Origin of the sequence: Halonotius sp. GCM10025705, from assembly GCF_042662885.1 — an archaeon.
In the GTDB taxonomy this organism is placed as follows: Archaea; Halobacteriota; Halobacteria; order Halobacteriales; family Haloferacaceae; genus Halonotius; species Halonotius aquaticus.
Genome location: NZ_JBHSZD010000003.1, coordinates 115,343 through 159,948, shown reverse-complemented (window position 1 = coordinate 159,948; position 44,606 = coordinate 115,343). Strand labels below are relative to the sequence as shown.

The following is a 44,606-nucleotide window of genomic DNA, read 5'->3' as shown; positions in this document are numbered from 1 at the left end:
CCGTCGAGTTCATCCAGAACATCCCCGTCGTTGAGGTCTGCGTCTTGTAGCGTTTCGAGGACAACCTGCTCCGCATCACCATAGTCTCGGTCACGAGCGCGCTCCCGACCGGCAAGGACGGTTCGTTGCGCTCGGAGTGTCTCAAGCCGGTGTTTCAAACTCTGACTGATCGCATAGACACTCGACGTGAGTCGCTGTCGATACGTGGTCATCACGAACCCGATGGCGCGTGTTTGGGCTTCGTCAGTCTGTTGGGCTCGCTTGTAGAACTCGCGGGTGTACTCGTCGATCTGGTCGTAGACCGCCCGTGCCTCCTCGGTGAGTTCGATTTTCCGTTGTTCGGGATTCCGGTTCGGAACGGTCGTGTCGAGGAGACCGACCGCCTCGTACTTTCGGAGTGTATCCCGCGTATTCCGATGGATGAGCGCGTCGACGGGTGTGGACTCTGCTAAAACATCGCGGATGACGCGCCAACCGCCCGGAGAAAGTTCGTCAAGTGCGTCCTGTCGGTCGCTGCGGGACGCCATCAACCATTCGTCGGCGTCTTCCGGATAGAGGAGTCGTTTGAGTTTCGTATCCTCGCTCGCCTCAAAACGGTCGATCTCGTACTCTGCCATCGCGTCGTCGACGTGGTCAAGATAGCCGTCGTAGGCGTCTCCATAGGCGCGTGCGAGCCGGCAGGCGGTCAGCACACGCTCTTTGGCAATGGCACGGTTCTGTCCGTCCTCATTAATCTCAAGCTCGTCCGCAATGTGCTGGAAGACTTTTGAGGAGAATGGTCGATCCGTCGGGAGCCGGTCTTGGTGTTCCAGTCCATCGAGCGTGGCTTGCGTGTCCCAGGAAGCCTCCGTTTCGTCGGACTCTGAACCAGGATTGTTGAGAACCTCGTTGAGGGCCTGCGAAAGCCCGTCTCTAGTTTCAAAGAACTCCATGAAGGTATCCCGGTTGTCCCAACCACCCGGAAGATCCAGCAACTGCATCAGGTCATAGAGTTCGCCAGCGTGCAATTGCATCGGGGTAGCCGTCAGCAGGTAGTAGGCGTGTGTATAATCGCGAAGCTGTTCGAGAAGAGCGTAGAAATTACTGCCACGCCGGGCGTTGTGCGCCTCGTCGACGATGACGGCGTCCCACACGCCCATCCGGTCTTCCGTATCGTGGTCGCGTCCGCGGCAGCTTGCCGGGATGACGTCCCGAGACCGGTCGGATAACCGGTCTAAGGGAGCGACTTGATCCCACCGGTCGTCGAGACGAGCCGTGTGCCAGGACATAATGACGACCGTTGGCCCATCCAGCGGCGACGATGTATAGTCGTCAGTCGACTGCTGTTCGTAGAGGAACCGCCAGATAGGGCTGTCCGCCCATTCGTGCTCCCCGCTGAGGTCGAGATCTGTTACCGACGGTGGATAGTGGTCGCGGCCGCGGACGTCTCGGAATACGTGATCGCCCGCTGTGTCCCGGTCAAACCGGACGGCGTTGATATTAAACTTTTCCCAGAGCTCTTCCTGCCACTGTCGCTGTAGACTCGCCGGAACCAGCAACAGCCCAGTTTCAAGCTCGCCGGTGAGTCCAAGCCGCGAGAGTGTGAGACCGGCTTCGATCGTCTTCCCGAGTCCCACCTCATCACACAGCAAGAAGCTCTGTGGATACGTATTGACAAGTGTATCTGAGACAACTCGTTGATGCGGCCACGGCGTGATCGTGCTTGCTTCCTCGGCTAGCGAGCCCACCGGGCGAGAGCGCATGCATCCTGAATGATGTTCGCTTTGTCGCGCTCCGTCGGCGGAGGCGCTGTACCGTTCGCGATCTGAATCGCTTCCTGGAGATCGCCCTCGGTGTCTGGGGCTTTCCAGTCGATAATGTCTTCTTCGATCGCCTCGGGGAGGTCATACACTTCGACGAAGGGGTGTTCATCACTCCACAGCCGCTCGAAGGTCTCCTCGTCGCCGGCGACGTAGTCCGCCTGTTCAGGAACCCACGACCGATGAACTTTGAACCGCTCGTAGTTGCGAGCCCAGCCGCCGACCGTCTCATTGACGCTGCCCTCGAAGGAAATCGTGTTTCCATCGTTATCGTGGAAGAGTCCAACTTTCGGATGGAAGATCTCCCAGTCGTGAGAGGGAGAGCGGGGATAGGCGACCTTGATGTGGATTCGTTCTTCGCGGAGGAGACGCGCGAGAATACGGAGATTCGCATCCAAGCGTTCGTCATCAAGATCCTCGAGGTTTTCCCAGGCGGTCGGTGAGCGTCTCTGAACCGGGCGGTCTGACTCGTAGAGTTCGGTGCCGACGATGAGACGCATTTCACCATCGTTCTCGACGAGGGCGTGAATGCCGTTGGCAGCGGCCGCGAGTGCCGTACTAGAGAAGTAGCCCGCGATCCGGTCGTATTGTTGACTGCTTTTCAGCGCGGGTTCGTAGAAGTCCTTGACAAGATGCGCGCGTCCCTGTTCGGGTTTACTCTCGTAAATGGACTGCCACTCGTGGTCACGTAGATTAGTCATACTGGAGGAGTTTCAGGTTAGGCGTGGTCACCAAGTTCGCTCTGCTCGTGCCTGTCTTCTGAGAGGTTAGTGAAATCGGTGGGGGTGAATTCGAGGCCAAGAGTGTCATGCGCTTTCCCTAATGCGAGGTCGCGGGCCGCTTGCCATTCCGAACTGTTCTGAGGGAGAACTTGTAGAAGAGCTTTCAACGTTGATTTGAAGCCAGCGTCTGTGTCGAAGTTGCGTTCTTTGAGCCAATCGATCGCGACGTCCTCACCCTGTTTCTCGTAGACGTGCATTGCGGCATGAACTGCATCGAGGGCTATCGTGTAGGACAGTGCTTCAGGATCAACGGGCGTCCGGTTAGATCTCTCTTCGGGTGGCAGAGTGATATCTTGGACTCGATCATTGTGAGTTTTCAGCTGAATGTCGCCACGTTTCTTCCCCCAAATTTTCGTAGAGCGTTTAATATCGTCAATGTCGACGCCAATACCGAGCCCCAGTTGATGGCCGTCATCGTAATGGAAGGTATCGGATTCGTGAACCAGCCAAGAGAGGATATACCACTCTGTAATGTCATCCAAGTCGTCTAGTCGCTCGCCTTCCAGATATTCCTCCACGAGGACTCGCGTTACGGCCTCGCGTGCTTCTTAAGCTCGTCGTGGAGGAATCTCATTATCTTGGTCGTCGACGACAGGATAGGCATCTGCGTAAACTTGCAGTGTCGGCCCGAACGCAGAAATGATGACGTCTGTTTTCGTCAGAGAGAGGCCAGCATCAAGCAGGTCTCTCGCTGCCTCTTTCGCTACTTCACGGGTCTCAGCACGGACATCGCTCCACAGAGTTGGAACCGTTTCAGATTCCGTCTTACTATCGTGCGGTTTTCTCCCTGTGAGCAGCAGAGTACTGTCAGCTGAACCTCCACCACGGGTGTCATCCGCTGTGGCATCTCGCTAGTGATCGGGTGAGTTGATGTAATAGTGAACCCTGATCGAATCAGCGACTTTGTGAGAGTGTCCCAGGCACTAGACTCCTTGTGAGTGAACATGACAGTCATCACACCACCGGGCTCAAGAACACGGTAGAGTTCCTGGAAAATCTCCGCCATCTTGTTCTCGTAGTCCTCAGCAGCTAATTCAGACTTGGATTTGGAGTCCGTGGCAACTTCCTCGTATTCGGCCACATTAGCAACCGCCTCCTGGCTTTTGTCAGTAAGATCGTCAGAGAATACTTCTGGATGAATATCTTGGAGATACTCTTTGAGCCAAACATAGCTCATATCAGACATTTCAGAATAGATGATGCTGTCGTAGTATGGGGGGTCAATAATAATGGATTGGATAGAATCCGAGTCTATCGGTAGATCTGCCGCGTCCCTCTGTGAGATTTGAACATCATCAGCATCTTCATTTTCCAAATACGTAGCTATCTCTTCGTAAGAGTCTCGAACACGATCGAGATGATCCTGATGGTCTTGGTTGCCCGCAGCAGGATTATTCTCTACGAAAGCCCATTGGAGAGTAAAGTGCTTACCACCTAAAGCATCGCCTAGAAGCCCATTACTTGTGTCTAGCGGTGAAAATCGTGTATTTCTGTCTATGACTTTGCTAGCTACCAAAGCCAGTATTGTGAGTACCGCCTCAGCTTTCTGTTCATCATATTGATTGAGTATCTCCTCCTGACACTGCTTGTATGCTTGGAGATATTCATACTGGGTTACAAGTTGTCTTGGAGTAAAAGCATCTCTCCATTTTGTAACGCCGTAAGGACCTGCTCTATCTTCATCGCCGATATATCGCTTGACGTCAAGGAGTGTACTTAAGTCAAAGTCTGTGTCAATACGATCAGCGGCTTTAGATTGTGCTTCGTAGTCTGCTTGTGTGGGTGCTCGCCAAGCGGTTCCACCGGATGATTTCTCATATTTCACCCCATAGATCTCATATCTGAATTCGGAATCGTGGATTCTGTCTTGTATTGCATCCGATTCCATCACGATTCCACAATTCAGGCACTCAGCACCACTACGAGTATGGGGGCCGTCCTGCGGATTGTACTCAGATTTCTTGACATCGTCCGGTAGCCTAACGACCTCGTACTCAATCTCAGTCCCATCCTCGGATACGGAAGGGCGTGCTGCTACTCCTTTCGAGGAAGATCGTTTCTGTAGCCACCATTTCTTTGCCATAGGTATATCGCAACCACACTCAGGGCAGTCTACTGCATAGGTACAAGCATAATGTGAGGGGGTCTGACGCTCACCCTCACTGGGGAAATAAGGTTCAAGCTCCTCCTCGGCGAGTTCATCAATTCGGTCGCCCCACCGATTGAGTTCGCTCTGGAGAGAACCAACGCTGGGCGCATACTCAAGGAGAACCTTAAGCATCACAGTCGGGACGGGGTTGAGTTCGTTTGCTGCTGTCGGTAGGCCATAGCGCAGAGATTCAAACGGAATAACGCCCCCACCGGCAGTCGGGTCTAAGACAGTAGGTAGCTCCCCGTCCCAATGATCCCGAAGCAACTCGTGGATATCCGCTTTCTCATCTGTTGTAGGTGTCCGAGTGTACGGGCGAGGATATCCGTAGTGGTCTTCTAAGTTTCCATCCCGATCATCTTCAGTACGCTTCTTTTCTGCCACGTATTCCTCAATATCGACATCGATTTCGTCACGAGGCTTGATCTGCATCCAATCCAGCAGAGTATTGGCGTCCACCTCTGGGGGAAGTATAGACGCAAGGATAGCCAGTCTGAAGCTGGAGTTGGACGACGTGCAAACCACGGGTGAAGATATCGATGAGGCGGCATAAAGTAGGGGTTAGCCTCTTTCAGATTCTCAATGCCAACCGCTTTCAGGGGAAGATTCCCCTCAATTGCGACACGCTTCAGCTCCGAATCGCTATCCTGATTTTTGGGGTATTGACTCATAGCTAGATCACTCAATATGATTCGTCAGCAGCACTCGAAGAGCCTTTTCACCGTTCGGACTCGACGGAGACCGGCACTTTGCGTACCAGTAGTAACACTCCTCATCGCTCATCCGTGCAACGCCTCGCGCCAGCGACCGCATCCGGTCGATACGCTGGATCGGCTTCACGCCACGGAAGGCAACAGCAAGCCGAACCCCTGCCGTCTCGGGTAGGAACACGAATCCAGCACCCCCAGTGAGAACTTCTGATGAATCTCCTGGCGTGCCTTCAATCGCCTCCCGGACGACATCCTGAAGCGCACGTACACGGGTCGGATCAAGCCGTGCGACCTTTGCGCCGGCCCACTCATCCCACGTCCAGCCATCGAGCTTGGAAAGGAGGTCGTCCCCGGCAACGTCCGAGACAAGATCCTCGACTGGTGTGATACTCAACGAACGACCATCCCGCTCCAGACGATCACGGCGGGCTTCAGCCTGTTCGCGAGGGAGTAGTTCGTGGAGCGTCCACTCGCCGCCACCGTCTGTCTCTCGTCGGACGAGCGTGAACGTTGGGCGGCCACCAAACATACTCGTCCCGTAATGAACCAGCCGATCCTCATCCGTTCCCTCGGCCGGAGACGGCCCGAATTCCGATCCGCGACTCGCCATCAGACCGTCACCTCCGAGCTCGCCTGAATCGGGCCACGCCCTTCGACTCGGACGTCTATGTTGCCCGAATCGAGGTCATTATCGAGGGCAGCGAGGAGGTCGTCACTCTCGTCAGTAATTGGTTCGGGCTCGTCAAACTGGAAGCGGAACTGGATGGTCTCTCGATCATCGCCGAACGAGCCAGGCTGGTCGATCACGTCCCGGAATCGGCTCGGTGACCCTGTGAATTCTGCGCTGTACGACCCATCGTCAGTCCGGGTTTCGTACTCCATTCGAACCGTCACCGAGTCTTCGCGGGCTTTGAATCCGGGGCGTTGGCTGACGAACTTGGCCGCCTGGAAGGGATCATCCCCACCGACTTGGATTGTCACTTCTTCTAGCAGCGGCGTCCGGTCAGTCCCGGCCTTCGATTCTGCATCTCGACGGACTTCCGAGAACGCCCGCGAAGCAGACATCATCTTCTTGCTCGCCTCCCAGGATTCCTCGGGCTGGCACTCCTGGCATCGACCTCGTTCGTCCAGCAGCTGCTCGCTGCGACCTCTTTGCCGCAAGAACTACAGGTCGTATCGGACTGGTGCTCCTCACAGTAGTAGGGTTCGCTGCCTTCTGGGTTTTCAACCTCCGCCCCACACTCGTCACAGGTGGCAACCGTCTGTTCTGGCCTGTCGATTTCGTCGAGGTGGTCGTCGACGAGCACGTCGATCTCTCGGTAAACGACGAAAGGCCCATCATCCTTCTTACTAGGAATTTGGACATCGCTGTCCCGAATTGGGGTCTCAACATCGGGGGATTCCGCGAACGGTTCCGGGTGTGGCCACGTCGACGGCTCTGTCGTCCCGGCCCAGAACGCCGTCCCAGACTCGCCATCCCAATATGCGTACCCGTGGTCGCTAACGAGAGAGGAGACAGTCTCTCGAATCGGTTTCGTGCTGAAGAGGTAGTCCAACCCCGGCTTCTTCGCGTATTGGTTGACCAACGCTTCGGTGGACATAGCGTCTTGAGTCTGCTGCCAGAGTTTCTGTTGGACGTGAGCAGACCCACGAGCACCGGCGTCCCGTTTCACAATCTTATCCTCGAGCGTTGTCTGGACAGCGTCGACCAGTGTCGTCCCGCCGTTGGATTCGGTCGCACCGATGGTGATGTGCGTAAGCCCGTCCCGGTCAGGGTAGTAGAGGTGCCGGTAGACATTCCGAACGAGTTCACCGAGCATCAGCTGTGCCTCGTCGCTCCGTTCTCGGAGCTCCTCGATTTGCTCTGAGGAGAGGTCAGCTTTCTGCTCAGGGCTATCAAGCAGGGCCTCTATGGCTTCGAGACGACGAGCCTCGTCAATGGCCGCTTCCATTCGATCAGCGTCAGGAGCGAGGAACAGAGCGTAGTTCTTGTAGATTCGCGTCTCGGTCTCTCCCTCGTGTTTTGCGGCTTGCTGCTCATAGAGCTGAGTCACCCGGTTTGGTGGCGTATCGCCGCCGTCTTCGACAGCAGCGGTGTCTGGGTGCATCATCGCGAGCTTCGGCGTATCCGGGGTATCCGGTAAGTCTGCCGGCGATTCAGGGAACTCCACCGGTTGGAAGCCACCATCGCCAATTTCCTTCGAAGTGAGACGGTTCTCGAAACGTGAATGAGCACTCGCTTCAGGGGTAGACTCAATCCGCTGGTCGATTATCCGGATCAGGTTTGGTTCTTGCTTGAACCGGAGCCGCTCTTCCTCATAGAGGAAGTAACACGCGACGTCCATATCGTCGCCCCGAAGTGCGGATAGTGCTGCATCGTAGTCGTCAAAATTCAGATCGGGATGGCCGATAGCGAGGTTCAGATCGGCGTGAGTTAGACCAGCGGCCTGTTCACCGTATGCGAGGCTGTGCCAGAGAACTGTCGTTGTCAGATGGCTCCCGAGAGGCGGGAGACCGTTTTCGGTCCATTTTCGATCTTCAAGTTGGGCGTGCGCGGTACCATCGTCGTCGTAGATGTCGGCGGTCACTGCAGGACCGAGATCGACGAAGTCGAACAGGCGCTCACGAAGTATTGTCTGAATCCCACCACCAGGATCGTCGTCGGCGACTGTGAGGTCATAAATCCGAATCCAATGGCGGTCGTAACTGTCGGGCTGGTGATTCCAGAGATAGTAGACGGCACGAGCAAGTAAGCGGAGGGCATCGCGCGTGCGCTGGAATCGGGGGATTGTATCGATCTTGTCCGTGAGAGCGTCGATTAGGGAGGGATGGAAGGGATATTCGCGTGCGAGAACATCCACGTAGCCAGCGTCGGTGGCTTCCTGTGGGTACTGCCGGTCTTCCTGGTCATAGAATTGGAAGTATGAGTCTGCGGCTTCACGCGCGGTATTTTCTGGGACTTCCGAAAAGAGGCGGTGCTGGAGAACCTGCCCAATCTCGTTTTCGTCGGTCGGCGTGACTGTCTTGTGCTGCCGCCGGCCAATCTCATTGACCTCCTCAATGTGATCACGGACGCCATCACGAACCCGGTCAGCCTGCTCACCGAATGCCGTATCCGCGATGGAGTAGACAACCGTGACGTGTTCCGATTCGGCAGCTGCTTCGAGGAGTGCCATCACGAACGAAAGCGTCTGATCGGCGAGTGTCTTGTCGCCGACAGGCGTGCCCGCGGCCTTGTTCATGTAGTCGGCGATTTCGTCAATCAGGATGAGAGCAGGCTGGTCGTACTGAGCGAAAAGTTTCGATAGCGTTCCCTCACCGGGTGCGTCCCGGTCTTGGTCGTAGTCCTTGAGGTACTCGTAGCCATCGAGGCCGTAGAGCTGGTACGCGAGTTCCCCCACATCGTCCGAGTGTTCGGAGCATCCGGATCATCGTCGGCATGGCGGGCATCCTTACTATCAGCCTTCGTTCCGATGAAGACTCCCGTCGCAATATCGAGGCCCTCTGCCACCGCATCTTGATAGTCGGCCGCAAGCTCATCGTCGCCGTCCAGCAGGTAGTGCGAGAGGTCGTCAATATCTACGGGGTTCTCAGCAAGATGGTAGGAGGCGATAAGATCGTGAGTTTTCCCACCACCGAACCGTGTGTCGAGACAGAGAATGCTGGAAGTATACGATCCAGGATCGTACTTTGTCGTCGCTAAGAAACGCCCTGTGAGATTGGAGAGCAGCGTCCGGAGACCCTCCGTGGGATAGGTCATATCGTAGAAAGAGTCGGGGTCTCGATAGACTGGTGCTGCCTTCTCAGGGTTGTGGACGACAGTCGAGAGTTTTGCAGCGAACTGTTCCTCCTGGAGCGAGCCGTCTAAGACGTCGTCTCGTGGTTGACAGCTTTCGAAGAGAGAGGGGTACTCACTACTCATCGATTTCCTCCGTGGGTGAGGAATCAACTTCTGGTTTGGACACGATTACGAATTCACACTCCGTGCTGTTCTCGATGATCGCCTTGGCGATTCCCTTTGACTCGGCAACATCAACCTTGATTGTGTCCCCAACCTCTGCATCAAATTGGTCGAGTTCAGGGCCCGACAGATTCACCCGGCCCGATTGACCGGTGTTCTGTCCAATTGTCTTCTGAGTCATTTTGATACTCACATCACCTGACGGGAATGTTATAACCTTTACTTAGTCTAAAGCGAGTGATGGCCCAATTTTTAATTCACCATCCTACAGAGATAGTTCTCGATTAACTCTATCAGTTTGTAGATGTAGTCATTGGTGATGATTGACCCACTATTGAGACCCTCGAACAACCCCATTATAGCTGGGTTGGAAAAGGAATATACCCTTAGCAATCACCAAGTGAATCTATGACGAAAGAACTCAATAGCCTACATAGGGAGATTCTCTCGGAGTTCAAGCGGCGAATTGAGAACGATGAGGATATTCCAGATGACGTTATCGCTGCTCTACAAGACGAAGACGACCTGGGACTAGAATCGGTCGATATCGTAAAATCCGCAGTAAGTAAGGGAATTACTGATGAGACTGAGTAATCTTAAGATCAGAGAATTTCGGGGTATCAGATGCCTTGATATCAATTTTTCCTCCGACGGAATTCTCATCTATGGACCGAATGGAGTCGGTAAGAGTAGTATCATTCAGGCAATTGAGTTCCTACTCACAGGAGAAGTATCGAACGTTACGGGCACCGGAACTGGCCACAAGTCACCAACTGATGACATTCACCATCGAGAAGCTAGTCCAGAAGAGTGTGAAGTAACCGCTACCTTTGAAACAGAAGATATCGAAGTTTGTGTCCAGCGATGTCTTGAAGACGGTGAACTCACCCTTGTATCCAGAAGTGACGAGAAAGACGACGAAGGACTCCCCCAATCTATTCGAACTCTTCAGGCAGCGACGAAAAGCAGACTGAATTTCCTGACTCGTGAGGACTTGCTAAGATTCGTCGATGCTCCAGACAGCAAGCGAGGAGAGGCATTAAACGAGATGCTCCGGCTGGACAGGATTGATCAGTACCGGAAAACGCTCCAACGGGCCGAAGGAGACTTCGAAAGCCAACGGAGTCAGACTGAAGAGGAAATGGACGAGGCGCGTAGAGAATTTTATGACGAATTAGAAACGGGAGCAGAGGAAATTCTCGGCAAAGGGTCTCCTGCCGTGGCTTCCGACACGACTGCGCTTGAGGTGGTAAACGCACTTCGAGCCGAGTACGACGCAGATCCAATAGATGATCTTGGGACGATAGAGTTCACCGGCGGAATCACCGAACCGAGCCAACCCTCCGTTCATCCACTTGCCCGCACCAAGACCGTCGACAGACTCGGTGACGTCGCTTCAGGCGTAGACGATCTCCGAGAGGATATAATAGAACCTTTCGTAGATTTGACAGGCACAATTGAGAAGCTGGATTCCCGCCCAAAACTGAGACGGGATATCCAGGCACAAAGCCTGATTCAGCAGGGACAGAAGCTCGTTGATGACGATACCAACCAGTGTCCACTCTGCTTGGATGACTGGGGCGACCGCGACTTGGCAGGGTTACTAGATGATCGGCGTGAAAATGTTACCGAGGCTGAGCATCTGCGAAACCATATTAGCGAACGGATTGACGATCTACAGAGTGCCTTTCGTGATCTGGAGCGGCCTCTGGAGTCGCTGATCGAAGATCTTGAACACGAGATTCCAGAAGATTACGAACCCCTCATATCAGAACGGGAACACCTGGTAGAATTCAGCGAACAGCTGGCAGAGACACGGAATGAACTCACCTCAGGAGATCTCCTTGATATTCCCCACATAGAAGCGGATTCTACGGAACTCGAAGCTTCGTTGATTCCAGCAGGCATCAACGAGACGCTCAATCATCTCCAGAGGATTGCCGAGAAAGTTGAAGAACCCGATAATCGGATGGCCGCCTATAGAACGCTTGCAGTAGCGACCGAACGCTACGAAAAATACAGACAGACTGCAGAAACTCTTGATGAAAAAGAGCACCTTCATAGGATCGCCGAAACGGTTTTTACAGAGTTTCAGAGTGTCCGACAGCAGCTTATGGACGACACGCTGTCTGAAATATACAATGAGTTCGTATCTCTCCTCGATACTTTCTCCAGTGAGTTGATGGTAGATCCGGATGACGGGACGTTTCAATCAACAGATGCCGGAGTCGAGTTCCGGGTTCCGTTCCACGACGGCGAGACACATCGTCCGAACCTGCTGTTCAGCGAGGGTCAGCAGGACATCATTGGGTTAGCACTGTTTCTTTCAATGACCCGTGCTGTCACCCCGGAGTCGGTCGATCTTGTGCTACTGGATGACGTTCTTTCTTCCGTTGATGCCGATCATCGAGCAAACGTGGCCAGCATTCTAAATTCTGAATACGGGGACGAGTTTCAGTTCCTATTCACAACTCACGATTTGGTCTGGAGCCGCCATCTCCGACGCAGCGATCACATCGACAGTGAGGAAAACGTAGTTCATTTGAGTAGCTGGAGCTACCACGCTGGCGTACACCAGCACATCGATATCACCCAGCCTCGTGAAAATATCGAATACCATCTCAAGAATAATGATCTAACGGCAGCAGCAGCTTGGGCACGGAAGATGTCCGAATACTATGTTGCGAGAGGATGCGAGAATTTCAATGTAGAAGTTAGATTCGACAAGATACGAAATCTTTCGCTAAGTGACTATCTTAATTCGCTAATGCCTGTGCTTTCCGATCGACTAAGAGAAGGGGAAACAGACGACGAGACTACACTAAATGATGGAGAAGTTGATGACTTGCTCGATACTATCGGCGACATGCAGATGTTTATCGATCAGAATCTCTGGGGTATGAATAAGAATGTCCACTATTCTGAGCCTGAGGCTGCGTCATTCACTAAAGGTGAGCTCCAGTCAAACATAGAGGCTTTCGAGGAAATCTTCGAAGTAATTCACTGTGATGACTGCGAATCCTGGCGAAGTGAGAGTGATACAGGAATTGAATGCGATTGTTCGATATTATTGAAAACGTAACTACCAGACATCCAACGAGAATAACCTGCTCTGTTGAATAGCGGTGCTCCGAGAGAGGGGCGGAAATTGAGAAGACTTCTGAGCGGTTGATGGTCGCAACCTCAAAACCGGCACCGCTTCAACAACGCTCAGAGGACGCTATTCAACACAGCAGAATAACCCTATCGCATAGGATGACCGTTAATTCCGACTGAAATGGAATGTGAGATCAGATGATCCCGGAAACCACAGGCTCCGATTGGTCAAACCAACACACAGCGTACGGATATTGCCTCTCGATTTACTGCTCAGGCTGCTTTCCGGAAACAACCCAATCAGGCTTTTATAATCTGACCTAAAACCAGTTTACCAGATATAGATGATCCGCGATGCTCGCGTCCTCCGTGCCGGGTTTGTACCTAAAGAAATTGAGCATCGCGATGCCGAAGTTAACCACCTCTCCACCGTCCTCGAACCAATCACGTACGGTGAACCCGCCGACACCGCCATCGTCACCGGCCCCAGCGGTGTCGGTAAGACCTGCATCTCGCAGTTTGTCACCGAACGTCTACGTGAGGAGGTTCTCGATGTCGAGACCACCTATGTAAACTGCTGGCGGAACTATACCCGATTCCGCACGCTCTATCAAATCCTCGAAGACATCGGCGCGACGATTGACATCCACAGGCAGTCGACACCACATGACGAACTCGTCGACCGTCTCCAGCAGCATGATGACCAACGAACCGTCGTCATCCTCGATGAGGTGGATCAGCTCGAAGATCCGAGCCTCATTTACGACCTCCACAGCCTCCCACAGTTCGCGATCATCTGCATCGCGAATAAGGAAGAGGAACTGTTCGGCAGGATCGATGACCGGCTCGTGAGTCGGCTGCGCTCCAGCGAGCACGTTCGAATGGACAAATACCGCGACAAACAAATATACGACATCCTGAGTGCTCGCTCGAAGTGGGGTCTCGACGAGAACGTCATCACCGACGATCAGCTCTACCAAATCGCCGACGCGGCCGCCGGTGACGCCAGACTGGCAATTGGCATTCTTCGGACGGCAGCCAGCACGGCCGACCGCAAGAACCTCACCCGGATTACTGACGAGATTCTGCACGACGCCGCCGAGGACGCTCGGGCTCAGATCAGACAAAAAAGTCTCGATACGCTCACGCCACACCAGCGGATCGTCTATGAGATTGTACGTGACCACGGCCCGGTAGGGCCGAGCGAAATCCACGACCGCTACACCGAGGAAGTCGACGAACCTCGAACCAAGCGGACAATACGGACATATCTCTCAAAGATGAGCCAATACAACTTAGTTAAGTCCGAGGGGACGAGCCGAGACCGGCAATACGCACTATTAACCGAGACAACGCAGTCACCGGCAAAGTGAGTATAACTTGTGTCGGGAGCAAGGAAGCACGGTTTTAACCTACAAACTCGCGTGAAGAGTTCGTAATTGTTGGTTAAAATATCCCATCGTGGAGAACATCGATTATCGCTAGACAATAAGAATCGTATCAATCAGGAAATGAGCAAGAAGAGCCAGTATGGGAGATAATGAACGGTTTCGCCGTTGAATTCGCCACTGAAGGTCTCCCTGGACTTGAGTTCTCGTGGGAAACTATCTGTGAGAACAAACCGAGTCGGACAGTCATAGTCGAGATCAACAGCATCACCTGTTGTGTCGGAATGATTCCCATCTGAAGGGTCGAATTCGACTACCGCATGTTCGGCTTCAGCGGTGTATGGATGATACGATAGTGCGAACGGAACTACAAGCCCATCACCTTCCAAAATGTAGTCTACAACGCCGCTTTCAGTTGTCTCATACTCAACAGATCCTGATTCAGTGGGACCATCTGGCATCCGCCAAGCAAGCCGGCGAGCATGATCGTAGAGAACTGACTTGGCCAGCTTATGCTGGAACTCATGATTAAGCTGCGCAGGAGAGCCGAAGGTTTCATATCCAAAATGCTCCTGTTTCTGTGATAACGTTACTAAATGTCTAGGATTCCGAAGATACAATCTTGTTCTCCGGTGTTGACGTATCGAATACTCGTTGGCCTCTGAGACCGCTTTTCCGGCTTCTAGTGTCTGCAAATATGAATCGATTGTCCGCCGATCAACGCCGATCTGATCTGCAATTTCAGTATATTGGAGCTCTTCACCGGCTTCTGTCGCAGCAATTGAGCTCAACCGATGCAGATTTGCTGGCTCTTGTACCCGCTCAATATGGGCGAGTTCCTTATACAGATATAGTAAGAACCGCGATTTGACCAGCTCATTCCGAACGATGGTATCGGGGGTTCGATATAGAATACCACCGTGTCGTAAGTAGACCTCTGCCGCTTGATGCAGTGTCTGTCGCTCCGATTCAGTGAGTTCGTCGAAATAGAGTTGTTCAAGGGACTCAAGGAATCCGTCCATCTCACGATTTTTCAAATGTGTTTTAGCCTGTTTGATCAGCGGTGGCGTATCGGTATCTATTCGTGTTTGATATCCCCGAACCCTCTCGCTTAGATTCGTATCAATGCTTAACGAAATGTCTGCGATTTTGTCAAAGGTTCTCTTTTTTATCGTATCGATAAACTTCATCGTCAGCATTGGGAAAACCTTGTTTCTAACATCAATGCCGTCAGGAGACAGATTGCTGTCAAAATCTACTTGTGATTTAGTGTGGCCAGCAACGAGCACGACAGATCCGGGCTCGAAAATCTCTAAAAATTGTTCTTCCAAATTTTCATCTAAGCGTAGAGCACCAATATCGTCGAGGAAGATGAATCGTTGTTCAGTAGGATTAGCAATATGCGATCTGAAATAATCAAGCACATTAGATAGCGCAAGGATTGCATCTTGTGGCGAGTCGAGATTATACAAGGACTCTTCTAATGGAATATAGAGGATCTGACTCGGAGATACCGACTGAACCAAATCCTCCGATCGACTCTCTGGATCCCACTCGAACTGAGTTGACTCGATCAAGCCCGCGATAAATTGTTGTATCAACGTCGTTTTGCCGATACCAGTCTGACCATAGATCGCATGTATATTTGCCTCGGTGGTGGCTGCTGATTCCTCGAAATCATTGAGTAGCCTGAAGAAATCTGATCGCGGCGAGTACTTCGTTACTTCATCAAAATCAGCGGAGGCCAAGGTCGATTTGACCACCATGGATTGTGATGTTCTGCATCGGAGATATAATCCTCAGCACTGCCAGCGGTCCCAAGCATAAACTCATACAAACACGCTGTAGCAATAAAATTTTACATCGAAATGTACTCTCTTTCGGATATAACGTTCCTTCGCATACAGATAGTATTATTCGATATAAATACTGTTATAAGAACTCTACCGCACTCATAGACGAGTACAATATTGAATTATATATCTTCATCGCAAATCCATATTTCAGAGATTTATTGAATTTACAATGGTGTCTTCCTAGTTATAAGTACGACCATAACATACGTGCCAGTAACCACTGACAGAAACTCAGTCGATTCAAAATGTCGCAACGAAGGAAGCCGTCCACGAATTGCGTGGAAACCTGGAGTGGACGGCTCTCGACCGTTGTTCGCCCCGACAAACATCCCAACCAGTCACCCATGAGTGGGATCCTGGGAGGTGGGGCTTAGCTTCCCCTATGAACACTCTAGATAAGTGTTTTTCCCTTCCTTCTAGGTGACTGGTAGATATGTATGAGTACTGCTACAAATCCAGCCGACTCAGGTCGCACCCCATGGGAGAACCTCTCCCATCATCGACAGCGACTGCTCAAAGCGATTGCCGAAGTCCATGGCCGAGGCAAATTCGAACGGCCTGATCTGCAGGCTGATATCGAAGCCTCGTCAACAGTAAGCGACATCGTCGATTCTCAAGCAAAGGTCGTGAAATCATTGAATTCCACGACACTACTTAACGGCCTTGTTCGAGACGGTTATCTCGACAAGACTCACCAAGGTGGTGAGAGTCCGATCGTACTCTACTTGGAGTATGATGACAGCCATGACAATTACGAAGTTGCCCCGTTCGGCAACCTTAGCAAATTCCATGATCTGGTATTCCAGATCTTGGACTCGCATGACCTCTCTGAGACAGCTTTAGGCGAGGTCGATATGACGGATTTCAATGCCGTCGTTGATGCTGTCAACCGTGCTGTAGGTCACACAGTACTGGTTATCGTCTCCGAAACGAGCGAGTACAAATGGACCGACGATGAAGCCTACGAAACGGCATTCGAACATGCGACCGCCGTCCGAGAGGACAACTGAAACATGAAGCATCGCACACTAACCAATTGTCACTACCAAACGGAGGTGAACTATGCATAAACGACATGCTCAATCCCAGACAGAGATTGACTTCCTACCACCATTCGGTGAGCCGGAAGTCGTGACGACGGGTAACGCAGCCGGCGATATCGCGATAGCTGGTACGGTTGCTGCCGTCGGCTTAGCTGCACTGGCAAACAACTAAACTTAAACTAACCACACACCGGTACAGTACCGTGTGTGGTATTCATAACTAAGAATCGCTGCACCGTTAATGGCTCTATCATTCACAATCAGTAAATCGTGACGAATTAACCAACGATATATTCGGATACTAATTTTGTTGGTTAATCAGATTGGTATACCCGCTCTCATCGTCGCACCGGCCGTCTACGCCCAAGAACGAGCCGACGATACCCTCAGCGAGACTCACGCTGAAATCCTGCAGGCCCGAACGCTTGCCCGGCTGGCAACCTACGCCGATGAATACGATATCCCATTGCTCGTTACAAGAAACGAACGAAACGAATTCACCGAGCCAATTGCGACGGCTGCCGACCACCACATTGAGTGTGAGCAAACCCGGATGGGGATCACGGATCGTCGGCGAGGACTTTGAAACACTCGTCTATTCCGTTGACGACGGCGCGTATTACCAGACGACGTTCGCTTACTGGCGACAGCTGCTCTCAGCGCGTGCCACGCAGGTTGGAGTGGAACCAACACATCGTCAACGCCAACCCCAGAGGGCGTCGGGACAGGCATCACAGTTGACGATGAAAAGGTAGCAGCCACCGCAGATGCGCTGCTCGATGCGTGGATGGCCACCGGTGAAGGAGGCCGATAGCGATGGGACGCACGAATCCGACATATTGAGATGCACCCCGAGGATCGAAGAGCGGTGGGCAGGGTTCCGCCGGGCACTCCGCCGGCGAGATCAACCACGATTCGACCGGCTGTTCGAGTACGCCCAGGAGCACGCTGATGCAAGCAGGCTGTTGAACCACCAGAATCCGCTCCTGTCGGCCTTGTTCAGCATTTGCCTCGAGCAGGAGAGCCGGCTCGATTACCACGAACACCGATTGGATATAGAACAGGCGTTAGCACACGAGGACGCGCTAGAATCTGGAGATGAAACTATGGAGAGTGAGACTCGATGATACTTCCACTGCGGTAGGCGGACGCTTATAAGCGAAGCCACGGATGAATGCCACAATGGCTACCCCACCGGACGCTTCCACCGATATTCTCAAACCCGCAGAGATTGGCGAATATCTTTCGCTCGGTCAGTGTAGCCGATTTTTTAAACACCGGATCGACGATGTGAGTAAATCGGAGCATCACGACGGCGACGAGTATGACGAGGCGTTCACCCCGCTCAATCTGTTACTCTCTGAGGCTGGCGAGCAGTTCGAGCAGGGTGTCAAGAGCCGCTACGAGCGTCAGGTTGACGACGTGGTCGACCTCACGAATGATGACGAGGGCGACGAGTTTGACCCCGACCACGGGACGGTTCTTGAGACGATTACAGCCGCTCTCGCCCAGCCAGCCGAGACGGGATTCACCGTTCTGTTTCAGCCCACACTGAAAGGTGAGGTTGCGGCCTACAATATTGCCGGCCATGCGGATTTCGTGATCGTGTGGCCGACTGAGTCAGGGGCTGGCGTTCGCGTCATCGACGCCAAATCTACGGCCGAACAAAAGAGCTACCAGCAGATTCAGGCCGCGATCTATACCCGATTAATTGAGCAGGCAGTAGAAACGAGTGCTAATATAGACAGCCAAGCTGTCACCTACTCCGCCGGTGTTGTGACCCGTGAGACGGAGTGGGAATCCGAATTTGATATTTCGAATCACCCCTCATTCGACTACCGTTCCCGGATTGCCGACGTAACCCGGATGCTACAGGCCGACGGTGAGATCGCCTCGACGAGCGAGCACGACCTTTCCGACGCCCCGCACGCCATCACCGACAAATGCAGCCAGTGTCCCTACACAGAGTCGTGTACGACCGAGGCGTTCGAGCAGTCCCACGTTCGATTACTTGGCTTGAGCGAATCCGAGCAGAAGGTTCTCGTCGAGAACGGCATTACGACTATCGACGAACTGGCCGACCTGTGTACTGCCCCGAATGATGATGAGTGGGATCCAACAACGCAGAAACGAGCCGGGTTCGTGTCGAAGGATTCGCTGTACTACGATCTGAAAGCCGATACGACAATCGGCGACAGCTTACCAAATCTCGTGTATCAGGCCGAGGCGATTCGCCGACAGCTATCCGACCCTGACGACTATCAGAATGGCTTGTGGATACCCGGAACCGGTAAGTTCCAACTCCCCGAGGACGATCCATTCGACCCCACAGAGGTCGAGTTCGCTCCCAACTCGATGATTCGGGTCTATCTGAATGTACAGCACGACCACCTTCGGGACCGACTTGTCCAGTTGAGTGCGCGAGTATCGGTTAGCGACCCGGATATTGATTCCATCCGTATATCGAAGCTAGCGGAGAACGACCAGTCGGGTGATGAGCAGATCGGGTTTGACTCAGCGGCTGCCGATCACAGCGAGCAGTCGTTGCTTACGAGATTCGTGTCCGATCTAAATACGGCGATAGAGGCTGTCGCATCTCGAATGGATATTCCTAGTGGGTTCGGCCAGGACAACCCGCTGTTGCAATTCTACACCTACACAGCGGGTGAGTATGATGCGCTCAGAGAGGCGATAGAACGAGCGACTGACGCCGCTAGCGGCGACGCTGATAGCGATGCGGCTGATACCGATACGAGTACATACCCCGAACCGATGACCGGTGGACGAGTCGAATCCCCGGAGCAACTGATTCAGGCGTTTGCGGATACGCTTGAGGGCCAGCCGGGAACGGACACACCACGGGTTGCTCACATCAAGCCGGAGATCAAGCCACGGCTAGCAATACCGACCACGTCATACGGCTTGCTCCACGTCTACGACTTTCTCAATCCCCCGTCGGACGAATACAGCAAGCCGAAAACGCCCGATGGGTGGCAACACACGCCCGTAGACGCCGCTAGTGGCGAATCGGTCGATATTCGGTCGCTGTTCCGGCATCGACTGTTTAATACCGAGCGAGCATGGCGTCGGACGGACGATGGAATCAGTGTTGACCCAACCGATTATCCCAACAGTCAGGGCCTGAAAACCCGATATCGCTACGGTGCCGAGATACCACTGGGATATATTTGGGCGGCGATGGGCCGGATTGATGAGCAGTGGATCGATGACGTCGAGATGGATATTTCCGATGACGCCTACAACATTAAAACCGACATCAACAGCTATCTCTACTACGACCCTGTTGACCGCGAGCGAAAGATCAGCGAGACTGATGTGACCGCGCTTGGAAAGCATCTCGTCGACGCTATCGAACACGTCGAGCGGGCTGCCTTCTATCGAAGTGAGAAGATCACAGATCGGAATCCCGAGGTTGACCCGGCGACACTGTGGACGGATACTCGCGAGACGGCGACAATCGCCGAGGCATCACGCGACTATCTCGCCGTCGAGCATACCGCCCAACAGCAGGAACTATACGAGTTATACCGAAAGCTCCCCCGACAGCGAATCCTCTCCGGGGAGACGATCCCAGTCAAGATCAAGTCCATCGATACCAATACAGGCCGGAATGGCAGTATCGTTGTGTCGGGCGATATTCCGTATGGCCACCCCAATCTGTTCGGCGAGGAGAACGCTGAGGATGCCAAACTCGTCTGTAAAAAGAAGGGGAAAGAAGGCACCTCCGGCGGCGATTGGATGGTGGCTAACCGCTACTACCCGACAACGCATACCACCGAGGCGACCACGCCAGCAGAAATTGAGATGGGTGTCAAGGCGACGATTCGTTCAATTGACCTGAAAGCACAGGAGATCAGCGTGGAGCTACGCAATATGTTTTGGGATCCCGGCCGGTACGACTCTGAACACCGGGATTTCACACTTGACGGAGTTGAGGCTCGTGGTGACGGTTTTATGACGTTTATTGACACCGACGAGTGGCTAATTCTCGATCCCACCACGCAGAGCTTTTCGGCCGACCGTGCCGACAAGGCCCTCGAAACCGCCGATCAGAACGCGCTTCATACACTTCTTGAGGGGTTGCGGTGGGGAGAGGACGACGCTCTCAGCGATACTATGTTCGATGCCGACCAGCTGGATGCCTTCGCTGGCTGGATGCAGGACAACATCGATCCCGACACCTATCCGAACGACGAGCAGGCTGAATTTATCACCACCGCCGATCAGGTGGCGTTACTGCAAGGCCCGCCGGGAACAGGGAAAACGGACGGGACGCTGGCCCCGACACTGTGTGCCCGGCTGTTCGCTGCCGGACAAGTCGGACAGAGCGTGTCCGGGCTGATCACCGCGCCGTCGAACACAGCCGTCGACGAGGTTTTAGAGAGTACCGCTGACCGACTCAACACGCTCTCTGAAAACGGCGTTCACGGACTCTCCGAGGAGACAGTCGATATCGTCCGGGTGACACACGAAACACCAGACAATCCCGTAGATGGTGTCGAATACATCCACTACTCCGATGGCGAGGGAGCCAAACGACTTCGAGAGTTGCGCGATCAGATGCAAAGGACCGACAACCGGGTTGTTCCTGCCTCCCAAGCTGACAAGACGCCGACAGCCGACGGTGGATCAACACAAAGCCAGTCCGGACAGGCGACAATCGATGTGTTCGACCAAGGAGAATCCACGGAGACTGACGTGACCGACGATGGGCCGCCCGCTAGCGAACAGTCACACACGCTCATTTTTGCGACGCCGACATCCAGCTGGGGAATGCTGAAGAAAGTATGTACGGCGAGTAGTCCCGACCCCGAAGATATCGCTAACTTCGATCTATGGGACCTAATCGTCGCTGACGAGGCTTCGATGCTCACACTGCCAAAACTCATTCTTGCCGGCACCGCGATGAAGCGGTCGGGACAACTCCTACTCGGCGGCGATCATCGGCAGCTGCCACCCGTTCAAAAACACGAGTGGGAAGATACCCACCGGAAGTCTATCGTCGAGGCCGCACCGCACCTATCGGCCCTCAACTACTTCCGCTTGCTCGGTGGCGATCTTGATGATGACCATGCCCATACGGACAGTGGCGAGGGTGACAGTGATACCGACGAAGAGAGGAGCAACGACTCGGTAGCGAACAGCGATACTGACGTTCTCGATGCCGATGAGCGCGACCGGCTTGCCACCAATATTGATCCCGACAACAATCCGATTCCGTTGATTCAGTTGGATACGACGTTCCGTTTCGGCCCGGAGACAGCGGATTTTATCGGAAACACAGTGTATGATAAGGACGGGATCGACTATTCGGCGACCGAGCATGACGACATCCCAGAGCTGCATAGGGCCGACACTGAGCCACTACAGGCAGTATTTGCCGACAATCCGATTACCGTCATCACCTACGATTCCGACCGCACGTTTCAGCAGGTAAACCCAATTGAGTCAACGATCTGTAATATCCTGTTGTTGAAACACAGCCACGAGGCGACCGCCGGTGTCGTGACACCCCATAACGCTCAACGAAGCCGCCTTCGATCCAATATTGCAACCATCCAGCAGCGTGTTGAGAACCCGCCAGTCGACCTCGATAACGGCACGCAGGTCGAGACTGTCAATCGGTTTCAGGGTGGGCAGAACGACATGATGATCGTGAGTGCAACCGCCTCTAATCCACAGTTTATCCGGTCGGAGAGCGATTTCCTATTGGAATTAAATCGAGCCAACGTCGCGTTCAGCCGTCATAAGTACAAACTGATCGTCGTCATGGCCGAATCCCTACTCTCCCACATCCCCGATGATCCCGACACCTACGATCAGTCGCTTCTGTGGAAAACGCTGTCTCGCGACGCCGGCGAAGCCCCGACAGTTGACGCCAACCCAGTGTGGAACGGAACGCTTAGCGAGTTTACCGAACCGGTGACGCCGCCGAATCAGGAACTAGCTGACAATACCGACGTGTCAATCTTTCACCTCTAACAGACAGATTGAGTTCTAGTGGGCCACAGAAGGACGTAATATACCAAAGCTCTCTGTGGGTTAGAATCCCACAGAGGTTGATCTGTAGTCTGAATTTAGCTGGAAATGCAGAATTGCTTATTCCTGAAGTATCGACCTTCGAAGCAGCTTCCATAACAAACATGCTATTATTCGACTGTCATTACGACAGAGAGGTCTGTGAAGATGGGTACACTTGTCATCGACATTGAAACCGCGAGTCCGTTCGAAGAGCCGCCGGAGAATTCAAACGATACCCAGTACTTCGAATTGTTCGCTGTCAGCCTCGCCTATGCTGACGAGGTGAATAACATGCCAGAAACCGAGGTATTGTTCCGACGCGGTAACTGGGACGAACAGTACACAATCGATCTATACGAACGGCTCTTCGATTGGTGTGACCAGCGGAATGTGGATCGGCTCCTCACATACAACGGCACTTGGTTCGACGGCAAGCACTTACTGAATTGGGCCCGCGATACCGATGAGAGTGGTAGCCGCAACTTCTCGGCACGCATAGAGACTTTGTTCGAAAACCACGTTGATGTCGCACTCGCGGCTGCCGACGAGTATGAATCCGGCTCTGGGACGATCAGCACATCCTCCCTGACTGGAAAGTCTACGACCTCACCGGGATCGAAAACGACAGCATCTGGTACGACGACTACGACTTCCCCGACACCTATCTCTCTGAGATCGAAGGGAAAGCTGTGCAAGGCAAGCACATCGGGCAGACTCTCGGCGAGAAATACGTGCAAAACGTCGAAGCAGGTATCGAACATACCGGCGTTCACCGCGAACTTACACAACTACTCAACGACTACTGTCTAAGCGATGTCGCAGATCTCATCGACCTATACACAGCACTGGGTGGCCCCCGTCTCGACGATACATACCGCCGTACTGCCGCCGACATCGGCTGATTTTGATAACACAACCGGGTTCGTCGAGTAGGAAGCGTAGCGTTTCTGTTTCCTGTAGAATCTCTCTGGAATCCATTGCCGTCAGATCTGTTGTAATTTTAGCTCCTCCGGCATAACTGGGCCTCGGTGCAGTAGATTTACTCTGTTCTGATGAAATCTCACATCACCCAGAATTTTGTCCAGAGCATCCAGAATTAGCTTATTTTGTCTGTTAAATCCTCAAAAAATGCTTTTTTTAGGATATCATCTTCTTCATCTATTTTTTCACCATAGAATTCACCACTTCCAACTCCTATAATACCCACATTCCTACCATCATGGAAAATAAGTGCCTGGGTTGGTTGTACTGTGAGATTATCACCTTCCCCAGGGAAATCAGCTATCGACTTTGGCCCATCTAAGTCAGGATTTAGTACAACATGCCACTCCTTGTCCTCACCGAAACTAGATTGAAATCGCTCGGTGATAAGCCCGGTATCTGTCGAATCTTCTAGGTCAACATATTCTGTTAGCCGGACAAAAGAATTCACAGAGTCGGAGGCATCCATACTTCAGTAGTAACATTCGGGACATTTGTAATTTAATGCATAAGTCAGTGATATAAATCAGAAGGGTATCGTGAGCTGGCTGAGAGTTTGAATGTTGGTCTATTGCTGGATTTGCGCGATCTATTCAGCAGCTGGCGAATCAATCTAAACGCTAATTGAGGGATAGCCGAGTGACCGACAGAGAAGAGGTACGTAGCAACTGGTCGTCGTTTGATTTGCTCCATAAGCGATGAAAGAGCCGTTAGGTAAACGTGCGAATTAATTCACATGACCAACGAAAACTCCCGAATCATCTGAGGGAAGAGGAATCACATACACTTCCATCTGTTAGCCGTTAACGGCTAGTGTAAAGTAGTGCGACGGTTGCCCCGAGAATCATACCGGATAAATGGGCGATACCTGAAGCTCTTTGTGAAAACGACAGATATGGTGTGAAGTCGTTGAGTAGTTGTCCGATGAGGATAATGAGTGCAGCGAGAATAAGTCCAGGACGATGATCTGTTGGTGATGTAACTGTGGGAGGGCTCCCGTTGAGCGGTTCCAGCAGTGCGATGACCGCAAAGGTAACGATTGAGAATGTTGCCCCACTCGCTCCGACCATCCCGCCTGTGATGCCTTTGATGTTGTATTCAATTACCTGAAATAATGTGGTGATGAGTCCAACTGTGAACAGGAATGTGAGATACTGTTGTGTATTGAGGCGGCGTTCGACGATACTCCCGAAAAGTAAGAGTTGTCCAGCATTTGCGAGGAAATGGGTGATACTGACGTGTGAGAGCATCGCTAGAATCCACCCAGGAGACGGGTTTGCTGTTGCGATGAACCAGTAGGTGGTTGTTGACTCGTCGAAACCAAGCGGGACGTACCAGATGATGACGTACCAAATGAATAAGAACGCGAAGACAGTTCGTGTAATCTTGGTGTCGGCAAACCACGTGTTGATTTGATCTTGAACTTGTCGCAGGCTTTGCTTGGTACTGGTTTTTCTCATCCCTAATTGTGAGTAGTGTTGCATAGAAGACTTGTAACGATGGTTGTTTTACGATCTTACAGACAAATCAGGCAACGCTGATTCTCGGTGAACAGTGTGCTGTATTCGTACCCTCTATCTTCCACTCAATTTTCTCCTGCAGACTATCGCTTGCGCGCTCGATACAACGACACTCTGTGCGGCAGCGACCTTTGTGGGGTGTTTCTGCACCAGGTTCGCTTAGAGTCGCGTCCCGGCCCGTGCGTAGTCGTAGGTTTTGTGTTGGATTTCAGCTTTGCTCGTCTAACGGTAGGTAGACTCCGTAGTAATCGGGCATTGCTGAAGTTCTATGTATTACTATCTCTTTAGAGATAACTACGAACAAGAGTACGGCCGCGAACAAGGCACTACCTACAATGATCGAATTGATGGATGCTACAGCTGGAAAGATTGTCTTAGCAGTCAAACGTGGGGATTCTATCAACCACATCGCGAGTAAGATCGATGTCTCGTACTCGTGGGTATACGACTGGGTTGAGCGGTTAGAAAATGCAAATATTATCGCTAATACCGATAACGGACTTCAGATCATCGATCACGAGATGCGCCAGCAGTACGCCGAGATGATGGCTGCGTTGTACAGCCGCGACACCATCTCGCAGGACGACGCGTACGTCATTCCACACTTCGCTGGGATGGAGTTTGCGTTTACAGAGATAGATGCTGCGTATGTCTGGACACAGGGCGGCTACCAAATCGCGCGGAGCCACGACGACTATCCGGTGTTTATCGAAGTCCACGACCGTGACATCGAACGGTGGATGGCGTTCTTCCAGCAGTTTGGTGTCGAGACGACACTCAACGAGCGTCCAGACGCCAACGAGGTCACTGGGAATGTTCACTACGTATTGTTCCCGAAGACAACCAGTATCGAAACCGAGTGGGTCGACGGTAACCCTGTCATCCCGTTAGAGGATGCAATCGACCAGATGATGGAGAATCACCCAGCATACGAGCCCGCCTTGGAGATCATCGCCGACAAGTACGACAGAGATATCGATGCGTCACACCACGATCCGCCGAGCCCAGATTAACCAACAAACCGCTCGTGAATTTCATTTTGTTGGTTAAGCCATCAGCGTAGGTTGCGACTTGTTCTGGAAACGTTCTCGGAAATAGTCGCTCATTTACAGAATCTCTACCATAGGAGGCAGTTTACATCCGTCTCGTCCCCTTCCCTGAAGCACGGAAACATCACGCCGCGAGTTATCGGGGACAGTGATAACTAGTCGAGTATGCCACCCCATTCAACCTCGAACCGATTGGCGGTCGACCAGCCGACCCGCGACGCCGACCGTAATCAGGCCTTCGCTGACCAAGCCGATCCGGCTACTGACGAGATGCTGTTGCCGCAGCTCGACGACGGCATCACGCTGCTCGATGTCGAGGAAGCCGTGGCGTCCCGATCCTGCAGTCGCTCGTCCTCGATCATCTCCTCCTGCACGATGGGCCTGCCTTTTGGGTCGACGCAAACGGTCACGCAACAACGACTACACTCGCCCAGATCGTCCCCAGCCAACGGTTGCTCAACCGAATCCATGTCGCACGCGGGTTCACCGCCTACCAGCACTACAGTACCGTCTGTGATCTCCCAACGGCGGTGAACAAGACTATCCAGGCATCGACCGCCAGTCCCGGCGCAAAGAGTCGACACCCACCAAATCGTAGCAAGGACACCTCTCCCCACACACCTGCCCTCGTCGTCGTGCCGGCCGTCGACTCCCAGTACCGCACCGACAATACGCTCGGTGAAACGGACGCGGAAACGCTTCAGGCCCGAACGCTGGCACGGCTGTCGAGCTACGCCGATGGGTACGACATACCCGTGCTCGTTACGCGAAACGAACGAAACGAATTCACTGAAGCAGTTGCGACGGCCGCCGATTACCACCTGGAGTGCGAACAGACTCGGATGGGACCACGGATCGTCGGCGAGGACTTCGAGACGCTCGTCTATCCCGTTGGCGACGGCGCGTACTACCAGACGACGTTCGCGTATTGGCGGCAGCTGCTCGCAGCGCGTGCCACACAGGTCGGTGTGGAACCGACGACGACGGCGGCGTCGACTGCCAAGGGCGTCGGGACAGGCGTCACAGCCACCGGTGAGACAGTGGCGGCCACCGCAGACCCGCTACTCGATGCGTGGACGGCCACCGGTGGAGGGGGACGATAGCAATGGGACGTACGAATCCGACATACAGAGACGCGCTGCGGGCCATCGAAGAGCGGTGGGCAGCGTTCCGCCGGGCACTCCGTCGGCGGGATCAACCACGATTCGACCGGCTCTTCGAGTACGCACGGGAGCACGCTGATGCAAGCGGGCTGTTGAACCACCAGAATCCACTCCTGCCGGCACTGTTCAGCATCGATCTCGAACAGGAGGCCCGAATCGATGACCACGAACAGCGGCTAGAAGAAATAGAGCAGGCATTAGAACACGAGGAACTGCTAGAATCTGGAGATGAAACACAGGAGTGCGATAAGTGATGACACACTTAAAGACAGTCGCCTTCGACATCGAGACAACCGGGTTCCACACGACCGATCAAGTAACCGTCATCGGATTTGATGCCGACATCAGCTCACGAGTCTTTCTGAACGCCGGCGACCGTGAAACGCCGAGTTCTCTTGCCGAACGGCTGGACGAAGAAATGAATCCGGCCGTCGTGCTCTCGACACATGAGAGCGAGGCAGCACTCCTAGAAGCAATGACTGACTTCGTGGAATCGAACCTCACCACCCAAGAGATCAAGCTGGTCGCCTACAACGGCGAAACGTGGAAGGGTGGCTTCGATCTCCCATTCGTCCGGACACGGCTCAATACTCACGATATGGAATGGCCCTTCATCGGATTGCCGTACATCGATCTCATGGACGTTTTCGAAGCCCGGTTCAATACAACTGAAACGTCGCTTACAGCGGTGTACGAGGAATTACTCGGAGACGATCTAGGTAAACTGGATCCGTTCGATGACAGCGGCGAGGCCGTTGATGCGTGGGAACGTGGAGATTTCGAACCGATTGTACGTCACAATGTGGCGGATATTCGACGGACACGAGCCCTGATGGAGGTGGCTGAAAGATACTGCTCGAAGTCGGATTTCTCGATGAAATCACTCGATCCCGTCGCGTGATAGTGCAACAGTCCCGTGAAGTATGTCGGGATAGATATAATTTTAGAAGATAGTGCAAGATGTAGAGTTTCTATGTAGCAGTCGGTAATGCTTAGTGTCAAATCGTTGTAGACCCTACAGCGCGCCTCGTTTAATGGTTGGATTACTCAAATAATTCAATCAAACAGAACTATGCCGGAGCCTGATTGGCAACATCGTTTTGAAATAACTGTTAGGACAACTGATATAGTTCAACAAGCAGTGAGATCCGATTTGCTAGCATACGAAAACCTGATGGGTCAGATGATTTCTGGAGAAACGAATCAATGCCCGCCTCAAGAGCTTCCGAAGCGATCGTATCGCTGTCCTTACTGGTAAATAATATGAATGGAACCTCTGTGCTGTGGGATGCGACCTGCTCGTAGAATTCCAAACCGTCCATTGTGCCCATCTGGTAATCGCTGACGATACAGTCAACCTCGTTGGCCTTCAGATATGCTACCGCAGCTTGTGGATCTGACCGAGTGATAAGCGTAACATCGTCAAGTTCCTTAGCGAGATATTCGCTGGTAAGTTCAAGGAAAGCACTCTGATCATCGACATGAAGAACGGTTGTACCATTACAGGAGGATTCACCTCGTTGTGTATTTTTTTGTCTCAGTTGGGGGAATCCATAGTTCTCCCTACACCCCGTAATTGATATATCCGTTTTGTATGGTAAAACCGCCATCTTAATCATATCAATACCACCGATGGGTCGACAAAGGCTTCCATAAATTGGTAGTGATATTCGATTGGCTCCTCAGTTTCTCTGTGAGCTTGTGGGTTTGTCTATCCAGCCCGAGATCTGTATCGTATAATTTGCTGTATTTGCACTGTCTATTCAGCAGTTAACGAATTAATTTATACAATAGTTGATAGATAGTCGAGTGACCGATACACCTACGGCGTAGACGGTATCCGCGCTCTTCATGCGCGGACAGGACGTGCTGTCGGTCTTTGAGGTTACGGCGTTTACTGGACTCTGGAACACCGTCGTCCCTGCCGTTGCTGTGCTTCTGGGGTTCAACGTCGTTCTTGGCGGCAGTGCCGTGGCACTCCTCAAGCGAGCTTCGAAGTCTGAAGTTCAATAGAGAGTTCTCTCTCTGTTTTCGCTACCGGTTGGACGCATATTCGGAATTAATAGTGGCCGAGTGCCAACACCGACAGTAGCTGGTTCACACTTAAACGGCCGAATAGCTGAGAGACAGGGTTTCACCCGCCCTGAACCAATCACAATCTGCACTATGCAGACAGTCGCTTCAGCAGACGGAACCAGTATCGCTTTCGAACGTCACGGAGCAGGCCCGCCACTGATACTACTTCACGGTGGCTCCGCTCCGCAGTATTGGAAGCCAATCGTACCACGACTTGCTGACGATTACACTGTAATTATCCCGCACCGACGTGGCGTTGGGGAAAGCGGTGACACCGAGGAGTACACCCTCGACCGTGGCGTCGAAGATATGCGTGCGGTTATCGATGCAGTGGAGGGCACTCCGGTGCTGTTTGGCCACTCCTTTGGCGGTCTCTTAGCACTCGAAACGGCTCGGACTGCATCGGTCGAGAAACTCGTTGCGTACGAACCGGCGGTTCTCGTCGGCGAATACAGGGAGAAGGCCGATCTCGCTGGACAGATGCAGGCACGAATCGATGACGGCGACCGTCGACAGGCCATGAAATTCTACATCCGCGAGGTCATGCACGGTGGCGACATCGATGATCTCGACGGTTGGCTAGCCGAGTGGCCACCTTGGCCCGACATCGTAGCGTTGACCGAAAACGTCGCACGAATCAATCGCGCTATCGAGCAGTACCAACTCCCCGATTCCATAGACATCGATGCACCGACACTTCTACTGACTGGGACTGAGGACCGCCTCACCTGAAAGACGGTGTTCGTGCGGTGGACGATGTTCTCTCGGATAGTCAACTCGTGGAATTCGATGGAATTGGTCATGGTGGCCCGACGGAAGCACCTGATCGTGTCATTTCAGAGGTTCGGACGTTCATTGAGGAGACTGAGGCACCTACTCCTGCGGGAGCGGACTAATCTCAAACCACTCCAACAGGTTCGGAATAGCCACACAGATCCGGTCTCGTTCAGGCGGTTTTAGAAACTAACGTCTCAAGTTTCTCAAGGTCGATATTCCGACCTGAAATCGGGAAAACGACGGTAGCACCCGAAAGTTCGTCCCCTCGCTGTCGCATGGCAGCGAGACTCGCTGCACACGCACCTTCCATCGGGATCCGTTCACCTCTGTAGAGATCACCAACACCCTGTTTGAGGGCATCTTCACTCACAAGCTGGAAGTCATCAAGCCGATCACGAAGCAGCCGCGTTGTGAGCGCGAACGGCACTCGTGTGGCTATACCCTCGGCAAAGGTTTCCATTCGGTCGTGTGGTTCAAGATGATCGTTCGCCCAAGCCCGATACATCGCCGGTGCAGCCTCGGACTGAGCACCGATTACAGTGGCCTCGGTCAGTGCCCCGACCGTGAGGCAATAACCCGACGCACTGGAGCCACCGCCAACCGGACAAAACAGATAATCAATATCAGGCAGTTCTTCGACGATCTCCAGACCTGCTGTCCCCACGCCAGCGACGAGTGCAGGCTCGTTTGCCGAATGCACGTATCGATAGCCCTTCTCGGAGGCTAACGTTTCCGCCTGGACGCGAGCTTCATCGAAGTCGCCGCCGTCGAACAGCACCGTCGCACCGAGACGCTCCATCGCTGCTACCTTGGCCTGATTCGCATCCTCTGGAACCACGATTGTCACTGGGATATCGAACTGGCGTCCGGCGTAAGCAATGGATTGTCCGTGATTACCTGTGCTGGCAGCGATCACACCTGGGTCGTGAAACTTGGAATCAAGTGTAGAAAGCAAGTTCACGCCACCACGAACTTTGAACGCACCGGTCGGTAGCGTATCTTCTCGTTTGAGATATACCTCAGCGTCAAATTCGGCAGATAACGCTTCACTCCGAACCAATGGCGTTTTCGGGAGATGCCGACTGACGCGGTTGCGGGCACGCCAGATGTCAGTGGTCGTCGGCGGGCTCAGCTCATGGTACGGAAACACAGTCGTTTCGTCCGGTGATTCAACTGGATCCTTTGACATGGTTACATAAATTATAGCGTGTAATAGAGGCGCGTCTGTAACGCTCATTCGTGACTGGATGTATTTGAGGATGGTGGTGGGACCTCATGATCCATCCGCTGTTTTACTCATTACGGTGAGAGTCGCAGTGTGTCCTTGATGGACTGCAACGCGTATCTAGCGGCCATGCGCGTTGGGCCACGCTTGGGCGCATTCCGGACGACCGACCATGTGCTCGGTGTTTCGGTTCCATCATGATCGAACGACCATTCTGTGTCGGCCTCGAACCGCTCCATCGCCGCCTCAACCCGGGCGAGGACGGCGTCTGAATCCATCGTCAGTACGTCCCCGTCACGCATCAGCAGCTCGCCGTCAACGATCACCGTCTCTACATCGGCCCGGGTCGCCTGGTTAGCCACGTGGGCGTAGATGTTGTTGATCGGCGCGAACTTCGGAGAGGAAAAGTCCAACACCAGCAGGTCTGCCCGCTTGCCCGCTTCAATGCTGCCGATCTCGTCGCCTATATTCAGCGCACGTGCTCCCTCGATGGTGAGCATGCGGACAAGCTCCCGGGACGTAAACTGTCCGTGCCCCCATTGGAGGTTTGCCGCAAGTCGAGCCTGTCGGGCCTCTCCGAGCAGATCGTATGAATCGTGCCAGTAGTGGTCGTCAATGCCCAGTCCGACATCAACGCCTGCATCTAGCAGGTCGGGGACGGGCGTCCACTGCATACCTGCATCGGGGTTCCAGTAGCTAAAAATCGACGCGCAGTGTGCGACGCCGGCATCCGCGTTCGCCGTCCGCTGGATGTCCTGTTCGTCTGCCACCCGGAAGTGAGCCGCAAGCAGCCGGTCGTTGAGGAGTCCAGTATCTTCCAGCAGATCCAGCGAGTCGGTCGCACCGTTAGACCGGGCAATCGTATTGCTCATCTCCAGTTCGAGCAAGTGCGTGTGGACGAGTACGTCGGGGTACTCGGCGGCCACCGACGCAGTCCGCTCCCAGAGTTCACGGGTACACGACCAGTCGTCGTGGGGACAGATCGTCGCCTGTATCCGCCCGTCATAGGAACCGTGGTACGCTTCGACGAACTCCCGGGTACGGGCAAACTGCTCGTCGACCGGGATGTCCCAGAACAGGTCTGAGATCACCGAGCCGAAGAATCCCCGCAGGCCAGCCTCACCGAAGACATCCGCACCGAGACTCGGACGAGTGTCCATCGAATTCACCGTCGTGACCCCGCTGGTGAGAAAATTCAGTGCCGCGAGTTTGTATCCGGCCTTGCAGAGATAGTCAAACTCACCGTCGAAGAACCGGGTATAGAGAGGCGTATTGTACCCCCACAGTTCGAACTCACCCAGTTCGCTGGCACCAGCAATCGTCGGGGTGAGTTCGAGATGTGTGTGGGTGTTGACCAACCCCGGCATAACCAGTTTTCCCGAGCCATCGATGACCACGTCCGCCTCCATATCGGCGTCGCTATGGTTCGATTCCCGCACCGCCACGATCTGTCCATCCCTGATGCAAACCGTTCCCTGCTCGTACAGTTCCTTTTCGTCGTCGACTGTCAGCACGAGTGCATCGTGGATCACGATGTCTGCGTCGCCTGCTGAGCTGACGGCACCACCGGACGACTCCTGAGCTGTTGGTGCTGTCATATGTTGATGTAGGGACTTAGAAGTATAGCTAATGGAGGTGTTTCAGGATCTGAAACGTGATGAGCTTGAACACACGAAGTTATGCCCTGCTATAGATGTTATTCGGAGACCTCAGTTCTGTGGGTTTAGGGGTGACTCTCGCCGTTCGAACCGTACCTCAAGCGCCTCGGCGGGGAGACCGTTGACCCGATATCAATGTCGACGGTCTCATACTCGTGATCGATGTGACAGTGACGGACGATTGTTGCGAGCGCAAGTTTGAGTTCCATCTGTGCGAACCGCATACCGATACAGTGTCGAGGGCCGCCACCGAACGGGAAGTACGCATACTCCGGCCGGTCACCCGGTGGCTCCGAGATGTCGTCCCACCGTGATGGATCAAAGACTAGTGGATCATCCCACCAGCGGTCGTCTGTATGGACGTAAAACTGCGGCAGGACAAGGTATGTATCCGCTGGCAACTGATAATCGCCGAGTAGGACATCGGTGTCCGTCTCTCGAAAGATGGCCGCTGCCGGGGGATACCGACGCAGCGTCTCTTGAATCACCTGCTCGGTATATTCCAACGCCGGTAGATCCAAAACCTCCGCATGTGAACCGTCGACAACATCGTCGACTTCATTTCTGAGTCTGCCAGCCACCTCCGGCTTCCGACCAAGTTCGTATAACGCCCACGTCAGCGCAGTCGCACTGGTTTCATGCCCGGCGAACAGGAACGTCACGAGTTGACTCCGAATCTCACGCTCTGTAGGGCCTTCATCATCGCTATCCATTGCCGCGACGAGCAGCGATAAGAGGTCCTCTCCACCCGCTCCGTCGGGTTGGTCTGAGAGAAGTTCGTCGATGACGGTCTCAAGCTCGGCGATCCCCTGTTTGTACCGACGGTTTCTCGGGGTCGGGAGCCACTCGGGAATATCGACGGAGACTGGGCTTTCACTACTCCGCTCACGGATCGCCTCAGCCCCTGCGCGTATCGCCTGTCGGTGCTTCTCGGCTTCGATGCCAAACAATGTTTTCCCGAGTACTCGGAGCGTATACGTGGAGGTTACCTCTGTCAGATCAACTGGGCCATCGGAGGCTGCCCACTCCTCTGCGGACGCAGCTGCGTACGTTCCCATTGTCTCAGCGTATGTCTCGATGCGATCCTGATAGAACAGTGGCTGCAGGCGTTTCCGTTGCTGCTGCCACTGCTCGCCATCACTCAATAACAACCCCTCGGAGAGAATATCGACGCCCCCGGCGTCGGCTGGCTTCCGGTACTTGTCGAACGCTTCGACCAAGACCTCCTTGATATTTCTCGGATGCAGTACGGCGGCCATGTCCGTACTCCCCATCGAGAACCGAACGATATCGCCGTAGGTTGCCAGATCCTCGTAGAACGCATAGGGGTCACGAGCAAACGAGACTGCGCTTCCGACCAGTGGAACGCCTGACCGTTTCGGAGGGAGGTTCCCCTGCTGGTCTGTGTCTTTGTCTCCATTGTCCGTCATTTGTGAATCACCATCCTAACATCGTCAGCAGGCTGTAATGTCAATTCCATGTTTATCTCGGGATCGGCTGAACTCACGAGTTCGAAGTCCACGTTTCGGGCGAGAATCGGGATGATATGTTTCAGTTCCATCATCGCAAAGTGCATCCCGATACACTGGTGGGGGCCGCCGCCAAAGGGGAAGTACGCAAACTCCGGTCGCTGGTCACTCCGGTCGTCGGCAAACCGCTTCGGACGGAATTCATTTGGAGCCTCAAACCACCGCTCGTCAGTGTGGACAGTGAACTGTGGGAGGAGCAGTTTCGTCCCTTCAGGGATTCGATACCCGCCGAGTCGTGTTTCCTCGGTCGCTTCGCGGAATAGCATTGCCGCGGGCGGATACAGCCGCATCGATTCCTTGGCTACCTGTTCCGTGACGGAGAGGTTAGAGAGATCCGCAGCCGACGGCGGGCCGTCCAAGACGGTCGTAACCTCCGTCTGTAATCGGTTGCGTTCTTCGGGGTTGGTTGCTAAGAGGAGCCACGTGAACGTCAGTGCCATCGCCGTCGTCTCGTGACCGGCGATCAGGAACGTGATCAGGTGATCGTGAATCTCCTCATCGCTCATCGAATACTCGTGATCGTCCTCCTTTTCGAGCATCATCGTCAGGAGGTCGTCGTACTGGCTTGGATTGTCGCGGCGTTCTTCGATGAGTGTGTCGACGGTCGCATCGAAAGCCTCCATCGCCTGCGTGTAGCGGCGGTTCCTGTGTGTCGGCACCCACGACGGGAGGAGCATCTCAACGGCCCCGAGACCACTCATATCAGCCATCGCTTGCAGTTCGTCGGCAGCGTCAGTGATCACCTGCCGGTGCTCCCCGAGATTGAAATCAAACAGCGAGTTCGTTAGAATCGACAGAGTCAGCCAGGAAAATTCCTCGTTGATTGCGACTTCCTCGCCGTCGTCCCACTCTGTGACCAGCTGTTCTGTCGCCTCAACCATCGCCGAGCTAAATCCTTCCAGCCGATCCAATCCGAACATCGGCTGGAGAAAGTGTCGCTGTTGTTTCCACTCCTCCCCACGGGTGAAGGTGAGTCCTCGGGGTGCGATTTCATAATCGAGGAGCTCTTTCAGTTCATCGAAGTTCCATCGCTCATAAGTACCTTGTCCCAACAATACGTCACCGATGTAGTCAGGATGAAACACAGCGACAGCATCGATACGCGGGAACTCACAGTGGACGAGGTCGCCGTAGCCTGCAAGCTCGTCGAAAAACCCCATCGGCTGCTTGAGATATTGATGTGTATTTCCTACCACTGGGAAGCCATCGGCCCCGGTGGGAGTTCGTCATCGCCACGCTCCGGAGCTGAACCCATGGTATCACCTGTCATACGATTGTGAATGACCAATATTAGAGATTTCCACAACGGAAATCGTGTTACAGAGCAGCGCGTCAAGTGCCCCGAAGTGTGAGCCTGTGATCATATATCGACGAGTTTGTGACCACGATTAATAGAGTGGTACTGACCGTTTCAGGAGCTGAAATGTTGCCTGTACGTGTTTTTATGCTACTTCCGAAGGTACACCCGATGAAGCGTCCAGCATCCAACGATACCTCAGGGCTGGCATCGGTCATTCCCCCTCTCGGTGGGGGTACCAGCGATAACTCCCGTCGGATCCTCGCTGGCGGCGGATATGGAATCGCTCTGGTAAGTGCGCTATGTAGCGTTATCGCTCATGGAATACTCCCGGAACAGATGCGAATCCATTGGACACTCGGGATCGGGCCGTACTACGGGCCGGAATTTGCCTCAACAGTACTCATGCTCACGGTGTTCCCGGTAGGGATCGCCGTGGCGGCAAGTCTCACATGTGTGGTAGATGCGAGGCTGCGAGATGCGCCGGCTTTTGCTGGTCTTCGGGCGGTCTACATCATCACCGTGCTAAGTACGCTCGGCATCCTGCTTGGAGTCCATATCACGCTCATCCTCGGCAACCTGTAACACAGCTTCAGACTCAAAATCTCATTTTCACCATCAAGGGTGCTTTAGTCATCGCTTGGCAACTGTTCTTCAGATGTCTTCCTCACCGCTATTCATTGAGCATTCAACGGGCACCCTCGATACAGACAAAATCATAACGGAGTCGATCCCACTAACCAAGCTTATCGGCCTCGTAGGGGTGGTCGCGCTGATTCCGTTTGCGGTTGCCTCGACCTTCCGTGTTTTCGAGGGTATATTTATTCTGCTCACGCAGTTCATTCTCGCTGTCGGATCCGGTATCGTTTTGTTGTATATTATCACCCGAGCTATCCAACTCGCTGAGGTGTGATTCCATGCGAAAAGTCGGACTCTGGGTCAATGTAATTGGAGTCACGATCAGCTTCATCGGAACCGTGCAACTCCTACTCCATGTGACAAGTAAATATCATTCCGCTATCCAAGATATTGGCTCAATAGCGGTGGGCTACCTCGGAATCATTTTATTCGGGGTGTCGATATCGGTCACCGGCGGCGCACTCGTGGTGGGAGCCAAAGGATGAATATGCGTCAATTGAATAATTACCAGGGAAATTCGAAGCACATGGTGGTTCACTCTGGGAGCGGCGGCCACGTTGTCGCCACTGTTTCTTCGATAAGTCTCGTCTGAGCACGCCGTAATCGTTCGGAAACCGATGAGGCAGAAATATCTAACTCAGCCGCGACTTCTTGCAGCGAGGCTCGACGAGGGATATCGAAATAGCCCATCTCGTAGGCTGTCCTGAGTGCCTCCTGCTGATGGTTGGTCAGTCCATCACCAGGCGGTTCGGACTCGCCGTCACGAGTGAGACGAGACAGTTGAAAATCGGCGTTCTGTTGCCAGAACGAAGAGAATTCGCTGAATGCGTCTCGGGTGGCAAACCAACCCGTTTGTCGCCAGCCGTCCGGTAATACCTCGATCCGTTCGATAATCGCGTCTGCTCAGCAAGCGACTCAAGACCCGCCAGATCATCTATATGATCGCCGAGTTGTTTCTCGAAACTAAGTGCCGGAACCACCTGATACCGACGCGTGTCACCTGCCTGTCCAATAAGCGTCCACTCAGCGACGTCGTAGGCGTCAGTTAGCGCGTTCGCTACCAGTTTGTGCGACCCGTCTGTTACGGTCACGAGAAAAAGCGGTCGTTCTCCATGGTTGAATTGCAGTTCGAGGAGTATCGTTGCCTCGGGTACTGTTGCTGCGACCTCGACGAGCGGGAGCGCGTCGCAGTTGATCTCGAATTCAGCGACGACCCTCATATTTCGATGGTAGCAGTCGATACTATTGGTAGCGTCGAAAGAGTTGGGTAATACGAATCGATTCACGGTGACTACACCGACAGGAATCCAAGGGTTGAGAGCTGCCAGCAGAACGCGAGGCCCAGGAGAGACAGCACCATCTGGTGGATGCGTGCAGGCAGTGACAAGTATCGGTACCGCCATGCCAGCAGGGCACCGGCAGTCTTCCCGAGCGTCAAGACCGCGATGAGATACGGGGGAGTGAGTGTGATTTGCATCGGTAGCGGTCGTGTGAAGATCGTGAGATCGCCGCTGGACTCCAAGATCAAATAATGGTACTGTCGAAAGATCCCTCGCAATCAGTGGTTGTATGCTCAACAACGGCCGAGAGTACCGTATACGACGGCTGGCACGGATTTATCACCAACTGTAGCGAAGGTGATATCCAGTCCAATGGTGATGCATGACTGGTCACCAGCGTCTTCAGTCAAATCCACGTGGATGGGTGGGTCATCGTCGGATTCTGAAATATGTGCATACAGTTCATATGCTCCTGCTTCACTCGGTAGATCTTCCGGATTAGCGAACGGATTTGCCCCAGCTGGAACTGACACTGATTGCCAGTACGCAACATCTCCGTCTTCTACCAACAACACGCTTACCTCAATTTCACGATCGATACGGTTTCGAATCGTTATCCCCGAGACCGTCACTGTTGAAGCAGGTTGATTCCCAAACCCCACACAGCCACTGAACGCGCTGGTGATCGCAGTGCCACTGAGTTTAATCATTGACCGGCGATCCATATTCAGGTTTACCAGATGGGCTTGTTACGGATTCCGATACCGGACAGAGCCGAAGCAGCTCTTAGCAGAGTACTCGCGGTGTTCACGAAACACTTCCTCACAGCCGTCTCAACGAAACGATGGTGGCAGTCACAGCGGGGTGGTAAAGCCTCCAAAACAAAGCGAGATACCTCAACTAGGAAAAATAATAGGAGCGGTGACAGTGGGTAGTTCGGACAGCCAGTTCTACTTGTCACCCTCCGATGTGTCCATGGTCACGATGAACGTTTCACCAGCCTGTGAGCCGGCTGTGCTCGCATTGATGTGGAACTCTGTCGACTGTTCAGCAGTGTAGGGTGAACCGGTCTCCGCAGTATTCTGAGTGTTCTGGTTCAGTTCGTAGTCGGTTCCGTTTACCGATACATCGCCCTCGCCACTGGCAGTTATAGAAATGGCGTTTGAAGCGTTGAGCGTCACTGGTTCATCGGTTGACGTGACCGTCTGCTCATCGACATTGACGTGGGCCCTAACCAGTGTATCCTCTGGTGATTCGAGGGGTGCGACATCAATATAGACGGTATCATCATCTAGTTCCGACGCCCAGACTTCAAAGTGAACCGCATCATTCCCTTCGACGTAGCTTTGCACGTCTTCATCGGCCCAAGCTGTCTCGATAGCCTGCTCGGCCGCTTCATCAGTTACTTCGTCAGGATTGGCGATATCGACAGTGTAGTTAGCGGGCAGTGCAGCAGCCGACCCGGCGTCGGCTGCAGGAGTAGTCATAGTCGTGGCTGTGACACCGCCCGCTCCGAGAGCGAGCAGTGCCGCAACCGCGAGGATCAGTGTTTTGTAACGCATGAGTTCTTGCACCATATTTGCGGCGAGCTGGGACACACGTGACTGAGCCCCGTGTGTGCGTCAGGGGGTGATCATGCCACGTGCCCCAACTCGCCGCGCTTGGATGTTGTATGAAAGACCAGATAATCGTTGATTGGAAAGAACCCCAAAAGAGGTTTGAAAACTGTTTCAGGCTTTCTTCCCTCCGGTTTTGATAGTAGATGTCACGGAGCCAAACGATCAAAATCGTGCTGGTTCACTGTAGGTGAATCGTATTTCCCATGCCACTCCGTTTCCGCGCGACGAGTCCTCGATGCTCCAATTTATCTAAAGTACGGCTAACGGTGGCCTTGGATAAGTCTGTTCGATCGACGATTTTTCGTTGTGCTAATTCTCCCTCGCTTTCAATCAATAGCTCGTAAATGATCTCTTGATTATTTGCGAGGCGATCCAAATTTTCCTCCCATCTGTCCACCTGGTCACTAGTGACAGGGGCAGTGGTTGTAGCAGAGACTTCCGCACCGCCGTCAGTTGGTACATCATGTGTTGGACTCTGTGGTCGGATAGACGACCGGTCAGTAGATGTAAAGACATATTTCTGATCGTGTAACACAAGGTAGGTTCCACTCACGCCGCAGATGAAAGCAGCACCGACGAGCACCGCGACTTCTTCATAGGTGAAATATTCACCCACACTCACCGTTTCTGCACCGTTCTCTCCAAGAGATATCATCACTTGCGACGGAGAGATCAGTTGAACAGCCAATACGAGAACTGCCGCCAGAAAACCAACGGCTGCTAACAAATGAGTATGTTGGAGGGCCCTTAGGCGCATGGAAAATAATTCTCTCAAAGGGAACTTATGCCTAACGAAATAATCGGGTTAGAAGGCTTGAAACGCCTGTGAAACACGTTTCAAACCGATTTCGAACGCGTTTCATCCAAGCGTTCATATGCTCTTTCAACTACATACGATACATGAACAAAATCATTCGCTCGCGCTTGCTCCTTCTTGTCGGACTAAGCATACTCGGCATTGGAATAGCAGCAGTTGGAACCACTTTCATGATGCCCGAGCAGCTCGCCACCACTGGGACAAATTCAGAATTCATCGTTTCTGATGAGAACGTCACGTTTACAACTGGAAACGAGTCAGAAATCCTCGTACATAACACATCCAACCTGAGCCAGATCTCGATAAGAGAGACAGAGACTGGACACTTCTCAATCAGCACAACTGAAAATCAAGTCCTGAATGCTTCCGAACGCGAGCGGGCAAGAGAGGTAGCACTGGACAACTCGACGGTAGCTCAAGGACTGGATAAGATAGACGAGTACGAAGTTTCTGTCGAGCCAATCCAGCAGGTTACACTCTCTGACACTACTTCTCAATCATATAACATTAGCATCAACAATTCGAGTGAGATGTCCGGTGATACCTTTACAATCAACGAGACATCAGTTGAAAGACACCAAAGTGACTCAGTCACGATTAGTAGAGATTCTAATTACGTTGCCGACAGTGCAGTAGTGCGTATCCGAGAGCAGAGACAAGGGGGCTCAGGAGAGCTGATCTACGTGATTGATGTCGACCTGTCGACCGACAGAGTCACCGAGGTTGTAGATTGGCGGTCGATTTGAGGGTTATCTATGGAATAATTATTCTCTCCCATGATAGCACAGGGTCAAGTTGCGATGAAATGAGGAGCAAGTCTTCGTCGTCGATGGCAGCCATACCAACCGTATGACCCCGATTGCTCGGTGAACCGCCTCGGGGTCAAGCCCCGAGGTACTCGCCTTGTTTATCTGTGGATTCAGCAACAATCAGATCGTTAAATCAGAGGTATCGCCTGCTTCAACGTCGACATCTCGATAGCGATATCAGATACCAAGTTGGAACCATGATTTTAACCAACAGAACGACCAATTAACAAGAATGTGTTGGTTAAGAATGAAGTGGGATATCCGGAAAATCAATCTGGAACCGGAAGTTTTCGGAGAAATTGAACAGATCAAGGTGGGAATCGTATTCTCGATCCCTTTGAGGAAACCCGGAAACAACACACCGTAGTTTATCTGATATTCGGATGTTCTGTCGATTGTTGAATAACACATGCCCTTCACAATCGATTTTTTGGACGACGGTCGGGTCATAGAATGGGAGACAACCAGCGACAGTGCCGTCCCAAGAGAACGGGACGACTACACCTCGGGCTTCTACGTGGCTCCTCGTGATCCTGACGTTGACCTCGATCTCACGACCCTCAGATCCGTGTACGAGCAGCACCCTGATGTCGTCGCAACTGAGATGGTTGCACGACGACCCAGCTTTCGAAGAGACGAAGAATCAGTCCTCTCCGTTGATGTCGCCCACATCAACCGGATTACCCCACTCGCCCGGCAGACACGCCAACTGTCGGAGTATCCAATCGGCGATCTCACCTGCTTCAATGTCGATTTCTCGAGAGAATTCCGCTACTGTCTAGAGAACGGTGTTGATCCGACGCCTGCCTGCGAGTTGTCCACGCTCCGACTCAGCGTACCGGTAAGTGAAACAAACAATGAGATCTATGGGAAGCTCTCAGTCGACGGTGACACTATCACTGGGTCACCGGTGGAGATTCTGAACATCGTGCAAGCAGCACTCGAAGAATACGATCCAGATATTTTGATCTGCTCAACGAGCGAGATTATCCCAACCCTCCACGAAATGGCGACAGAAGCCGGCGTGGATGACTTTTCGATGAGCCGGTTGACAAACGTGGGCTATCAGCAGCTAGCGAGCCGGTCGACGTACTCAAGCTACGGTCGTGTTGGCCACTCGCCGGCGAGGTACAACGTGCCTGGTCGGGTGATCATCGACGAGTCGAACACGTTCTTCTACGGAGAAACGAACCTCGACGGCGTCCTCGACCTCGTGTCGCGCTCGAAAAAACCGATTCAGGAGCTTGCGTGGGCGTCGATCGGAAACGTGCTCACGGCGATTCAAATCTGTGAGGCTCATGAGCGCGATGTCCTTGTCCCGTGGAACTCCTGGCGACACGAGTTTTTCAAACCGATGGGGACACTCCACGACGCCGACCGCGGCGGCTTCATCTTCGCGCCCGAGGTTGGCTTACATGAGGATGTTCACGAACTTGACTTTTCGAGTTTGTACCCGAACATCATCTGTACGCGAAATGTCTCACCCGACGTTATCCGGTGTGACTGTCACAGCGACCGTGAGGATGTCCCCGAGCTCGGCTACTCGATCTGCGACGAACGGGGCTACCTCGTTGACGTGCTGGAACCGATCATCGACGCTCGCGACGAGATTAAGGAGGCGATCCGCCGAGAGAAACAGCGCGAAGATCCTGACGAAGAACACCTGGTGGAACTCGAAGGGCGGTCGAGCGCGCTCAAATGGATTCTCGTCGCTTGTTTTGGATATCAGGGATTCAGTAACGCGAAGTTCGGTCGCATCGAGTGCCACGAAGCCATCAATGCGTTCGCTCGCGAAATTCTGCTGACGGCGAAACAACGACTGGAGGCCGGCGGGTGGCGTGTGGTTCACGGGATCGTCGATTCGATCTGGGTGACGCCCGATCCCGCCGTCGACGACGAGGATCGCGATGATCTCCGCGCACTCGCAACGGAAATTACTGAGCATGTCGAGATCCGACTCGAACACGAAGCTCACTATGACTGGGTGGCGTTTGTCCCACAGCGTGAGAGCGATGCCGGCGCGCTGACGAAATATTTCGGCAAGGTCGCCGGCGAACACGACTTCAAGATCAGAGGCATCGAGGCTCGTCAACGCTCAACGCCGACGTTCATCGAGGACGTCCAGCGTGATTGTCTCAAACGACTCGATGCGACCCGGTCGGCGGACGCGGTGCTCGGACTGCTCGAACGAGCAATCGACGAACTGCAGGCGGGCAACGTTCCAGTCGAGAAGCTCGTCGAACGAAATCGTATCTCCAAGCCGCTGGAAGGCTACTCACAGAATACCCAAAACGTGGCCGCGTTGAAGCGGGCTCGGGAGCAGGATCTCGCTGTTCACCCCGGACAAGATATTGAGTACGTTGTCGTCGACAACGAGAAGACCTCCCGAGAGCGGGTCGCGTTGGCTCACGAAGAGATCGAGTCGTACGATGCGTCGTACTACGAGACACAACTCGTCAGGGCTGTCGAGAGTGTGTTGTCACCGCTCGGATGGGACAGATCCGAAATTCGCCGAGAGCTCTCCGCTGAGAGGGATGCCGTTTTGACCTCGTTCGGCGCCTCTAAGGAACGATCGTAGTGAACCCCACCCCTGGTTTCCGACGTTTCGATCCGACCCCACGTTTCCGACGTAATTTTCCACCCCCTCGGTTCCGTCGTTTCTTCACGCCACACCCCAGATTTCCGTCGTCCGAATCCATTCAGTTGTGGGGTGCACTACTCGCGAGTCCAGTCCTGCATCCGGCTTTCCTCGAGGATCGTTTCGCGGACGACCTGGGGATCTTCGATGAGTCGGTTCTGGAGGTGGATGCCGCCCGCACTTCCCTTGTTGATCTTCTCGATTTCGAGAACCCCGAGGAAGGCTTGCTCTTTCAGGATGTCGCGGAACCGCCGGACGGAGAGGATATCCATATCGAGATCGTTGCAGATGCGTTCGTACTGATCGTACACCCGACTCGTAAGGAACGCATCGTCGTTGCTGTTGACACTCAGCTCCGTGAGTGCAGCAACGCCGCCTTGGCCTGCGTGGGTGCCCCGTTCACAATTTCTCTGAACCGATCCTTTTCGGCGTGCTGCTGTGCCTGGCGAACGTGTTCCTCCGTCACTTCCTCTGCCTCGGCCTCGTAAGCAACCTCCCCGGCGTGGCGAAGAATATCGATCGCCTTCCGAGCATCGCCGTGTTCCTGCGCGGCGAAGGCCGCCGAGAGCGGAATCACGTCATCAGAAAGGACGCCGTCCTGAAAGGCATCCTCGCGATTGAACATGATCTCCCGGAGCTGGTTGGCGTCGTATGGCTTGAAGAACAGCTCCTTGTGCTGGAAGCTGCTTTTCACGCGCTCGTT

Annotated in this window: 32 protein-coding genes and 7 pseudogenes (1 of these 39 cut by a window edge); 17 read left to right on the top strand and 22 right to left on the bottom strand. The window is 53.5% G+C overall.

What is annotated here, in order from left to right; translation table 11 throughout:
* The 8 genes from ACFQJB_RS15075 to ACFQJB_RS15040 all read right to left on the bottom strand — a co-directional run.
* The coding region (locus ACFQJB_RS15075) for an SNF2-related protein (protein ID WP_379728676.1) at positions 1-1,727 on the bottom strand (1,727 nt) is incomplete at its 3' end.
* Entirely contained in the window at positions 1,715-2,500 is a 786-nt protein-coding gene (locus ACFQJB_RS15070) for a phospholipase D-like domain-containing protein (protein WP_379728674.1), read from the bottom strand. The genes ACFQJB_RS15075 and ACFQJB_RS15070, both read right to left, overlap by 13 nt.
* Positions 2,501-2,517: 17 nt before the next feature.
* On the bottom strand, positions 2,518-3,063 hold the full coding sequence (locus ACFQJB_RS15065) for a hypothetical protein (RefSeq protein WP_379728538.1): 546 nt from the start codon (positions 3,061-3,063) through the stop codon (positions 2,518-2,520).
* Between the two features lie 221 nt (positions 3,064-3,284).
* A complete protein-coding gene (locus ACFQJB_RS15060; protein ID WP_379728672.1) occupies positions 3,285-5,189 on the bottom strand; it encodes a DUF1156 domain-containing protein in 1,905 nt (634 codons plus the stop codon).
* A gap of 219 nt (positions 5,190-5,408) precedes the next feature.
* A complete protein-coding gene (locus ACFQJB_RS15055) occupies positions 5,409-6,050 on the bottom strand; it encodes a DUF7680 family protein (protein ID WP_379728534.1) in 642 nt (213 codons plus the stop codon).
* Positions 6,050-6,505 carry a hypothetical protein gene (locus ACFQJB_RS15050; RefSeq protein ID WP_379728670.1) on the bottom strand — a complete coding sequence of 152 codons (456 nt, stop codon included), beginning with the start codon at positions 6,503-6,505 and terminating at the stop codon, positions 6,050-6,052. Before ACFQJB_RS15050 ends, ACFQJB_RS15055 begins: the two co-directional genes overlap by 1 nt.
* Positions 6,505-8,841, bottom strand: coding sequence for a DUF499 domain-containing protein (locus ACFQJB_RS15045; RefSeq protein ID WP_379728668.1), 2,337 nt, complete (start codon positions 8,839-8,841; stop codon positions 6,505-6,507). Before ACFQJB_RS15045 ends, ACFQJB_RS15050 begins: the two co-directional genes overlap by 1 nt.
* A gap of 513 nt (positions 8,842-9,354) precedes the next feature.
* Positions 9,355-9,582, bottom strand: coding sequence for a hypothetical protein (locus tag ACFQJB_RS15040; protein WP_379728530.1), 228 nt, complete (start codon positions 9,580-9,582; stop codon positions 9,355-9,357).
* A gap of 227 nt (positions 9,583-9,809) precedes the next feature.
* Between ACFQJB_RS15040 and ACFQJB_RS15035 the strand changes: the two genes are divergently transcribed.
* The 3 genes from ACFQJB_RS15035 to ACFQJB_RS15025 all read left to right on the top strand — a co-directional run bounded on the left by ACFQJB_RS15035 (position 9,810) and on the right by ACFQJB_RS15025 (position 13,870).
* Entirely contained in the window at positions 9,810-9,995 is a 186-nt protein-coding gene (locus ACFQJB_RS15035) for a hypothetical protein (RefSeq protein ID WP_379728528.1), read from the top strand.
* Positions 9,982-12,483, top strand: a complete 2,502-nt coding sequence (locus ACFQJB_RS15030; protein WP_379728526.1) for an AAA family ATPase — start codon at positions 9,982-9,984, stop codon at positions 12,481-12,483. The genes ACFQJB_RS15035 and ACFQJB_RS15030 overlap by 14 nt, the downstream gene beginning before the upstream one ends.
* 358 nt (positions 12,484-12,841) lie before the next feature.
* Positions 12,842-13,870 carry a Cdc6/Cdc18 family protein gene (locus tag ACFQJB_RS15025; protein ID WP_379728524.1) on the top strand — a complete coding sequence of 343 codons (1,029 nt, stop codon included), beginning with the start codon at positions 12,842-12,844 and terminating at the stop codon, positions 13,868-13,870.
* A gap of 131 nt (positions 13,871-14,001) precedes the next feature.
* Here ACFQJB_RS15025 and ACFQJB_RS15020 read toward each other — a convergent pair whose 3' ends face one another.
* A complete protein-coding gene (locus tag ACFQJB_RS15020; RefSeq protein WP_379728522.1) occupies positions 14,002-15,651 on the bottom strand; it encodes a DUF4143 domain-containing protein in 1,650 nt (549 codons plus the stop codon).
* 527 nt (positions 15,652-16,178) lie between these two features.
* Between ACFQJB_RS15020 and ACFQJB_RS15015 the strand changes: the two genes are divergently transcribed.
* The 5 genes and pseudogenes from ACFQJB_RS15015 to ACFQJB_RS14995 all read left to right on the top strand — a co-directional run bounded on the left by ACFQJB_RS15015 (position 16,179) and on the right by ACFQJB_RS14995 (position 23,636).
* Positions 16,179-16,751, top strand: coding sequence for a hypothetical protein (locus tag ACFQJB_RS15015; protein WP_379728520.1), 573 nt, complete (start codon positions 16,179-16,181; stop codon positions 16,749-16,751).
* Positions 16,752-17,115: 364 nt separating this feature from the next.
* Positions 17,116-17,598: pseudogene (locus ACFQJB_RS15010) on the top strand (hypothetical protein); the annotation flags it as partial.
* A 2-nt stretch (positions 17,599-17,600) separates the two neighbouring features.
* Positions 17,601-17,911 (top strand): annotated as a pseudogene (locus ACFQJB_RS15005) (hypothetical protein).
* Between the two features lie 163 nt (positions 17,912-18,074).
* A complete protein-coding gene (locus tag ACFQJB_RS15000; RefSeq protein WP_379728666.1) occupies positions 18,075-22,787 on the top strand; it encodes an AAA domain-containing protein in 4,713 nt (1,570 codons plus the stop codon).
* Positions 22,788-22,991: 204 nt separating this feature from the next.
* Positions 22,992-23,636 carry a hypothetical protein gene (locus ACFQJB_RS14995; protein WP_379728512.1) on the top strand — a complete coding sequence of 215 codons (645 nt, stop codon included), beginning with the start codon at positions 22,992-22,994 and terminating at the stop codon, positions 23,634-23,636.
* Between the two features lie 286 nt (positions 23,637-23,922).
* Here ACFQJB_RS14995 and ACFQJB_RS14990 read toward each other — a convergent pair whose 3' ends face one another.
* Entirely contained in the window at positions 23,923-24,276 is a 354-nt protein-coding gene (locus ACFQJB_RS14990) for a hypothetical protein (RefSeq protein WP_379728664.1), read from the bottom strand.
* A 334-nt stretch (positions 24,277-24,610) separates the two neighbouring features.
* Entirely contained in the window at positions 24,611-25,291 is a 681-nt protein-coding gene (locus ACFQJB_RS14985; protein ID WP_379728508.1) for a rhomboid family intramembrane serine protease, read from the bottom strand.
* A 383-nt stretch (positions 25,292-25,674) separates the two neighbouring features.
* Between ACFQJB_RS14985 and ACFQJB_RS14980 the strand changes: the two genes are divergently transcribed.
* From ACFQJB_RS14980 to ACFQJB_RS14965, 4 genes and pseudogenes are all read left to right on the top strand, one after another.
* Complete coding sequence (locus ACFQJB_RS14980) at positions 25,675-26,340, top strand: helix-turn-helix domain-containing protein (RefSeq protein WP_379728506.1); 666 nt, start codon at positions 25,675-25,677, stop codon at positions 26,338-26,340.
* Between the two features lie 306 nt (positions 26,341-26,646).
* Positions 26,647-27,479: pseudogene (locus ACFQJB_RS14975) on the top strand (hypothetical protein).
* 2 nt (positions 27,480-27,481) lie between these two features.
* Positions 27,482-27,793: a hypothetical protein gene (locus ACFQJB_RS14970; protein ID WP_379728504.1), complete on the top strand. Its 312-nt coding sequence runs from the start codon at positions 27,482-27,484 to the stop codon at positions 27,791-27,793.
* Positions 27,793-28,440, top strand: a complete 648-nt coding sequence (locus ACFQJB_RS14965; protein ID WP_379728502.1) for a ribonuclease H-like domain-containing protein — start codon at positions 27,793-27,795, stop codon at positions 28,438-28,440. The genes ACFQJB_RS14970 and ACFQJB_RS14965 overlap by 1 nt, the downstream gene beginning before the upstream one ends.
* 211 nt (positions 28,441-28,651) lie before the next feature.
* Here ACFQJB_RS14965 and ACFQJB_RS14960 read toward each other — a convergent pair whose 3' ends face one another.
* Entirely contained in the window at positions 28,652-29,158 is a 507-nt protein-coding gene (locus ACFQJB_RS14960) for a response regulator (RefSeq protein ID WP_379728500.1), read from the bottom strand.
* A gap of 201 nt (positions 29,159-29,359) precedes the next feature.
* Between ACFQJB_RS14960 and ACFQJB_RS14955 the strand changes: the two are divergent.
* Positions 29,360-29,552, top strand: a pseudogene (locus ACFQJB_RS14955) (ABC transporter permease); the annotation flags it as partial.
* A gap of 153 nt (positions 29,553-29,705) precedes the next feature.
* Positions 29,706-30,347 carry an alpha/beta fold hydrolase gene (locus ACFQJB_RS14950; RefSeq protein WP_379728662.1) on the top strand — a complete coding sequence of 214 codons (642 nt, stop codon included), beginning with the start codon at positions 29,706-29,708 and terminating at the stop codon, positions 30,345-30,347.
* Between the two features lie 214 nt (positions 30,348-30,561).
* On the opposite strand, the gene ACFQJB_RS14945 is transcribed toward ACFQJB_RS14950, so the two are convergent.
* The 4 genes and pseudogenes from ACFQJB_RS14945 to ACFQJB_RS14930 all read right to left on the bottom strand — a co-directional run.
* Positions 30,562-31,629 (bottom strand): threonine ammonia-lyase, encoded by a 1,068-nt coding sequence (locus ACFQJB_RS14945; protein WP_379728498.1) that lies wholly within the window; start codon positions 31,627-31,629, stop codon positions 30,562-30,564.
* Positions 31,630-31,691: 62 nt separating this feature from the next.
* Positions 31,692-33,215 carry an amidohydrolase family protein gene (locus ACFQJB_RS14940; protein WP_379728496.1) on the bottom strand — a complete coding sequence of 508 codons (1,524 nt, stop codon included), beginning with the start codon at positions 33,213-33,215 and terminating at the stop codon, positions 31,692-31,694.
* Between the two features lie 125 nt (positions 33,216-33,340).
* Positions 33,341-34,705: a cytochrome P450 gene (locus ACFQJB_RS14935; RefSeq protein WP_379728494.1), complete on the bottom strand. Its 1,365-nt coding sequence runs from the start codon at positions 34,703-34,705 to the stop codon at positions 33,341-33,343.
* Positions 34,702-36,012: pseudogene (locus ACFQJB_RS14930) on the bottom strand (cytochrome P450); the annotation flags it as partial. The pseudogene ACFQJB_RS14930 and the gene ACFQJB_RS14935, both read right to left, overlap by 4 nt.
* Positions 36,013-36,440: 428 nt before the next feature.
* Here ACFQJB_RS14930 and ACFQJB_RS14925 point away from each other — a divergent pair.
* Positions 36,441-36,686 carry a hypothetical protein gene (locus tag ACFQJB_RS14925; protein WP_379728492.1) on the top strand — a complete coding sequence of 82 codons (246 nt, stop codon included), beginning with the start codon at positions 36,441-36,443 and terminating at the stop codon, positions 36,684-36,686.
* A 151-nt stretch (positions 36,687-36,837) separates the two neighbouring features.
* Here ACFQJB_RS14925 and ACFQJB_RS14920 read toward each other — a convergent pair whose 3' ends face one another.
* The 5 genes and pseudogenes from ACFQJB_RS14920 to ACFQJB_RS14900 all read right to left on the bottom strand — a co-directional run bounded on the left by ACFQJB_RS14920 (position 36,838) and on the right by ACFQJB_RS14900 (position 40,396).
* Entirely contained in the window at positions 36,838-37,020 is a 183-nt protein-coding gene (locus tag ACFQJB_RS14920; protein WP_379728490.1) for a hypothetical protein, read from the bottom strand.
* Positions 37,021-37,274: 254 nt separating this feature from the next.
* Positions 37,275-37,960 (bottom strand): annotated as a pseudogene (locus ACFQJB_RS14915) (helix-turn-helix domain-containing protein).
* 353 nt (positions 37,961-38,313) lie between these two features.
* Positions 38,314-38,745, bottom strand: coding sequence for a hypothetical protein (locus ACFQJB_RS14910; RefSeq protein ID WP_379728660.1), 432 nt, complete (start codon positions 38,743-38,745; stop codon positions 38,314-38,316).
* A gap of 225 nt (positions 38,746-38,970) precedes the next feature.
* Positions 38,971-39,582, bottom strand: coding sequence for a hypothetical protein (locus tag ACFQJB_RS14905; protein ID WP_379728658.1), 612 nt, complete (start codon positions 39,580-39,582; stop codon positions 38,971-38,973).
* 235 nt (positions 39,583-39,817) lie between these two features.
* Positions 39,818-40,396, bottom strand: a complete 579-nt coding sequence (locus tag ACFQJB_RS14900) for a helix-turn-helix transcriptional regulator (RefSeq protein WP_379728656.1) — start codon at positions 40,394-40,396, stop codon at positions 39,818-39,820.
* Between the two features lie 143 nt (positions 40,397-40,539).
* Here ACFQJB_RS14900 and ACFQJB_RS14895 point away from each other — a divergent pair, with 143 nt between their 5' ends.
* Together ACFQJB_RS14895 and ACFQJB_RS14890 are read left to right on the top strand one after the other, a co-directional pair.
* Entirely contained in the window at positions 40,540-41,202 is a 663-nt protein-coding gene (locus tag ACFQJB_RS14895) for a hypothetical protein (protein ID WP_379728654.1), read from the top strand.
* A 472-nt stretch (positions 41,203-41,674) separates the two neighbouring features.
* A complete protein-coding gene (locus tag ACFQJB_RS14890; RefSeq protein ID WP_379728652.1) occupies positions 41,675-43,843 on the top strand; it encodes a type B DNA-directed DNA polymerase in 2,169 nt (722 codons plus the stop codon).
* Between the two features lie 137 nt (positions 43,844-43,980).
* On the opposite strand, the pseudogene orc4 reads toward ACFQJB_RS14890, so the two are convergent.
* Positions 43,981-44,606: pseudogene (gene orc4 / locus ACFQJB_RS14885) on the bottom strand (DNA replication protein Orc4) (it continues 606 nt past the right edge of the window).

Coding starts and splice junctions, on each gene's coding strand:
- ACFQJB_RS15070 (WP_379728674.1), bottom strand. CDS start 2,500: ATGACTAATCTACGTGACCACGAGTGGCAGTCCATTTACGAGAGTAAA.
- ACFQJB_RS15055 (WP_379728534.1), bottom strand. CDS start 6,050: ATGGCGAGTCGCGGATCGGAATTCGGGCCGTCTCCGGCCGAGGGAACG.
- ACFQJB_RS15050 (WP_379728670.1), bottom strand. CDS start 6,505: ATGTCTGCTTCGCGGGCGTTCTCGGAAGTCCGTCGAGATGCAGAATCG.
- ACFQJB_RS15040 (WP_379728530.1), bottom strand. CDS start 9,582: ATGACTCAGAAGACAATTGGACAGAACACCGGTCAATCGGGCCGGGTG.
- ACFQJB_RS15035 (WP_379728528.1), top strand. CDS start 9,810: ATGACGAAAGAACTCAATAGCCTACATAGGGAGATTCTCTCGGAGTTC.
- ACFQJB_RS15030 (WP_379728526.1), top strand. CDS start 9,982: ATGAGACTGAGTAATCTTAAGATCAGAGAATTTCGGGGTATCAGATGC.
- ACFQJB_RS15025 (WP_379728524.1), top strand. CDS start 12,842: ATGATCCGCGATGCTCGCGTCCTCCGTGCCGGGTTTGTACCTAAAGAA.
- ACFQJB_RS15020 (WP_379728522.1), bottom strand. CDS start 15,651: ATGGTGGTCAAATCGACCTTGGCCTCCGCTGATTTTGATGAAGTAACG.
- ACFQJB_RS15015 (WP_379728520.1), top strand. CDS start 16,179: ATGAGTACTGCTACAAATCCAGCCGACTCAGGTCGCACCCCATGGGAG.
- ACFQJB_RS14995 (WP_379728512.1), top strand. CDS start 22,992: ATGGGTACACTTGTCATCGACATTGAAACCGCGAGTCCGTTCGAAGAG.
- ACFQJB_RS14990 (WP_379728664.1), bottom strand. CDS start 24,276: ATGGATGCCTCCGACTCTGTGAATTCTTTTGTCCGGCTAACAGAATAT.
- ACFQJB_RS14985 (WP_379728508.1), bottom strand. CDS start 25,291: ATGCAACACTACTCACAATTAGGGATGAGAAAAACCAGTACCAAGCAA.
- ACFQJB_RS14980 (WP_379728506.1), top strand. CDS start 25,675: ATGGATGCTACAGCTGGAAAGATTGTCTTAGCAGTCAAACGTGGGGAT.
- ACFQJB_RS14970 (WP_379728504.1), top strand. CDS start 27,482: ATGGGACGTACGAATCCGACATACAGAGACGCGCTGCGGGCCATCGAA.
- ACFQJB_RS14965 (WP_379728502.1), top strand. CDS start 27,793: ATGACACACTTAAAGACAGTCGCCTTCGACATCGAGACAACCGGGTTC.
- ACFQJB_RS14960 (WP_379728500.1), bottom strand. CDS start 29,158: ATGATTAAGATGGCGGTTTTACCATACAAAACGGATATATCAATTACG.
- ACFQJB_RS14950 (WP_379728662.1), top strand. CDS start 29,706: ATGCAGACAGTCGCTTCAGCAGACGGAACCAGTATCGCTTTCGAACGT.
- ACFQJB_RS14945 (WP_379728498.1), bottom strand. CDS start 31,629: ATGAGCGTTACAGACGCGCCTCTATTACACGCTATAATTTATGTAACC.
- ACFQJB_RS14940 (WP_379728496.1), bottom strand. CDS start 33,215: ATGACAGCACCAACAGCTCAGGAGTCGTCCGGTGGTGCCGTCAGCTCA.
- ACFQJB_RS14935 (WP_379728494.1), bottom strand. CDS start 34,705: ATGACGGACAATGGAGACAAAGACACAGACCAGCAGGGGAACCTCCCT.
- ACFQJB_RS14925 (WP_379728492.1), top strand. CDS start 36,441: ATGCGAATCCATTGGACACTCGGGATCGGGCCGTACTACGGGCCGGAA.
- ACFQJB_RS14920 (WP_379728490.1), bottom strand. CDS start 37,020: ATGGAATCACACCTCAGCGAGTTGGATAGCTCGGGTGATAATATACAA.
- ACFQJB_RS14910 (WP_379728660.1), bottom strand. CDS start 38,745: ATGGATCGCCGGTCAATGATTAAACTCAGTGGCACTGCGATCACCAGC.
- ACFQJB_RS14905 (WP_379728658.1), bottom strand. CDS start 39,582: ATGCGTTACAAAACACTGATCCTCGCGGTTGCGGCACTGCTCGCTCTC.
- ACFQJB_RS14900 (WP_379728656.1), bottom strand. CDS start 40,396: ATGCGCCTAAGGGCCCTCCAACATACTCATTTGTTAGCAGCCGTTGGT.
- ACFQJB_RS14895 (WP_379728654.1), top strand. CDS start 40,540: ATGAACAAAATCATTCGCTCGCGCTTGCTCCTTCTTGTCGGACTAAGC.
- ACFQJB_RS14890 (WP_379728652.1), top strand. CDS start 41,675: ATGCCCTTCACAATCGATTTTTTGGACGACGGTCGGGTCATAGAATGG.